Source organism: Solihabitans fulvus, from assembly GCF_008386585.1.
Classification (GTDB): Bacteria; Actinomycetota; Actinomycetes; order Mycobacteriales; family Pseudonocardiaceae; genus Solihabitans; species Solihabitans fulvus.
Window position 1 is genome coordinate 1 of record NZ_VUOB01000077.1, and the last position, 55634, is coordinate 55634.

Genomic DNA, 55634 nt, shown 5'->3' on the forward strand with positions numbered 1-55634 from the left:
CACCTGGCGGGAAGCTCGGGTGATCCTCGGCGGGATATCCGGTGTTTAGCCACGTGTCAGTGGGGTAATCCGGCTCAACAGGGCGGTCCAGGAGACCAACAGCGGTGTGGCCTACCGGGGTGAACCAGTCGGTGGACTCGTTGAAGTGAGCCACCTGGCGGTCGAGACCACGGGGTGTGCCGCGTCCAGTCACAGGGTCGATACCTCCCGAAGGCGGAAGCCTCGCTTCACGCGCGCAGTGGGCGTTGCCGTGTCAGTCCATCGACGAGTTCTCGGCCACTCCCTGCGCGCCTTGGCGCGGCTTTCGTGCTCCGTACGCTCCGACTCCCGTAGCCAGCGTCATCTCGACCGGCAAACCTCACCGGACGACCCCGACGAACACTGACCTGACTGCGGGCCAACCAGGGACTCGGTATTCCCTGGTTCGATCACGGGACCGTAACGGAGGTCGCGAGGTTGCGCAAACACTCCGGCGAAGGTTGTGACGTCGGTCACTCCACTGTTGGAGTAACGGGATACCCCATTCACCGCAACGATCCCGGCTGCTCCGTCACCTGGCGAAGCTGAAACACCCGGTCAGCCGTACCGTTCACCGCGTTCGCGAGGTCAACGACCGCCATGCCGCGCAGGGCGGCGAGGTCACGCAGCGTGTACGCGGCGCAGTACGGCTCGTTCGGCCGCCCCCGGAACGGGTGGGGCGTGAGGAACGGCGCGTCGGTCTCGACCAACAGCTGATCGAGCGGCACCAGCGCCGCGGCCTCGCGCAGCGCCGCCGCGTTGCGGAAGGTCACGGTGCCGGCGAAGGACAGCACGTACCCCGCGTCGACGCACCGGCGGGCGAAGTCGGCGTCGCCGGAAAAGCAGTGGAAGACCACTGTGGACGGTGCGCCCTGTTCGGTCAGGATCCGCAGGATGTCCTCGTGCGCGTCCCGGTCGTGGATCATCAGCGGCTTCCCGACCCGCTTGGAAAGCTCGATGTGCCAACGGAAGGCGTCCTGCTGGGCGTCGTGCGGCGCGTAGTCCCAGTAGTAGTCCAGGCCGGTCTCGCCGATCGCCACGATCCTCGGCTGGGCGGCCAGCTCGGCCAGCTCGGCGCGGTCGGCGTCGCTGAACTCGGACGTGCGGGTCGGGTGTAGCGCGACCGCGCCGAACACCCGGTCGTCCCACGTGGACGCCCGCGCGACCCAGCGCGCGGAGGCGAGATCGTCGGCCACGGTGACCACCCTGGCGACCCCGACCGAGGCCGCCCGGTCCACCAGCTCCCGGACGTCCTCGGCGGTCTTCGCGCCGCAGGCGTCCAGGTGCGTGTGCGCGTCGACCACCGGCGCCGGCAGGAGCTCCGGCACCGGTGGTCGCTCTCCGTTGCGCTTACTCACTTCTCGATGGGAGCCCACTCGGGACCGGTCTCGCCAAGCTCGGGGTCGAGCTTGGCGAACAGCGGCGTCGGCTTGCCAAGCGGCCTGCCGACCTCGACCGGCGTGGACGCCCAGCTGGCCTGCTCGCCCGCGTAGTCGCCGGTCAGCACCGGGTACTCCCGCTCGGGCACGTCCAGGTCTGCGACCTCGCGCATCTCGGGCTGAGCCGCCCACACGCCGGAACCGCCGAGCAGCTCGTGCACCTGCTGGGCCGAGTGCGGCAGGAACGGCGTGAGCAGCGTGTTCGCGTCCTGCACGACCTGGAGCGCGGTGTGCAGGATGGTGTCCCTGCGCTCAGGGTCGTCCTTCTGCTTCCACGGCTCCTGGTCGGACAGGTAGCGGTTGGCCGCGCCGACGACCCTCATCGCCTCGCTCGCCGCCTGCTTGAACCGCGACCGCCGCAGGTGCCCGCCGACCAGGTCGAACGCGTTGCGGGACAACGCCTTCAGCTCCTCGTCGGCCGCGCGGGGCGCGGTCGGCCTCGGCACCGCACCGACGTTCTTCGCGGCCATCGAGACGGAGCGGTTGACCAGGTTGCCCCACTCGTTGGCCAGCTCGAAGTTGGTGCGCCGGACGAACTCGTCCCAGGTGAAGTCGGTGTCCTGGTTCTCGGGGCCCGCCACGGAGATGAAGTACCGCAGGCTGTCCGGGCCGAACTCGCGCAGGAAGTCGCGCACGTAGATCACCGTGCCGCGCGAGGTGGAGAACTTGGACCCGCTCATCGTGAGGAACTCGCTCGACACGACCTCGGTCGGCAGGTTCAGCGTGCCGAACTCGCCCGGCCTGCCGCCCTTGTCGCCGTGGCCGTTCTGGCCGAGCAGCAGCGAAGGCCAGATCAGCGAGTGGAAGACGATGTTGTCCTTGCCCATGAAGTAGTACCCCTGGGCGTCGGGGTCCTGCCAGAACGGCTTCCAGGCGTCCGGGTCGCCGCTGCGCCGCGCCCACTCGACGCTGGCGGACAGGTAGCCGATCACCGCGTCGAACCAGACGTAGAACCGCTTCATCGGCTGGTCGCGCCAGCCGTCCAGCGGGATCGGCACGCCCCAGTCCAGGTCCCTGGTGATCGCGCGCGGCCGCAGGTCGTCGAGCAGGTTCTGGCTGAACTTGAGGACGTTGGGCCGCCAGTCGGTCCGGCCGGACAGGTACGTGCCGAGCGCGTCGGTGAACGCGGGCAGGTCGAGGAACAGGTGCTCGGTCTCGACGAACTTCGGCGTCTCGCCGTTGATCCGCGACTTCGGGTTGATCAGGTCGACCGGGTCGAGCTGGTTGCCGCAGTTGTCGCACTGGTCGCCGCGCGCGCCGTCGTAGCCGCAGATCGGGCAGGTGCCCTCGATGTAGCGGTCCGGCAGGGTGCGGCCGGTGGACGGGCTGATCGCGCCCATCTGCGTCTTGGCCTGCACGTAGCCGTTGCGGTGCAGCGCCAGGAACAGCTCCTGGACCACCTTGTAGTGGTTGCCGGTGGTGGTGCGGGTGAACAGGTCGTAGGACAGGCCGAGGCCCTGGAGGTCCTCGGCGATCACGCGGTTGTACTTGTCCGCGAGTTGGCGAGTGGTCAGGCCCTCCTTGTCGGCCTGCACCGAGATGGGGGTGCCGTGCTCGTCGGTGCCGGACACCATGAGCACCCGGTGGCCGGACATACGCATGTAGCGGGAGAAGACGTCCGAGGGGACACCGAAGCCGGAAACGTGACCGATATGGCGGGGGCCGTTGGCGTAAGGCCAGGCCACCGCGGTCAACACGGGGGCGCTCATGGCCGCCTAGCCTACGGATGACCCCGAAGTCGGGTTTCCCCGGAGTCGGGTTTCGCGCTGAGTAGGAGGAGCGGTGTCGGCGACGCGTTTGCTGGTGCTCGGAATCATGCGCATGCACGGCAGGGCGCACGGCTACCAGGTGCGCAGAGACCTGCTGGCCTGGGGCGCGGACAAGTGGGCGAACGTGCAGCCCGGCTCGATCTACCACGCGTTGAAGAAGCTGGCCAAGGACGGACTGCTGACCCAGGTCGACCAGGAGCCCGGCGAGGCCGGACCGGACCGGACCGCCTACCGCCTCACCGAGGACGGCGAGACGGAGTTCCAGCTGCTGCTGAGCCGGCTGCTGTCCGACGCCGAGTGCGGCGCCGACGAGCTGAACGCCGCCATGTCCTTCCTGCCAGCGCTGCCGAGGCGGCACGCGATCGCGTTGCTGCGGCAGCGGACCGCGGGGCTGGCCGGCGTGCGGGCCGCCGTCGGCTTCGGGCTCGACAACGACCTCGGCAAGCCGCCGCACATCCGGGAGCTGTATCTGCTCTGGGAGGCGCAGGTGGCGTCGTCGTTGGCCTGGACCAACCGGCTGATCGAGACGCTGGAGTCCGGCGAGTACGTGATGGCGGACGACCCTGGCCACGCGTTCGGCAGTCCGCCGGCCGACGCTGCCAACGCGGCCGACACAGCCGACACAGCCGACACAGCCGACACAGCCAAGTAATCAAACTTGACTAACCGACTCTCGATCCGCCACGCTCCAGCTAGTCAAGTTTGACTACCTGGAGGTATTCGTGATCAAGGCACGCGGCCTGGCCCGCCGCTTCCAACTCAAGGGCAGCACGGTCGACGCCGTGCGCGGCGTCGACCTCGACGTCGACGCAGGCGAACTGGTCGGCTTCCTCGGCCCGAACGGCGCCGGCAAGACCACCACCCTGCGCATGCTCACCACGCTGCTCCGGCCGACCGAGGGCGAGGCGACGGTCGCCGGCCGCGACCTGCGCACCGACCCAGCGGGCGTCCGGCGGCGGATCGGCTATGTGGCGCAGGGCACCGGGGCCGGCATGGACCAGCGCGTCGGCGACGAACTGGTCCACCAGGGCGAGCTGTACGGGCTGACCTCGACCAAGGCCCGCGCCAAGGCGGGCTGGCTGCTCGACCAGCTGGACCTGGCCGGCCTCGCCGACCGCGACGCCGCCAGCCTGTCCGGCGGGCAGCGGCGGCGGCTGGACATCGCCATGGGCATCGTGCACGAGCCCGCCCTGCTGTTCCTCGACGAGCCGTCCACCGGCATGGACCCGCAGAGCCGCAGCAACCTCTGGGACCACATCCGCGCCCTGCGCGACGACCTCGGCGCCACGGTCTTCCTCACCACGCACTATCTGGACGAGGCCGACGCCCTGTGCGACCGGGTGCTGATCATCGACAACGGCAGGCTGGTCGCGCAGGGCACCCCGGACGAACTCAAAAACCAGGTCGCCGACCCGGCGCGACCGGACCGCCCGACCCTCGACGACGTGTTCCTCACCCTCACCGGCCGCGCCCTGCGCGACCCGGCCGCCTGACCCGATTCGATTCCGTTCGTCGAGAGGAAAGACCGTGATTCGCGAAACCAGGCTGGTGTTCGTCCGCGCGCTGCGGCCCATGCTGCGGAACCCGACCGTGATCGTCTTCGGGCTGTCCCAACCCCTGCTGTACCTCGTGCTGTTCGGCCCGCTGCTCGGCAGCGTCGGCGGCGCGTCCGGCAGCTCTTGGCAGTGGTTCGTGCCGGGACTGTTGGTGCAGCTCAGCCTGTTCGGCACCGCCTACGCCGGCTTCTCGCTGATCCCCGAGATCAGGTCCGGCGTGGTGGAGCGCATGCGCGTGACACCGGTCAGCCGCACCGCGCTGCTGTTCGGCCGGGTGCTCAAGGACGTCCTCGTACTCGTCGTCCAGGCCGCGCTGCTCACCGCGGCGGCCACCCTGTTCGGCTTCCGTGCCTCGGTGTGGGTCGTGCTGCTCGGCCTCGTGCTCATCGGCGTGCTCGGCGTCGCGGTCGGCGCGGCCTCCTACGCGCTGGCGCTCAAGCTCAGGCAGGAGTACGCCTTCGCGCCGGTCCTCGCCTCCACGGTGATCCCGCTGATGCTGCTGTCCGGCGTGCTGCTGCCGATGGACCGCGGCCCCGGCTGGCTCTACGGCCTGTCCAGGGCCAACCCGCTCGCCTACGTCGTGGAGGGCGAGCGCGCGCTGATGGCCGCCGACCTCGGCGGCAGGGCGCTCACCGGCGGCCTGGTCGCCGTCGCGTTGGTCGCGGTCTGCGCGTCCTGGGGCGTCCGCACCTTCCACCGCGAGAACGCCTGAGCAACCCGGCCGACCGGGCGCGACTACGTGTGGAGCGCCCGAAAAGTTGCTCGGCACGGCGATCAACATTTCGGGCCACCGCACAGTCTTTAACCGTGTGGGTGACACGAGATGGTGGCTGGGCGGGCTGGTGATCGGCGCCGTGACGGCGATGGCCCTCACGTGCACGGTGTTGGCACGGTCCACCGACGGCCCGGACGACTCCGTCGCGCTCGCGACGACGAACACCGCGAACACCGCGAACAGCAGGCCCCAGCCCGTCCAGCAGACCTCGCCGCCACCGTCCCAGGACAGGCCGTCGAGCGAGCCGAGCGGCCAACAGCAGTCCTCCCAGTCCTCGCAGTCATCCGCCGAGCAGGCGAAACCCAAGAGCCTCGGCGCGCTGGTCCGCGGCGGCCTCGTCGCCGCGGCCGTCTACGACCGAAGCACCGACCAGTTCGTGTACCAGGAGAACTCCACCAGGCGCTTCGAATCCGCCTCGCTGGTCAAGTTGCTGATCGCCCTCGACGCCCTGAACCGGGCCAGCGGCGACGACGGGCGCGTCGCGCGGATGCTGTCCTACAGCGACGACGACATCGCCAGCGAGCTGTGGAGCGACAACGGCGGCCCGAGCATCGTCACGCGCTGGGCCACCAAGATCGGGCTCACCGGCACCAGGCCGCCCGCCGACCCGAACCAGTGGGGCGACACGACGACCACCGCCGAGGACGTCGTCGCGATCTACCGGTACCTCCTCGGCACCGCCTCGCACGGCACCCGCGACGTGATCGTGAAGGCCCTGAGCGGCGCCGCGTCGTCCGGAGCGGACGGCTTCGACCAGACCTTCGGCATCCCCGACGCCGTCGGGGCGATCCCGTGGGCGATCAAGCAGGGCTGGGCCTGCTGCTCGCCGGACCGCGTGCTGCACTCCACCGGCCTGCTCGGCAAGGACGAGCGCTACATCCTGGTCGTGCTCACCTCGCGCCCGCAGTCGCTCGGCTGGGCGGACTCCCGCGCGCAGGTGACCAGGATCGTCGAGTCCCTGGTGCCCCTGGTCTCGTCCTAGGACCTGGCGCCCCTGGTCTCGCCATAGGAGCTAACGCGCCGCCAGCACCGCGTCGTACAGCGTCTTCTTGCTGACCCCGGCCGCCTCCGCGACCTCGGCGGCGGCGGCCTTCATCCGCTCCCCGTCCTCGACCCGCTGCCGCACCTCGGCCACCAGCGTGGCCAGGTCGGCGCCCGGCGCGGCGGGGGCCGCGCCCTCCAACACCACGGTGATCTCGCCGCGCACGCCGTCGGCCGCCCACTCGGCCAGCTCGGCCAGGCCGCCCCTGCGCACCTCTTCATACGTCTTGGTCAGCTCCCGGCACACCGCGGCCCGGCGATCCGGGCCGAGCACCGCGACGGCGTCCGCGAGCGTGTCCGCGAGGCGGTGCGGGGACTCGAAGAACACGCACGTCCTCGGCTCGGCCTCCAGCCCGGCGAACCACCGCCGCCGCTCCCCCGACTTGCGTGGCGGGAAGCCCTCGAAGCAGAACCGGTCGCAGGGCAGCCCCGAGACGGCCAGCGCGGTGGTCACCGCGGACGGGCCCGGCAGGCAGGTGACCGGCAGGTCCTCGGTGATGCACGCGGCGACCAGGCGGTAGCCGGGATCGGACACGCTCGGCATGCCGGCGTCGGTCACCAACAGGACCGTCGAGCCGCCGTGCATCGCCTCGATGAGCCCGGGCAGCCTTGCCGACTCCACCGCGTCGTAGAAGCTGACCACCCGCCCGCCTGGGCTGACGCCGAGCGCGGCGGCCAACGACCGCAGCCGACGGGTGTCCTCGGCGGCCACGATGTCGGCGTCGGCCAACGCCTCGACGAGCCGCGTCGAGGCGTCCTTCGAATCGCCGAGCGGGGTGGCGGCCAGCACGAGGCGGCCCGATCCAGATACAGGACTCACACTGTGCACCCTACGATCGACCGCGTGAGTGTCGTCGCGCCGCTGTCAACAGACCCCGATGGAGTGGTCGCCGTCGGCGAGCTGCCACCGACCGAGCCGCCGACGGGCACCGACCCGATCGAGCGCCTCGACCCCCCGGTGCGGGCGAACCGCCTGCGCGGCTGGGCGGTGACGCTCACGATCTCCCTGCTCGGCGGCCTGATCAGGTTCTGGAACCTGGGCTTCCCCACCGACAAGGGCACGCCCATCTTCGACGAGAAGCACTACGTGCCGCAGGCGTGGCAGGTGCTGCGCAACGGCGGGTACGAGGACAACGCGGGCTACGAGCTGGTCGTGCACCCGCCGCTCGGCAAGCAGCTGATCGCGATCGGCGAGTGGATGTTCGGCTACGACGGCTGGGGCTGGCGGTTCAGCTCGGCGGTCGCTGGCACGCTGTGCATCCTGCTGGTGGTGCGAATCGCGCGCAGGATGACGCGGTCGGACCTGCTCGGCGCGATCGCGGGCATCCTGCTGATCTGCGACGGCGTCAGCCACGTGCAGTCGCGGATGGGGATGCTCGACATCTTCATCGCGCTGTTCGTCGTCATGGCGTTCGGCTGCCTGCTGGTCGACCGGGACCAGGTGCGCGCCAGGCTGGCCGTCGCGGTCCGCGAGGGCTGGCTGGACACCTCGCCGTTCGGTCCGCGCCTCGGTTTCCGCTGGTGGCGGTTCGCCGGCGGCGTCTCCGTCGGCCTCGCCTGCTCGATCAAGTGGTCCGGTGTCTGGTACATCGTGGCGTTCGGGCTGCTCAGCGTGCTGTGGGACGCCACGGCCCGGCGCGCGGCAGGCGTGCGGCGGCCGTGGGTCGGCACGATCGCCAGGGACGTGCTGCCGGCGCTGTGGGCGCTCGCCCTGCTGCCCGTGCTGGTCTACCTGGGCACCTGGTGGGCGTGGTTCGCCAGCGAGACCGGCGTCGACCGGCACGCCGTCGGCTCGAAGATCGGCGTCGACTCGACGTTCGGTTTCGTGCCGGACGCGCTGCGCTCGCTCTGGTTCTACAGCGGCAACGTGCTGGACTTCCACGAGCACCTGGTCACCTCGGCGACCAACCGGCACCCGTGGGAGTCCAAGCCGTGGACGTGGCCGATGGGCCTGCGGCCGATGCTCTACTACTACGAGGGCAGCACCACCGGCTGCGGCCAGACCAGCTGCGTCGGCGCGACCATGCTGATCGGCACCCCGGCCATGTGGTGGCTGGCGTTCCCGATGCTGGCCTGGTCGCTGTGGCGGTCGATCTTCCGGCTGGACTGGCGCTACGTCGCGGTGCTCGTCGGCTACGGCGCTGGCCTGCTGCCGTGGTTCCTCAACGTCGACCGGCAGATGTACTTCTTCTACGTCACGCCGATGGCGCCGTTCCTGGTGCTCGGCCTGACCCTGATCCTCGGGCAGCTGCTCGGCAAGGCGCGGGCAGGTGCTGAGCGGCGCGGCACCGGCCTGCTCGCCGTCGCCCTCTATGTCGGCCTGGTCGCCGCGAACTTCGTGTGGCTGTGGCCGATCCTCAACGGCGACCCGATCACCGCGGACCAGTGGCAGGCCGAACTCTGGCTGCCCTCCTGGCGCTAGGCCCCGGCTACATCGCCGGCTTGGTCGGCGGCTCCACCCGCTTCGTCGAGGGCTCGACCCGCTTCGTCGGCGGCTCCGGCCGCGCCATGATCGTGGTGACCGGGCCCTCCGTGGTCACCCCGGCGTGCGCGAGCCAATTGCCAAGGTCCGCGCGCACCATCGCCAACGTCGGCCGGCGGGCCGGGTCGGGGTCCAGCGCCGCGAGCAGCAGCCGGTGGTGCGCGCTGCGCCGAGGCAGCTCGGTGTTGGGCTGGCCCTGCGCGGCCGCCATCAGCGCCGACATCGGGTTGTCCCGCTCGCCCCTTGGCGGCCGACCGCTGAGGGCGTAGCTGACGGTCGCGGCGAGCTGCCAGGCGTCGGAAGCCGGGTTGGCCGACTCGCCCCGCGCCGTCTCCGGCGAGAGGAAGTCCGGGGTGCCCATCATCATGCCGGCCGCCGTGAGCGTGCTGTCGCCCTTGGCCCGCGCGATGCCGAAGTCGATCAGGTGCGCGGAGCCTGCGCCGTCGACGATCACGTTGGACGGCTTGACGTCCCGGTGCAGCACGCCCTGCTCGTGCGCGGCGGTCAGCGCGTCGGCCATCGTCGCCCAGAGCCGCGCGGCGAACGTGTCGGCCAACACGCCGGAGTCGCGCACCACGTCGGACAGCGGTCGCCCCTCGACGTACTCCATCACCAGCGCCAGCCCGTCGGCTTCCTCGACGATGTCGTAGACCCGCACGCAGTTGGGGTGGTGCACCTTGGCCAGCGCGCGGGCCTCGCGCAGCATCCGCTGCTCGGTGTCCGCGTCGGGCGCGTGCGCGAGCTTCACCGCGACCGTGCGGTCGAGCTGGGTGTCCATCGCCAGCCACACCGTGCCGAAGCCGCCCCGACCGAGCTGCCGCAGCCGCCGGAACCGCCCACCGGCCTGGTTCCAGATCGCAGTGGGCCCGTTGCCAGCGCCGGGCCCTGGCCCGTGCTGACCCGACGGCATCGCCGCGCCGGCCAACCCGAACGGCAGCGGCCCCGGCGTGTCGGCCAGCTTGCTCGGCGGCGCGGCGCGGGTCGGCGGCGGCACCGGCGGCAAACCCGCCACCCTGGTGGGCGGATACTGCGGCCGCTGGTACGCCGGCGGCGGCTGCTGCACCGGCGGCCGATACGGCGGCAACTGCTGCTGCTGAGCCTGTTGCTGCTGAGCCAAGGCCTGCGACTGAGCCTGCCCCTGCCCAACCTCCCGATGAGCCTCCGCAGCCGACCCGCCCCCAGCGCCGGCTCCCGCCTCTGGCCGCTCCTTCTCCCGGCTCGACGACCGGTTCAGCGCCGCGGTGCTGAGCCCGAACAACCGAACCACCAGCGAACCCAACGCGGTGACCGGGAAGAACCCGAGCAGCAGGTGGCCGACCACAGTGACCGGAAGCTGGAACGTGAGCAGCAGGAACACCGCGAACGGTGGCCAGTACAGCCACCGGGGCCACCGCGCGCCCAACCGAAAGGCGGATCCGGCCTGCATCATCACGAACAACAGGCAGAGCAGCGCGAGCACGGCCGTGATCACACCCAGCGTCAGGTACAGGCCGCGTTCCGACGAGCCGGTGACCACCCGCCCGAAGTTGGGACTGATTGCGAGGTAGTCGCCCTGACTGACGAAGAAGCAGGGCTTGCTCTGCATGCTGCCGAGTCCGCTCAGCGGGCTGGCGCGCGGATTCAGCGCCCCGCTGCGCAGGGCGTCCGCCACGCCGGTGAACAGCACCAGCGGCAACGCGAACGTGCTGCCCAGCCCGAAGACCGCGAACAACAGCCCGGCGACCACGCCGTAGGTGTTCCCGTTGATCCGGCGCACCACCAGCGCGGCCAGCGCGCCGAGGGTCGGCAACAACCCGATGATCGCGCCGGCCGCCGTCGTGGTCCATGCCCAGTCCCCTGGACACAGGTTCGCCCCGAACGTCCCATGCAGCCACGAGAGCAGCCACTCCGCGAGCTGCACGCCCCCACACTCCCTCCTGAGCCCCCACCCGGTAAGGCCCCGCCCCGCACAGTCCTCTGGAGAGAAGCCGACCCCAGCCTAGGCGAGCCCGCTCCCCAGGTCTCCGATCTAGACCCCACCTGTCACAAAACCGACGAGAACATCAACAGGAGCAACCAAACCCCGCCCCAGATACGCCCCACATAAACACCACCAGCAAACCCCGGCAGAACCCACAGGGCGAGCGAAGCGAAGCCACCGGTTCAGAAAGAACTCGCACCGTGGTTCGGGGGTCCAGGGGGCGGAGCCTCCCTGGCTGGGGGTTTGGGGGTTCGACCCCCAAAAGACACGACGAAGAGAGCCCTGTTTGCGCTTTCCGCAAACAGGGCTCTCCCACGAACGAGTGGAGCTGCGGGGAATCGAACCCCGGACCTTCTCGATGCGAACGAGACGCGCTACCAACTGCGCTACAGCCCCTTGCTCAGTGCGGAGCAAGCATATCAGGGCTGAGGGGGTGCTTTGCGCACCCCCCTCATTCGCCCACCGCGCGCCGGTAGGGGCGCTCGGCCGTGCCCTCCAGCTCGACGAACACCGGGTCCTCGTCGTCGAGGTCGACCACGACGGTGCCCGGCCTCGGCTGCGGCGCTGGCGCGACGGCTCCCCTCGGCGCGACCACGGGCTCCGGTGCCGGCTCGTGCTCGACCTCGCTGTAGTGGTGCGCCTGGCCCGCAGACTGGCGACGCCGTGCCCCGGCGAGCCTGGCCTGCCGCCGGTCGCGGATGTCCTCCTCGATGCGCACCTGCCGACGCAGGTACACGAGGTAGCCGACGAGCAGCACGTCCGTCGCGGCGTGCGCCCACCACAGCATCGGCATCACGAGCCCGGCGGCGAGCGCGCTGCCGATCGCGGCGAGCAGCATCAGCAGGACCATGCGCTGCCGGAAGGCGTACTTCGCCCGCGCGACGAGCGCGGCCGTCTCCGGATCGAAGCCACCCCGGCCCGGCCGGAACGGCCGTTCGTCCAGTTCCTCTTCGGAGAACTCGTCCTCCGCGTCGAAACGATCGTCGACCGGATCGGCACGCCGATCCGCCGCTGTCAGCTCTGTGTCGGGCTCCCCGGCATCAGGCATGGCGAACTCCTCCTCCACCGTGCCGCTGGCATCTCCGCTACGCACGACCCTTGCGGCCAACGCGGAGTCCGCAGTCCTCGCGACCTCCTGCCGCCTGCGCGCCACCATGGGAACGAGGACGACAAGCCAAGCCACGACGAGCGCGACGACGATCAATGAGCTCGGCAAGTTCCTCACCTCCCCCGAGCTGCGGACGGCACAAACGCTGCGCTTGCCACGCTAGTCACAACAGTCACACTGGTGTCGGAGGCACGCCGGGCCCGGCAGGTACCAAAGTGTGCTCTAGGACCCACTTTCGGGGGTACCGCTTGCGTCAGTCGGCCGTTTCCGTCACGGGAATCGGGCGCGTCCCGCCGCGACCAACCGGCCTACCAGCCCGTCCACCGCCTCCTCCGCCGTGATGGCCAGACAGAGATGGTCCCGCCAGTCGCCGGCGACGTCCATGTAGCCACGGAACAAACCCTCCTCGCGGAAACCGGCCTTGGCCAGTACCCGAAGGCTCGCGGTGTTCTCCGGCCGCACGGTCGCCTCGAGCCGATGCAGCCCCGCTGCGGCGAAACAGTGGTCGACGACGAGCGCGACGGCGGCCGTCGCCACGCCGCCCCGCACCCTGCCGCTGGCCACCCAGTAGCCGATCCAGGCCGAGCGCAGCGATCCGCGCAGCACGTTGCCGACGGTGATCTGGCCGGCGAGCTGACCGTCCACAGTGATCACGAACGGCAACGCCTGCCCGCGCCTGGCCAACGCGCGCAACGAGGACCACTGCGCGGGCCAGGACAGCACGGTGTTGCGTTCCTCCCAGCCGTCCGGCGCGGTCGGCTCCCAGTTCTCCAGGTGTGTCCTGTCCCGCAACCTGGTTCGGCTCCACGCGCCGCCGTCGAACAGCCTCGGCGGGCGCAGCGCCACCGTGCCGGCGTCGACCTCCAACGGCCCGAGCGTGACCGGCCAACCGGGATGCCGGCTCGGCAGCGCGTCGGCCGATGGCCCCGCGCCGCGCGCTGGTCGGCTCATCCGCGCTGCGCGAGGAAGCTCACCTGTGCCTGTTCCCCCGCCGCCATCTCCGTGACGTCCTCGTCGACCAGGATCAGGCAGTTGGCCTCGGCCAACGAGGCGAGCAGGTGCGAGCCGGACGTGCCGAGCGGCTGCGCCAGGTACTCGCCGGTGTCGGTGTCCCGCAACAGCTGGCCGCGCAGGAAACCCCTGCGCCCCTTGGTGGAGGACACCGGGGACAGCAGGCGCGCGCTCACCACGCGGCGGTGCGGGTTCCGCTTGCCGAGCGCCGCCCTGATCAGCGGGCGCACCAACACCTCGAAGACGACCAGCGCGCTCATCGGGTTGCCTGGCAACAGGAACGTCGGCACCGCGTCGGGACCGAGCCGGCCGAAGCCCTGCACGGAACCCGGGTGCATGCCGACGCGGGTGACGTCGATGTCGCCGAGGTCGGCCAGCGCGGACCGGACGTCGTCGCCCGCCGAGCCGCCGACCCCGCCTGCCACCACCACGATCTCCGACAGCAGCAACCGTCCCTCGACGACCTCGCGGAGCCGGGTGGTGTCGCTGCTGAGGATGCCGACCCTGCTGACCTCGGCGCCCGCGTCGCGCGCGGCGGCGGCCAGCGCGTAGGAGTTGACGTCGTAGACCTGGCCCTGACCGGGCGTGCGGTCGACGTCGACGAGTTCCTCGCCGACCGACACCACCGACACCCGTGGCCTCGGGTGCACCAGCACCTTGCTGCGGCCGACCGCCGCGAGCAGGCCGACCTGCGCCGAGCCGATGGCGGCGCCCCTGCGCACCGCGACGTCGCCGGTCTGCACGTCCTCGCCGGTGCGGCGGACGAACGCCGCCGACGGCACCGGGCGCTGCACCGTGACCTTCGCCTGGTGGCCGTCGGTGTAGCCGAGCGGAACGACGGCGTCGGCCAGCGTCGGCAGCGGAGCTCCGGTGACGACCCGCACCGCCTGGCCGGGCTGCAACCGCCGCGGCTGGCGGGAACCGGCGGCGATCTCACCCACGACGGGGAGCTGCACCGGTTCCTCGGCGGCGCTCTGCACGTCCACGCTGCGCACCGCGTAGCCGTCCACGGCCGCCTGGTCGAACCCCGGCAGGGCGCGTTCGGCCACGACCTCCTCGGCGCACAGCAGTCCCTGCGCCTCGGAGATGGCCACCCTGACGGGGGCTGGCCGGACCGCGGCGCCGATCACCCGAGCAAGCTGCTCGTCTACTGACCTCATTGCTGACCTCGTTGCGCTCAGGAGTTGTCGAGGCGATCCCGCAACCACTCCCGTAGGGATGGCCCGTAGTCGGGGTGCTCGAGTGCGAAGTCAACCGCAGCTCGGAGGAAACCTCCCGGATTGCCCAGGTCGTGTCGCCCACCTCGGTGGACCACGACGTGCACGGGATGGCCCTCGGCGATGAGCAGTGCGATCGCGTCGGTGAGCTGCAACTCTCCGCCAGCGCCCGGCGTGATTCGCCGAAGCGCGTCGAAGATCGCCCGATCGAGCAGGTAGCGGCCGGCCGCGGCGTAGGTGGACGGCGCGTCCTCCGGCTTGGGCTTCTCGACCATGCCCTTGACGCCGAGCACGTCGTCGGTGTCGGTCGGCTCCACGTCGAACACGCCGAACGGGGAGATCAGCTCGCGCGGGATGTCGAAGGCGCACAGCACGGTGCCGCCGAGCCGCGCGCGCACCTCGGCCATCCTGGTCAGCACGCCGGTCGGCAGCACAAGGTCGTCGGGCAGCAGCACCGCGACGGCCTCGTCCTCGTCGGTGAGGTTCGGCTCGGCGCAGCCGACGGCGTGGCCGAGGCCGAGCGCCTTGTCCTGGATGGCGGTCTCGACCTCGAGCAGGTTCGGCGCGCGCCTGACCTTCTCGAGCAGGTCCGTCCTGCCCCGCTCGTCGAGCGTGCGCTCGAGCTCCGGCTGCGGCCGGAAGTACTCGGCGACGGCCTCCTTGCCCGGCGAGGTGACGATCACCAGGCGGCGGGCGCCTGCCTGGGCCGCCTCGGTGGCCACCAGCTCGATTCCCGGGGTGTCCACCACCGGGAGCAGCTCTTTCGGCACGGCCTTGGTGGTGGGCAGGAACCGGGTGCCAAGTCCGGCCGCGGGCACGATGGCTGTGTGGAACGCGCTCGTCGAGCTCATGGCTGACGAGCCTATCCGCGAGCATAGAGTCACCCGACGTGACGTTGCCCGAGGACGCGGAGCGCGCCGCGCGCAAGGCCGAAACCCGCACGCGCCTGCTCGCGGCGCGCAGGGCGGTGCCCGCCCCGGTACGGGCGCGGGAGGCCGCCGAGCTGACGCGGATCGCGCTGGGCGCGCTCGGCGCTTTCGGTGTTTCTCCTGGTGACACGGTGTGCGGTTACCTCCCGGTCGGCACCGAACCCGGCTCGGCCGCACTGCTGGACGGGCTGCGCGCGGCGGGCTGCCGGGTGCTGCTGCCCGTCGTGGTGGGGGCCGCGCCGCTGGACTGGGCCGAGTACACCGGGCCGGACGGGCTGCGGCCGGGGCCGCACGGGCTGCGCGAGCCGTCCGGCGCGACGCTCGGGCCGTCCTCGGTCGGGCTGGCCGCCCTGGTGCTGGTGCCGGCGCTGGCCGTGGACCGCGCAGGGGTACGGCTGGGCAGGGGCGGCGGCCATTACGACCGCTCGCTGCCGCTGGCTCGGCCGGACACGCCGCTGGTCGCCGTGGTGCGGTCGGCCGAGCTGGTGGCCGAGCTGCCGGCCGAGCCGCACGACGTCCGGATGACCGCCGCGCTCACGCCAAGCGGCCTGCACGCGCTCGGACGACCTCGCTGACCTGCGATGTTTGCGCGTTTGCCACAAGCTGACGCATTATCGTCCTGGCACTCTCTAGGTCAGAGTGCCAACCCACTGATACTCGCGGGAGAAATCCCCGCGAAGGGAGCGACCGTGCCGACCTATCAGTACGCCTGCACCGAGTGCGACTACCGCTTCGAGGCGGTGCAGTCGTTCTCGGACTCATCGCTGACCGAATGCCCCCAGTGCTCGGGCAAGCTGCGGAAGCTCTTCGGCGCGGTGGGCATCGTCTTCAAGGGCAGCGGGTTCTACCGCACCGACAACCGCGCCGGCAGCAGCGCCAGCACCACCGGCGGCGCGCCGAAGGAGTCGAGCTCGGCGAGCACCGGTTCCTCCGGTGACTCCGGCAGCAGCTCGAAGTCGACCGAGTCGTCCTCGACCTCGTCTTCGTCGTCTTCGACGTCGTCTTCGTCCTCGACCTCGTCGTCTTCGTCCAGCGCGCCGGCCGCCGCCGCGTCCTGACCCACCGAGGTCCACGCACGGGTGCCCCGACGGGGTACCCGTGCAGGCGCACGGGGTTCCGCAGGCCCAAAGCCCTGCCAACGTCCGTCCCCACATCTCACCCGAACGTGGACTAGACACACCCTGACCAGGCCAAATGGCCTCGTGCCGGCCGAGTTGTCCACAACACCCCCAGCTGTCCACAGTTCGCCCGAGCCCGCTGGCCCGCCCTCCCCTCCCGCCCTAACGTCGCCCCTGTTGATCACGCCGTCCCACCAGGACGGCTGGAGCAGGGGAGCCTGAGATGAGACGGGAAAGCCACACGCTTGCGCCGCTGCTGCGCGGGCGCATCCGAGCGCTGACGGAGGGCCGCCTGGCCGCCGCCACCGCGCTGCGCCGGTTGGTCGCCGGCCTGCTGACGCTGCTGGCTGCGGTGCTGGCCCTGTGGCCCGGCCACGTCGACGCGGTGGCGCGGTCCCCGGTGCTGCTCGCCGCCCACGACCTGACCGCCGGCCAAACGCTGGCCGCTGCCGACCTCCGGCTTGCCACGCTGCCGAGTCCCGCCCTGCCCGCCGGCGCGCTCACCGAGCTGCCCTCGGCGCTGGGCCGGGTGCTGGCCGGCGCGGCGCGAAGCGGCGAGCCGCTCACCGACGTGCGGCTCGTCGGCGTCGAGAACACTCGGCTGACCAGCGCGGATCCTGGTTCGGTCGCGGTCCCGGTTCGGCTGGCCGACCCCGGGGTCGCCGAGTTACTGCGGCCGGGAAGTCACGTCGACGTGGTGGGCAACACCGCGCACGGGCAGGGCGAGGCGCTGGCCGCCGACGCCGTGGTCATCACCGTCCGCTCCGGCGCGCACACCTCCGCCGACCGGGGCCAGCTCGTGGTGCTCGCCGTGCGCGCGGCCGTGGCGACACGGGTCGCCGCCGCGTCACTGGAGGAGTCGGTAACAGTTACCCTCCGCTAGCGAGAGTGGCCAGGATGGCCCACCCCGCCATCCCCTGCACCGAGGAGTTAGCTGTGTTGAAGGGCTTTCGAGACTTCCTGATGCGCGGGAACGTCATCGACCTGGCGGTGGCCGTGGTCATCGGCACCGCCTTCACCGCCATCGTGACAGCCATCACGAAGAGCCTGATCCAGCCGATCATCGACGCGATCGGCCCTTCGGGCAGCGGCGCGCTCGGCCCGAAGATCGGCACCAGGGCCGACGGCACGCCGATCGTGATCGACTTCGGTGCGGTGCTCACCGCGGCGATCAACTTCCTGATCGTCGCGACGGTCGTCTACTTCGTGTTCGTGCTGCCCGTCAACGCGATCAAGGAGCGCCGCGCCCGCGGCCAGCAGGCCGGCCCGCCCGACCCGACGGACACCGAACTGCTCGCCGAGATCCGCGACCTGCTCCGCGAGCAGCGACAGGAGGGTTTCACCGGCCATCGCCAGGACCCCCGTGGCCCGCAGCAGGGCTACGGACCCCAGCACGGCATCACCGACCCGCGCCAAGACCCCCGCCAGGACCCTCGGCAGGGCCGCTGACCCGACCCCCGACGCGATCGCTGACCTGACCCCCGACGCTACGGTCGACGGGTCACCACGCGACGCTGCCGTCGACGCAGGTCGCTTCGCGACGTCGACCGCAGGTCACGACGCGGCCGCCGAGCCGCGCCGTGACCTGCGGATCAAGAACGCGGCGGGATCGGCTGCCAGCTCACGCCCGTGCGCCTTGTGGGCCGCTGACAGGTCACGCCCGTGCGCCTTGTAGGCGCCGACAGCTCACGTCGATTCGCTGTGTGCGCGGCTGACGGCTCACGCCAGGGCGCGGCGGACGTTCGCGGCGAACTCGTAGTCGGGTCGCCAACCCGCTCCGGTCGGCGCGAGGATCACCCGCTCCGCGCCCGCGGCGGCGTAGGCGGACAACTGCGCGGCGGCACGCCCAGGGTCGGTGTCCAGGGCGGGCGCGACCACCGTCGCGCGCGGGCCGGTCCTGCCGCGCGCAGCGGCGAGCCCGGCCAGTTCCGTCACGCCGGCGGCGACCTCGTCGGGGGAAAGTCCGATGGGGATCCAGCCGTCGCCGTGCGCGGCTGCGCGGCGCATCGCCTTGGGCCCCGTGCCGGCGACGAGCACGGGCGGCATGGCCGAGCCGGGGGCGAGCGTCACTTCCAGGCCGTCCTCCAGCACGCTGGCCCGCCCGGCGACCAGGTCGGGCAGCACCCGCAGGGCCTCGTCGGTGCGCCGGCCGCGGTCCTCGAAGGAGGCGCCGGCCGCGCGCCAGCCGATGTCACCGTGCGCGGGGTTGCCGGTGCCCACCCCGAGAGCGAGCCTGCCGTCGGACAGCTGTTGCAGCGTGCTGATCTGCTTCGCCGCCCAGGCCACCGGCCGCAGCGCCAGCAGCAGCACGCCGTAACCGATCTTCAGCCGCTCGGTCACCGCCGCCGCGGTGGCCAGCGCCACCGTGCTGTCCAGCATTGGGGCTGAGGCGATCAGGTGGTCGGTGGACCAGACCGACTCGAGCCCGGAGTCCTCGGCGAACCGAGCGCTCGCACGGACATCGCCAGCGACCGGTTGCCCGGGTCCCGGCGCGGAGGTCGGCAGGAATACACCTATTTCGATGGTCACGTCTGAGGCCAACGGGCGTCGGCTCGGTTGTGTTCCCGACTGCCGACCAACTCAGCGAGTTGTGTTCGGGCCGGTCAACCGCCGCTCGGCCCGCGATCGAGGGTCGTCGAACTCACCCGCCGTGGTGCGGCGGGCGGTTCTCCCGGTACCAGGCCTCGACGTCGCGGGCGGCGGGGTCCGGCTGGTCGCGCTCGTCCGAGGTGGTGTCCGGCAACACCTCGCCGAACACCTCGGCCAGCCGACGCCGTCGCGCGCGTTCGTCGCTGTCGCTGCGCTCGGGGTCCATGGCACCCAGTATCCCAGGATGCCGAGGACCCTGAGCGCGGCGACTCAGGCCTCGTCCAGACCGGAGAGCTGCTCGATCACGTAGGGCACGAGAGCGGAGAGCGTGGCCATGCCGTCCCGGACGGCGGCCCGCGAGCCCGCGAGGTTCACCACCAGGGTGCTGCCGGACACGCCGACGAGCCCCCGGGAGATGCCCGCGTCCACCGCGCCGGCCGCAAGGCCGGAAGCCCGGAGCGCCTCGGCGATGCCGGCGATCGGCCGGTCGAGCACGCCGAGCGTCGCGTCCGGGGTGACGTCGCGGGGCGAGACACCCGTGCCGCCGACGGTGACCACGAGGTCGACGCCGCCGATCACCGCGGTGTTCAGCGCGTTGCGGATGTCCACCATCTCGCCGGCGACCGCGACGGTCCCGTCGACGATGAAGCCTGCCTCTTCCAGCAGCTCGGTGACCAGCGGGCCCGTGCTGTCCTCGTGCTCACCGTGCACGACCCGGTCGTCGACGATCACTACCAGGGCGCGTCCAAGGCGCTGCGCGCTGCGTTCCATACCGATCACCGTAGTGGTCCCGGCACCGAAGGTAGATCTGACGGTTCGATGACGTGTCGCGCGGCGGCCCGTCCGGAGGGTTCTCGCGGTCCTACCGTTGCCCGGGTGCGAGTACTGATCACGGGCGGAGCCGGGTTCATCGGCTCCCACGTCGCGGACGAGTTGGCCGACCGGGGACACGACCCGCTGCTGCTGGACAACCTGCTCCCGCAGGCCCACGGCACCGCAGGTGTGCCGGACTGGTGCGCCCGGCACGAGGTGGTGCGCGGGGACGTCCGGGACGCTGAGCTGCTGAGCGGGCTGCTGAGCGGGGTGGACGTCGTGTGCCACCAGGCGGCGGTCGTCGGGCACGGGCTCGACCCGTCCGACGCGCCCGTCTACGCCTCGCACAACGACTACGGCACGGCGGTGCTGTTGGCCGCGATGCACACGGCCGGGGTGCGGCGGCTGGTGCTGGCGTCCTCGATGGTGGTCTACGGCGAGGGCCGCTACCGCTGCGCCGAGCACGGCGTCGTCCGGCCGGGGCCGCGCCGGCAGGCCGCGCTCGACCGGGGCGAGTACGAACCGCCGTGCCCGGAGTGCGGGGCCGCGCTGGAGTCGCTGCTGGTGCCCGAGGACGCCTCGCTGGACCCGCGCAGCACGTACGCGGCGACGAAGCTCGCCCAGGAGTACCTGTCCTCGGCGTGGGCCCGGCAGACCGGCGGCGCGGTGTGGGCGTTGCGCTACCACAACGTGTACGGGCCGAGGATGCCAAGGGACACGCCCTACGCGGGGGTGGCGTCGCTGTTCCGGTCGGCGTTGCAGCGCGGCGAGGCGCCGACGGTGCTGGAGGACGGGCGGCAGCGCAGGGACTTCGTGCACGTCACGGACGTGGCGCTGGCGAACGCGCTCGCGGTTGAGGCGGATGGAGAGGCCGGGGCGCTCACGCCGCTGAACGTCTGTTCCGGCGAGCCGCACACCGTCGGGGAGTTGGCCGTCGAGCTGGCCAGGGCCTGCGCTGGCCCGGCGCCGAGGATCCTCGGCGGCGCACGCCCCGCCGACGTCCGGCACGTGGTGGCCGACCCGGCGAGGGCGACGGACCTGCTCGGGTTCCGGGCACGCACGCGGTTCGCGGACGGCATCACCGCGTTCGCGACCGACCCACTGCGCGAACCGGTAGCGACCGCGCGCTGAGCCAAGCGCCCTCTCCGACACCCACGGCCGCACCGGAAGGCGATCGAGCGCACGCACGCTGACCTGCGGACAGCCCCCACCCGCCCTGGGGGCCGTGCCCTTGGCCAGCCTATCGGCCGACGCCGGCTGCCGCCGCCGAGCCGCCGACCAGCTGTGGATAACGTCGTCGGGACGGGTCAGCCTGTGGATAACTGCCGGGCGTCGGTCAGGAGACAGCGTCGGTCAGGAGACGGCGAGGGGGAGGTGGACCTCGAAGCGGCAGCCGGGGCCGTGGTTGTGGGCGGCGATCCGGCCTCGGTGGGCCTCGACCAGGCCGCGCGCGATGGCCAGCCCGAGGCCAGCGCCTGCGGGCTGGCTGTGGTCGGGGCTCGGAGTGCGGGCGGCGGTGCCCCGGAACGCGACGTCGAACACCCGGCCGAGCTCCTGCTCGGGGATGCCGCCGCAGCCGTCGTCCACGCGCAGCAGCGCCTCGGCGCCGTCGACCCCCACCTGCACGGCCACGGTGCCGTCCGGCGGGGTGTGCCGGATCGCGTTGGCGAGCAGGTTGCGCACCACCCTGGCCAGCTCCGGGTCGCTGCCGAGCACCACCGGCCAGGTGCTCGCCTCGGCCTCCAGCCGCACGCCCTTGCGGCGCGCCACCGGGCCCTCGGCGGCGACCGCCTCGCTGACCACGTCGGCTAGCGGGACCTCGGACAGGCTGAGCTGGAGCGCGCCTGCGGTGATCCTGGACAGCTCGAACAGGTCGTCCACCATGCCGGACAGGCGCTCCGCCTCGGTGCCGATCCGGCCCGCGTACGCCGCCACCTCCGACGGCTCGGCGACCACGCCGTCCGCCAGCGCCTCGCCCATCGCGCGGATCCCGGCCAGCGGGGTGCGCAGGTCGTGGCTGATCCACGCGACCAGCTCGCGCCGCGACGCCTCGGCGGCCCGCTCGCGCGCCCGCGCCTCCCGCTCCCACACGCTGCGCCTGGCGATGCTTCGGCCAAGCAGCACGGCGGCCGGCACGGTGACCAGCGCGACCAGCAGGCACACCAGCACCATCTTGGTGAACGTCGAGTTGAACATGAAGCCGCTGATACCGAGCACCCCGACGAGCATCGCGACCACGGGAGTCAGGACCAGCACGGTCATGGCCGAGGCCAGCGACCGCCTGCGCAGCAGGTGCAGCAGGACCGCGCCGAGCAGCGCCACCGGCACCGCGAGCAGGAGCGCGACCGGCAGGATGTGCATGACGTGGGTCAGCATGTCGTGGAGGGACTCGCCGGGTTCGGGCATGTCACTGGCCCCCGTCGTAGCGGTACCCGACGCCCCACACGGTGGCGATGCGCGTCGGCCGCGCCGGGTCGTCCTCGATCTTCTCGCGCAGCCGCCGCACGTGCACGGTCACCGTCGACTGGTCGCCGAAGTCCCAGCCCCACACGCGTTCCAGCAGTTCGGCCCTGGTGAATGCCCTGCCAGGGTTGGACATCAGGAACACCAGCAGGTCGAACTCCCTGGTGGTCAACGACAGTTCGGCCCCGCCGAGTGTGGCGCTGCGGGCCGGCACGTCCACCCGCAGGCCGCCGTCGAGCAGTTCCCGCTCGCGCGGCTCGGGGCGCTCGGCCCGCGACCTGCGCAGCACCGAGGACACCCGCAGCGCCAGCTCGCGCGGGCTGAACGGCTTGGTCACGTAGTCGTCCGCGCCCAGTTGCAGGCCGGCGATGCGGTCCTCCTCCTCGCCGAGCGCGGTCAGCATCACGACCGGCACGGCCGACTGCCTGCGCAGCCGCCGACACACCTCGAGGCCGTCGATGCCCGGCAGCATCAGGTCGAGCACCACCAGGTCCGGCTGCTGTTGGCCGACGAGCCGCAGCGCCTCCTCGCCGTCGCCGGCGAGCCGCACCTCGTGCCCGGCCAGTTCCAGGTAGCGGCGCACCACGTCGCGGACGGTCATGTCGTCGTCCACCACCAGGATCCGCCCGGTCACCGCAGTTGCCTCGGTCATCGTCGCCGCCTCACCAGTTCGTCAGCACCAGATGGTTCACCGCGAGCGCGGTCACCGCCTGGGCGGCCAGCCAGCGCCGCCTGCCCGGCGCGGGCAGCAGCGCGGCGGCCGGGATGAGCCACACCGTGAACGGTAGCCAGATCCGTTCCACCTCCGCCTTGCTCAGCCCGGAGGAGTCCGCGAGCAGCACCGCCAGCGCCGCCGCGCACGCCAGCACCGCGAGCGGCAGCAGGGCCGGATCGAGCCGCCGCCGGGCCAGGCCGGCGACCGCGCGGCGCAGTCCGGCCATCGGGGCCAGCCCGGTGGCCAGCACGAGGGCCGCGAGGTTCGCCCAGGCCCAGTAGCCGTACGGACGCTCGGCCGCGATGCCCTGGTAGTAGCGCTGCACCACCAGGTGATAGCCGTCCACCCACCAGAACCCGGCCGCCGCGAACGCGCCGACCACCGCGAGCGCCCCGGCCCCGGCGAGCAGGGCGGCGCGCCAGTTCCTGGTGAGGACGAGGACGGCGAGCGCCGGCAACGCGAGCAGCACCAGACCGTAGGAGAGGAAGACGCCGAAGCCGAGCAGCGCGCCGCCGGAGCAGGCGGCCAGCCACCGGCGGCCGGGCCGGCCTCGCGGGGTGGTCGCGGCGCCGACGGCGAGCAGCGCGATCCCGCAGGCCGTCACCCCGGCGAACAGCCCGTCCGCCGACACGCCGATCCACACCGCGCCGGGCAGCAGCACCGCGAACGGCAGCGCGGCGCGGGCGGCCGACTCCGGATCGACCACGCCCCGCGCGGCCGCGATCGCTCGCAGCGTCACCGGAACGGCCACCGCAGCGAGCGCGCCGACCAGCACGCACGCGACCGCCGCCCAGCCACCGCCGCCGAGCCCGACGCGGTCCAGCCACACGAACACCAGCAGCGCGCCGGGCGGGTGGCCCGCGACGTGCACGGTCCACGAGTCGGGTTGGAAGTCCGGGATCCGCGCGGCGAAACCGCGCAGGGCCGCGCCGATGTCGGCGATGCCGGGCACCTCGTGCAGGTACTCGTCAGGGGTCGCCAGCCGCGACGCGAGGCCGCGCTGCCAGCCGTCGACAAGGGCCAGCGCGAACGTCCAGGCCACGGCGGCCGCGTACGCCGACCCGAGCGCCGTCCGCCAACTCAGGGCGTGTCCCGTGGGTCTTTTCCGTCGCGAGCGGGGATCCAGGTGTCGTCTCGCAAGGCGCGCACGCGTCCCCATCCCGGTGTTGGATGGGGGCGTGGGTGCAACGCGGCGAGGCGGCGCCTGGGCCCCGCGCAGCAGGAAAGAGATCCGCGGGACACGACCTAGCCGCGCCGCGAGTTCCGGCCCCCTGGCGACGACGAGCGCGGCCACCACCACCGCGAGCGGGGTGCCGGGGCCGACGTGCGGCAGCCAGCCGCCGAACAGCGGCGGCGCGCCGGCGTAGATGTGCACTCGGCCCGTGTGGTTGAGCCACGAGCCGACCAGCGCGGCCGCCGCGACCAGCGTCAGCGCGCCAGCGCCGACGACCAGGTCGGCGCGCCGGCCCGCGCGGGTGGGCGGCCGGACCTCGGTGAGCACAGACACCCGGACACGATAGGCCGTCCGCAGCAGGGCGGTGCGCCGTTCCGGTTATCCGTCAGCACTACGTAATGACTCTGTCACTCGTCACGGGATGGTAAGCAGCGTAAGGGTTCCGGACCGTCCACGGTGGACCTAGGTTCGGCCGCGTGGATGAGACCAGGAACGTGGTTGACGTGGTGCTGCCCTGTCTCGACGAGGCGGCCGCACTGCCCGGGGTGCTCGGCGCGCTGCCCGCCGGCTACCGCGCGGTAGTGGTGGACAACGGATCAAGGGACGGCTCGCCCGAGGTGGCCGCCGCGCTCGGCGCGCTGGTGCTGCGCGAGCCGCGCAAGGGCTACGGCGCCGCCGTGCACACCGGCATCGAGGGGGCCAGCGCAGAGATCGTCTGCGTGCTCGACGCGGACGGCTCGCTCGACCCCGCGGAGCTGCCGAGGCTCGTCGGGCCGGTTCGCGACGGGCACGCGGACCTCGTGGTCGGCCGCCGGGTCCCGGTGAGCAGGGGCAGCTGGCCGTGGCACGCCCGCGTGGGCAACGCGGTGCTGGCTACCCTGTTGCGCCGCAGGGGTTTGGCCGTGCACGACATCGGCCCGGTGCGGGCGTTCCGGCGGCAGGACCTGCTGGACCTCGGCGTCGCCGACCGCGCCTTCGGCTACCCGCTCGAACTGTTGCTGCGCGCCGCCGAGGCGAACTGGCGGGTGCGGGAGCTGGACGTCGCGTACCGGCCGAGGACAGCTGGCACGAAGTCCAAGGTGTCCGGTTCGGTGCGCGGCACCGCGCGGGCCGTGCGGGACATGGCGGCGGTGCTGCGATGACCCCGCACGCGAGCCTGTTGGTGGTCGCCAAGGCACCCGTTCCCGGGCTGGCCAAGACCAGGCTGTGTCCGCCGGCCACCCCGGAGCAGGCCGCCGAGATCGCGGCGGCGGCGCTACTGGACACGCTGGACGCGGTGCTCGGCACGCCGGGTGTCGCGCCCGTGGTCGCGATGGTCGGTCAGCTGTCCAGGGCGGCCCGGCAGCGGGAGCTGCGCGCGCTGCTGCGGCACGTCGAGGTGATTCCCCAGCGCGGCAACGACTTCGCGGACCGGCTGGCGGCGGCACACGCGGACACCGCCGCGCTGCACCCGGGGTTGCCGGTGTTCCAGATCGGCATGGACACCCCGCAGCTCACCCCGGCGCTGCTGGACGCCTCGGTCCGGCGGCTGCGCCTCGGCGAGGCGGACGCCGTGCTTGGGCCGGCCACCGACGGCGGCTGGTGGTCGCTCGGGCTGCGGGAGCCCCGGCACGCCGAGGCCCTGCGCGACGTGCCGATGTCGACCCCGAGGACCGGCGAGTGGACGCTGGAGGCACTGCGACACAAGGGTTTGATTGTCGATCTACTGCCGCAGATGTCCGATGTGGACGATATGGCCGACGCGCTGGCGGTGGCCGCGAACGGCCCGGCCGGCCGGTTCGCGGCGGCGGTCGGCCAGGTGACAGGTGTCGGCCAGGCGACAGCGGCCAGTCAAGTGACGGCAGTCGGCCGAGTGACAGCGGCGACCAGTCAGGCGGCGGCCGGCCAGGTGACAGCAGTCGGCCGAGCGGCCGCGTCCGTCGACAGCCGGTTGGGTGCCCGATGACGGCGTTCGACCTCGGCCTGCGCGGGCAGCACTGCTGGCTGGATCTGGGCGACGGCAGCCGGGTCATGCTGCCGGTGACGCGGTGGCACGCCACGGCGGACGATGCGGACGGCGTGCTGCTGGACGCGTGCCATGGCCCGGCCATTGACCTCGGGTGCGGCCCTGGCCGACTGACCGCGGCGCTGGCCGGGCGGGGCATCCCGGCGCTCGGCGTCGACCTGTCGCCGGTGGCGGTGCGGCTGACCAGGGCACGCGGCGTCCCGGCCCTGCGGCGGAACGTCTTCGAGCCGCTGCCCGGCGAGGGCCGCTGGCGGCACGCCCTGCTCGCGGACGGCAACGTCGGCATCGGCGGCGATCCGGTGGCCATGCTGCGCCGCGCCGGCGAACTGGTGCGCCCCGGCGGAACGGTGTTGGTCGAGGTGGAGTCGCCCGGCCGCGGCGCGGGGCGGCAGCGGGCCAGGGTCAGCGCCGCCGAGCAGCGCGGCGAGTGGTTCGACTGGGCGTGGCTCGGCGCGGACGCGGTCGAGCTCGCCGCCGACGTCGCCGGGCTGCGGTGCGCCTGGCTGACGGAACGGTCCGGCCGCTGGTTCGCGGAGCTGGTCAGGCCGACCGACCACGCAGGGGTGGCGCAGCCATGAGACTCCCCAAGGAAGCCGACTTCACCAGTCAGACGCACGGGCCGCGCACGGCCGCGCGAATCGGGCTGTGGCTGGGCATCGCCTTTCTCGTCTGTTTCGTCACCGGGCTGCTCAGCCACGCGATCCAGCACCCGCCGAGCTGGTTCTTCTGGCCGACCCGGCCGATCAACCTGTACCGAATCACCCAGGGCCTGCACGTGGTCTCCGGAGTGGCGGCGATTCCGTTGCTGCTGGCCAAGTTGTGGAGCGTCTACCCCAAGCTGTTCGGGCGGCCGCTGGTGCGCTCACTGCCGCACGCGCTGGAGCGCGGCTCGATCCTGGTGCTGATCGGCGCGTCGTTCTTCGAGCTGACCACCGGGCTGTTCAACGTCGCGCAGAACTACCCGTGGAAGTTCTTCTTCCCAGTAGCCCATTACGCGGCGGGCTGGCTCGCCGTCGGCGCGCTGCTCGTGCACGTCGCGGTCAAGCTTCCGGTGATCCGCACCGCACTGACCAGGGAACCGAAACCGGTCGATCCGCCGACGGGAGCGTTGTCCCGCCGAGGTTTCCTGCGCACCACCTGGGCCGCGTCGGGGGTCGCTGTGCTGGCCACGGCCGGCGTCGCCGTGCCGTGGCTGCGGCAGGTCTCGGTGCTGGCGTGGCGCTCGGACCGGGGGCCGCAGGGCCTGCCGGTGAACCGCACCGCCACCGCAGCCGGTGTGTCCACTGTGGACGACACGTGGCGGCTCGAGGTCGTGAACGGCGGCGTGACCATGCGGCTGTCGCTGGCCGAGCTGGCCGCGCTGCCGCAGACCACGGCGGAGCTGCCGATCGCCTGCGTCGAGGGCTGGAGCCAGTCCGCGATCTGGACCGGCGTGCCGGTGTCGGCGCTGCTGCGTGCCGCGCACGCGTCGCCCGGCCGGGCCGTGCGGGTGGACTCGCTGGAACGGGACGGTCTCTACCGCTCCAGCGAGCTGCCGGCCGCGCACGCCGACGACCCGTTGACGCTGCTGGCGTTGCGGCTCGGCGGCGAGGCGCTCGACCTCGACCACGGCTATCCGTGCCGGATCATCGCGCCGAGCAGGCCCGGTGTGTTGCAGACGAAGTGGGTCAACCGCCTGGAGGTGCTGTGATGCGGGTGTTGCGTGTCGTGTTGGCCGTGCTGGGGCTGGCGGCGCTGGGCTGGGGCGGGAGCCTGCTGGTTCCGCTGCTGCTGGGCTCGCCGGGCGACGCGGTGTCGCTGCTGGCCTGGCTCGGCGGCGGTCCCGTGCTGCACGACCTGCTGCTGGCCCCGGCCGTCGCGCTGCTCGGCACCGTCATCGTCAGGGCGCTGTCGCCGCGCTGGCGCGGGCCGGTGACGACCGGGCTGGTGGTCACCGGGACGCTCGGGCTGCTCTCGGTTCCGTTGCTGTGGCGGGAGAACTCGGGCCCGCCGAACCCCGGACTGCACGACCGCCCCTACCTGGCCGGCCTTGCCGCGGCGGTCGCGGTGGTGTGGATCGTGGTGCTGCTGTGCGGGGTCACCCACCGCCGCACGAAGTCGAGCCCGTAACGCCGTTTGGTGGCGGCGTTACGGGCCCACGGGCATGACGTGCGAGCTTGGTGGGTTACTTGACGACGACCGGCTGTCCGCCGAGGGTGACGTCGACCGTGTGGTCGTTGTTACCGATGGTCAGCTTCACCTTGTCGTTCGGCGCGTGCGAGCGGACCGCGGCGACGAGCGCGTCGGAGTTGGCGATCACCCTGTCGTCGATCTTGGTGACCACGTCGCCCGACTTGACGCCGCCCTTCTCGGCCGCGCCACCAGCGGTGACGTCGGCGATCTGCGCGCCGGGGCTGCCGTCCTGGGTGTCCCTGACGCTGACGCCGAGGACGGTCTGGGTGGCCTTGCCGGTGTCGGACAGCTCCTTGGCGGTCCGCCTTGCCTGGTCGATCGGGATGGCGAAGCCGATGCCGACCGAGCCGCCCTGGGTCTGCTGGCTGGAGTTCGGGCTGTAGATCGCCGAGTTGATGCCGATCACCTGGCCCTGCATGTTCACCAGCGGGCCGCCGGAGTTGCCCGGGTTGATCGCCGCGTCGGTCTGGATGGCGTTGAGGACCGTGTCCTGGCCGCCGTTCTCGCCGCCCGCCCTGACCGGACGGTTCAGCGAGCTGACGATGCCGGCGGTGACGGTGCCGGTCAGCTCGAACGGCGAGCCGACCGCGACGACGCCCTGGCCGATCTTCATGTCGCCCGAGCTGCCGAACTCGGCGACGGGCAGGCCGGACACGCCCTGCGCCTTGACCACCGCGAGGTCGGAGGTGGGGTCGCGGCCGACGATCGTGGCCGGCACGGACCTGCCGTCCTGGAACACGGCCTTGATCTGGCCGTTGGCCGCCGCGACCTCGACCACGTGGTTGTTGGTCAGGATCAGGCCGTCGGAGCTGAAGATGATGCCGGAGCCCTCGCCGGCCTGCGTCCGGCCGGCCACCTGGAGCTGCACGACGACCGGCAGCACCTTCTGCGCGACCTGCTCGACGGAGCCCGCGGGCGCGTTGCTGGCCGGCTGGGCCGTCTTGGGCTGGTTGAGGGCGTTGACCACCGGCTGGTTCTGGGTGCCCAGCTGGTGCCCGACGTAGCCGCCGACACCGCCGGCCACGCCGCCGACCAACACGACCAGCAGCACCGCCGCGGCCACGACGCGGCCCCGCCGGCGCTGCGGCCGTGCCTGCGGTGCACCCCCCTGCCCCGAGTAGAGCGGCTGCTGGAGCGTCGGCGGGCCGGCGTGGCCTGGCGGCGGTGCGTCTCCCGGCCCGCCGAGCGCGCCCTGCATCGCGCCCGGCTGGCCGGGAACCGGCTGACCAACACCCTGCTGCTGGTAGCCGGCGTAGTGCTGACCGGTCGCCGTCCACTGCTGTTGCTGCGGCGGCGTGTGTCCCCCCGGGACGGACGGCGTCTCGGCCGCCTGCTCCGGCCTCGCCCACGGGTTCACCGGGGTGATCGGCTCACCGGAGTGCGGCGCGCTCTCGGCGGTCGCCGGCTGGGCGGTCTGCGGCGCCTCGACAGGCGCGCCGACGGGCGGCGCGGCGGGAGTCTCGGCGGCCTGGTCCGACGTCGGCCCGACCACGGGCGCTGGGCCGGCGGGCTGCGTACCGTCTTCGACTGGTCGCTCCGGCTGACCTGCCGGAACGCCCGGGGTGTGCTCGGTCATGGCACCTACTGTGGCGCGCGCTCCTGAGAACAGCCTTAGACCCGCCTGGGGTTCAGGTGTGGAATCCACCGGAAAGCGTGACGGCCGGCCCGGCTGGATCGCGCCAGCCGGACCGGCCGCCGTCGACCGGTGTCATTCGCCCCTTGTCATGGCGTCGTCGTCACGGTGTCTTCCAGGTCTGCGCGCCCGTGCCGTTGCAGTCGTAGAGCTGCAACTGCGTGCCGTCGGTGCTGTTGCTGTTGGGCACGTCCACGCACCGCCCCGACTCGGGGTTCACGATCGCGCCGCCCGCCTGCGGCCACCACTGCTGCGCGCCCGTGCCGTTGCAGTCCCAGAGCTGGAGCAGCGTGCCGTTGGCGGTGCCGCTGTGGTTGGCGTCGACGCACTTGCCCAGCGCCCGCAGCGTGCCGTCACCGCTGACCGTCCACGACTGCGCCCCGGACGAGTTGCACGTCCACAGCTGGATCTTGGTGCCGTTGGTCGTGCCGCTGTTGGACACGTCGACGCACTTGCTCGCCAGGCCGGTGACCGGGCCGGTGCGCGGCGGGTTCGGGCCGACGTCGAAGGACGGCGGCGCGTCGGCCGCCGCCGTGCCCCAGGACGTGTTGGCGGTCGATCCGAGGCTGTAGTCCAGCGTGCCGCCCGCCTTGACGAAGTCCTCGGTCAGCCACGGCTTGGTCGTGGCCTGCCCGTTGACGTTGAGCCCCTGCACGTACCGGTTGGTGTCGGACGCGCCCGGCGCGTTGATCGTAATCGTCGCGCCGCCCCGGTTGATGGAGATCGAGGGGAAGCGCGGGCTGGCCAGCGCGAGTTCGGCGCGGCCAGGAGCCTCCGGGTACAGGCCGAGCGAGCCCCACACCACCCACGAGGACATCTCGCCGAGGTCGTCGTTGCCGGCGAGACCGCCGGCGACCGGCTTGAACAGGTCGGTCACCACGCGTCGCACCACGTCCTGGGCCCGGTAGGCCGCGCCGGCGTAGTCGTACGCCCACGGCGCCTCCAGCGTCGGCTCGTTGCCGAGGAACGCGTACTGGGAGTTGGGCCCGTCGTTGAGCTTGGTGAAGAACGTGTCGAGCCTCGGCACGACGGAGGCGTTGCCGCCCATCGCGTCGAACAGGCCCCGGTAGTTGTAGGGCACCATCCAGGTGTACTGGACGGCGTCGCCCTCGACGTAGCTGTCGGTCTGGGTCGGGCTGAATCCCGGCCAGCTCTTGTCGGCGTTGCGCGGCTGGAGGTAGCCGCCGCCGGAGTAGACGAGGTCGCGCCAGTTCTGCGCCCGGTGCAGGTAGGACTGGTAGGTGGCGGTGTCGCCGAGCCGGTTGGCCAGCTGGGCGACGGCGAAGTCGGCGCTGGTGTACTCCAGCGTGGTCGCGGTCGGCCCCCAGGTGCCGCCGGTGCCCGGCGGCAGGTAGCCGAGCGAGTCGTACTGCTGGTAGCCGGGGCGCTGCCGGCCGTCGTGGCTGCCGCTGACGGCGTGGCTCAGCGCGCCTGCCGCGTCGAATCCGGTGCCACCAAAGGCGTAGATGCTCGCGGCGATGATCGGCAGCGGGTCGCCGACCATCACGCCGGTGCCGCCGTTGGCGACCGTCCAGCGGTCCGCGTAGCCGCCCTGCGCGGCCTGGTTGAGGGTGGTTTGCGCGATGTCCGCGGCCTGTTGGGGCGCGATCAGCGCGATGAGCTGCACCTGGGACCGGTAGACGTCCCAGCCGGAGAAGTTGGCGTACTGCGCGTGCCCGGAGGCGGCGTTGTGCACCTGGTTGTCGAAGCCGATGTACTGGCCGTTGACATCGCTGAACACGTTGGGGTGCAACAGGGAGTGGTACAGCCCGGAGTAGAGGACGCCGAGCTGGTCCGCGGTGCCGCCGCCGACCGCGATCCGGCCGAGCAGGTCGTTCCAGGACGCGCGGCCCGCGGTGCGGACGGCGTCGAAGGACTGGCCGGACTGCTCGGTGGACGCGTTGGACGCGGCGTTGGCGATGCTGACGAAGGACAGCCCGACCCGCCCGGTGACCGAGGGGCCGCTGCTGGTGTCGAAGGAGACGAACGCCTGCGCGCCCGAGGCGAGCGCGGTGGTCTCCGGGTGTTGCGTGACCTTGGGTGTCGAGCCCGGCGGCGGCTGGGTCTGCGCGGTCTTCGGCTCGACGGGTGCGACGCCGGGCGCGCCGCCCTGGACGGATTTGCGGCTGGTGTCCAGTTTGCCCTGCGCGAGCACGCCGGTGGTGCTGAACGGGTGGTCGAAGGACGCCGAGAAGTACACCCGGTACCTGTTGCCGGCGCCGCAGAAGCCGCCGCTGTCGGAGTAGCCGGAGATCGTGTTGCCTGAGATGGTGACCGAGCCGCTGGCCGCGTTGAACGCCTTGCCGGCGTCGATCAGCAGGGACGCGGTTTGGCCCGCGGGGTAGGTGAAGCGGGCGATCCCGGATCGCTGGGTGGCGGCGAGTTCCGCCTTGAGGCCGTTGTCGAAGGTCACGGCGTACGCGCCGGGCGAGGCGGCCTCGTTGGCGTGCGAGAAGGTGTTGTAGCCGACCGGGGTGCTGCCCAGCATCGGCAGGAACGGGATGTTGCCGAAGTCGCCGCAGCCCGCGCCGGACAGGTGGGTAAGGCTGAAGCCCCGGATCCTGTTGTCCCCGTAGGAGTAGCCGCCGTGCTGATAGGTGACGGTGTCCGGGCTCCACTGCACCATGCCGAACGGCGCGTCCGCGCCGGGGAAGGTGTTGCCGGCGCCGCCGCCGGTGCCGAAGTCCGGTCCGCCCGGTTCGGTGCCGACGAACGGATTGACGTACTGGGCCGGGTCGTTGATCACCACCCGCGGCTTGCCGGGCGGCGCGGCCGTTGCGGGGGCAGCCGCGCTCGCGGTGGCCACGGCGACGGCCGCGGTGAGTAAGCCGATCAGGAGGGGGCGCGCGCGCCACCTGGAACCGTGCATCAGAAGCCTCCATGTCGCAGGGCCGACAACGTTGTCAGGAGCGCAGAGCGTCTGAACGGTCTAAGCAGGTTTCCGGTTGCCGCACGGGGCGGCGGTGGCGGTGGCGGGCCGCCGGGGGTGGTCGGGGCGGTCTAGTTCGTTGCTGACAACGTTGTCAGGACTGGATAACTAGTAATTCTCGGCAGCACGGACTGGGTCGTCAATCCGCCGCGGGGGTGTATGCGACGGACGGCGGCCGGCGTCGATCCCCAGCGATACCCGGACAAACTTCAGCGATACCCGGACAAAGGAGTCAGGCGGAACGAAGGCGCTCCGCGATCTGCTCCGGTGTCACGTCGTTGATCCACACCGCCATGCCGGACTCCGAGCCGGCCAGGTACTTGAGCTTGTCCGCGGTGCGCAGCACCGAGAACACCTCGAGGTGCAGCCAGGACAGCTCGCGGCCGACGCGCACGGGCGCCTGGTGCCACGCGGCGATGTAGGGCAGCGGCCGGTCGTACAGGGCGTCCAGCTTGCGCAGCACCGCGAGGTACAGCTCGCTGAAGTCGTCCCGCTCCTCGTCGGTCAGCGCGGGCAGGTCGGGCACCTGGCGGTGCGGCACCACGTGCACCTCGACGGGCCAGCGCGCGGCAGCCGGCACGAACGCGGTCCAGTGCTCGCCGGTGGCCACCACCCTGGTGCCGGCGGCGCGCTCGGCGGCCAGCACGTCGCCGAGCACCGGGCGGCCGTGCTCGGCGAGGTAGTCGCCAGCCACCGCGAGCATCCGCTCGGTTTTGGGCGTGACAAAGGGGTAGCCGTAGATCTGGCCGTGCGGGTGGGAGAGCGTGACGCCGATCTCCTCGCCCCGGTTCTCGAACGGGAAGACCTGCTCGACGCCGGGCAGCCCGCCGAGCGCCTCGGTGCGGTCGGCCCAGGCGTCGACCACCGTGCGGACCCGGCCGGGGGTCAGCTCGCCGAAGGAGGAGTTGTGGTCGGAGGTGAAGCAGACCACCTCGCAGCGTCCGCGCCCGGCCGCCCGCGCCACCATCGGCATTCCGTCCACTGTGGACGAAATGTCCGGCACGCTCTGCGCGAAGGAGGGGAAGCGGTTCTCGAACACCACGACGTCGTAGCAGGACTCGGGGATCTCCGTCGGCCGGCCGGGCGAACTCGCGCACAGCGGGCAGAGATCGGCCGGCGGCTTGTAGGTGCGGGTCTGCCGGTGGGTGGCCATCGGCACCCACTCGCCGGTCAGCGGGTCGCGCCGGACCTCAGAGCGCGGCTGCGGCTCCGGCAGGTCCCTGGTGTCGACCGCGACCCTCGGCGGCGCGTCGGAGGTGTCGTCGAAGTAGATGATCTCGCGGCCGTCGGCGAGTTTCCCCGCTGTGCGCCGAATCCTCGAACTCGCCGGGGTCACGCCAGCTCCTCGCCCCTGCCGGGGACCGGCACCTGCACGAGTTCGCCGACCTGTTCGGACAGCAGTTCTCTCGCGTCCGGCGGCAGCCCGTCGTCGGTCACCAGCACGTCGGCCTCGTCCAGGTCGGCGATGGTGGAGATGCCGACCGTGCCCCACTTCGTGTGGTCGGCGAGCACCACGACCCGGCCGGCGGCGTCGACCAGCGCGCGGTCGGTCTCGCTCTCGTTGAGGTTCGGCGTGGTGAACCCGGAGCGCTCGGCCATGCCGTGCACGCCGAGGAAGACGACGTCCAGGTGCAGCGAGCGCAGTGCCTGCACGGCGACCGGGCCGACCAGCGCGTCGGACGGGGTCCGCACGCCGCCGGTGAGCACGACCGTGCGGTCGGTGCGGCCGTTCTGCTGGAGCACGTCGGCGACCCTGATCGAGTTGGTGACCACGGTCAGGTCGGGGATGTCGTCGAGGAACCTGGCCAGCGTCCAGGTGGTGGTGCCTGCGGACAGCCCGATCGCGGTGCCCGGCCGGACCAGCCCGGCGGCCGACGCGGCGATGGCCTCCTTCTCCGGCAGCTGCCGGACGGACTTAGCCTCGAACCCTGGCTCGTCGGTGCTGCGGCCGACCACCGAGGTGGCGCCGCCGTAGACCTTCTCCACCAGGCCCCGGCCGGCCAGCACGTCGAGATCGCGGCGGACCGTCATGTCGGAGACGCCGAGCCGCACCACGAGGTCGCTGACCCGCACCGCGCCGGTGCGCCGGACCTCCTCCAGGATCACCGCTTGCCGTTGCCGCGCCAGCACGTCACACCTCTTCCCGAGTGTCCTGGTGGGAGTTCCGTTCCCGGACGACCGCGACGCCGCCGGCTGGCACCGTCAGCGCGCCGGACACCTCGGACCCGGACAGCAACTCCACGCCCGCGACGTCCAGTGTCACGTCCGCGTCCGTGTGGTTGATCGCCACGAGCCACGATACGGGCCGACCGGCCAGCTGACCGCGTCGCCGCACCGCTTCCACCCCGGCGGGTGTCGGCACGGGCGGGGCGACGTCGGCCGCCGCGAGCACGTCGGCGACGAGTCCGCGCAGGCCGTCGCCGGTCAGTCCACACGCGAGGTACCAGGCGAGCCCGGCGCCGTGCCGGTTGCGGGTGATCGCGGGGACACCGGGCAGCGCGCCGTCGGTGTAGCCGGCGACCGCCTCCGCGCCGCGCAGGTGCAGCCATTCCGTCCACACCTCGGCCGAGCCGCCGTTGTCCAGCGCGACGGTCTCGCCGGCGCGCAGCGGGAAGAACTCCTCGGTGGACACGCCGAGCAGGTCGCGGAACGCGCCGGGGTAGCCGCCGAGCCGGACGTGCCCGCGTTCGTCGGTGATCCCGGAGAACCAGGTGACCAGCGCGTGGCCGCCTGCCTCGACGTACCTGGCGATGCGCGTGGCGTCCGCGTCGGTGACGGCATAGAGGGCGGGCACCAGCAGCAGTCGGTAGCCGGCGAAGTCGGCCGACGGGTGCACGAAGTCGACGGTGACGCCGGCCAGCCACAGCTCCCGGTACAGCGCGAAAACGGTGTCCTGGTAGGAGAAGTCCTCGGTGGGGTGCGCGGGCTGCTCGGCGGCCCAGCCGGCCTGCGGGTCGAACACGATGGCCACCGATGCGTCCACTGTGGACTCGAGAAGCTCGCTGGCGCGCTGATACTCGGCCCCGACCTGACAGACCTCGCGGAACACCTTGGTGTCGACACCCGCGTGCGGCAGCATGCCCGAGTGGTAGCGCTCCGCGCCGGCCCGCGACTGGCGCCACTGGAAGAACAGCGTGCCGTCGGCACCCCTGGCGACGTGCGAGTAGGAGTGCCGGCGACCCTCGCCCGGCCGCTTGGCGATGTTGCGTGGTTGCCAGTTGACCGCCGAGGTGGAGTGCTCCATCAGCAACCAGGGCTTGCCGCCTGCGACACCCCTGGTCAGGTCGGCCGAGAAGGCGAGGTCGATGTGCCCATCGGAGTTCTCACCCTGCACGTAGTGGTCGTTGGAGACGAAGTCGACCTCGCGCGCCCAGGACCAGTAGTCGATCTTGTCAAACGCGCTGTTGATCATGAAGTTGGTGGTGACCGGCACGCCGGGAGTCAGCTCGCGCAGGACGTCCCGCTCGGCGCGGTAGAGGTCGAGCAGCGCGTCGGAGGAGAACCGGTCGAAGTCCAGCAGCTGCCCCGGATTCCCGTAGGTCGGCGTCGCCCTCGGCGGCAGGATCTGCGCCCAGTCGGTGTAGTGCTGGCTCCAGAACTCGGTGCCCCACGCGTCGTTGACGGCCTTGACGGAGCCGTGCCGCTCGCGCAGCCAGTCCCGGAACGCCACGGCGCAGCGGTCGCAGTAGCAGCGCGCGACGTGGCAGCCGTACTCGTTGCCCACGTGCCAGCTCGCCAGCGCGGGGTGTGCGCGGTAGCGCTCCGCGAGTCGGCCGGCCAGCGCGACCGCCCGCTCGCGGTAGATCGGCGAGGTCGGACAGTAGGACTGCCGGGAGCCGTGCGACAGCCGCACGCCCTCGGCGGTGACGGGCAGCATCTCGGGGTGCGCGTGCGTCAGCCACGGGGGCGGCGCGGCGGTGGCGGTGGCCAGGTCGACGCGGATCCCGCCGTCGTGCAACTGGTCGAGCACGCGGTCCAGCCAGCCGAACTCGTAGATGTCCCGCCCGGTCTCCAACAGCGCCCAGGAGAAGATCCCGACGCTGACCAGGTTGACCCCGGCCCGGCGCATGAGTTCGACGTCGGCAGCCCACTCACTCTCGGGCCACTGTTCGGGGTTGTAGTCCGCGCCCCAGGCGAGCCCAGGCATTCCAGAAGGCCAACTCGTCACGGCCGCAAGAGTGACCGACTCGGGCCCGAACGTCAACACAGTCCAACATTCACGACCGTCGAGGTCTATCGAGGTCTGTTGGAGTATTCACGGTGCTGAACCGGACAAAACCCACCGCCAAGCCCGTCCACGTGGGTTAACAGGTCCGTAACAACACTTGACATGCCGTGTGGCTGATACCACATTGTGCGCAACTTTGTTTGAGTCCGTGGTCTTCCCGAGTTCGGTTCGCCCGGCCGAGCGTCACCCGTAGGAGCGACGATGACCCGCTTCACGCCCACTCCCCCCACCGCGCACCCGCTACTCGGCCGCAGAGCCGTCCTCAAGGGCCTGCTGACCGCGGCCGGCATCGCCGCCGCCGCACCGACGCTGGCCGCCTGCGGCGGTGGCGGCTCAGGCGGTTCGGACAGCAAGACAGTCACGTTCGGGTCCAACTACTCCGACCAGGTGCCGCGCACCGCGATCGCCGCGGTGCTGGAGGACTTCAAGAAGCAGTCCGGCATCGCGGCCACGGTCAACACCAAGGACCACGAGACCTTCCAGCAGCAGATCACCAACTACCTCCAGGGCCACCCCGACGACGTGTACAGCTGGTTCGCCGGCTTCCGGATGCGCTACTTCGCCGGCAAGGGCCTGTCCGGCGACATCTCGGACCTGTGGGGCCAGCTCGGCGGGAACTACACCCAGGCGCAGAAGGAGGCGTCCACGGGCAACGACGGCAAGCAGTACTTCGTGCCGTTCTACTCCTACCCGTGGGCCGTGTTCTACCGGCCGAGCATCTGGCAGCAGCACGGTTACACCGTGCCCAAGACGCTCGACGAGCTGGTCACGCTCGGCGGCAAGATGAAGACCGACGGCATCGTGCCGATCGCCGTCGGCCAGAGCAACGGCTGGCCCCAGCTCGGCACGTTCGACCAGCTCAACTTCCGCACCAACGGCTACGACTTCCACATGAGCCTGATGGCCGGCAAGGAGGACTGGGCCGGCAAGAAGGTCCGCGACGTGTTCGACAACTGGAAGCGGCTTCTCCCGCTGTACCAGGAGAACGCGCTCGGCCGCACCTGGCAGGACGCCGCGCAGACCGTGCTCCAGGGCAAGGGCGGCATGATGGTGATCGGCTCGCAGCAGATCGGCCAGCAGTTCGCCGGCAAGCTCGACGACCTCGACTTCTTCCCGTTCCCGGAGATCAACTCGGCCTACGGCACGGACACCGTCGAGGCGCCGATCGACGGCTTCATGATGGCCAAGAAGCCCGCGAACGCCGACAACGCCAAGAAGCTGCTGACCTACCTGTCCACGCCGGAGGCGCAGCTCGCCTACCTCAAGTCCGACCCGACGAGCATCGCGGCGAGCTCCAAGGTCGACCCGGCGGGCTACAACGCGCTCCAGAAGAAGGCGATGGACTTCGTCGGCAAGGCCAAGCACATCACCCAGTTCCTCGACCGGGACACCGACCCGCGCTTCGCCAGCGACGCGATGATCAACGGTGTCAACGCCTTCCTGAACAAGCCGGACGACATCGACGGACTGGTCAACGGTCTCGCCAGCCAGGCGAAGTCGATCTTCACGGGGTGACCCGATGACAATCCTGGACATCGACCAGCCGGTCGCTCCCCCGCCGCGCCGCAAGGGCCGGCGGGGCCGGGCGACCGCGCTGGCGGGTACGGACCGACTCACTCTCGGCCTGATGCTCGGCATCCCGACGCTGCTGGTCCTCGCGCTGATCTGGGGACCGGCGCTGGCCTCGGTCGCCCTGTCCTTCACCGAATGGGACGGCGTCGGCGGCCTGTCCGACATCCGCTGGGTCGGCCTCCAGAACTACGCCGACATCTTCACCACCTACCCCCGGTTCTGGCCGGCCGTGCAGCACAACCTGATCTGGCTGGCGTTCCTGATCGTGCTGCCGACCGCGTTCGGGTTGTTCCTCGCCGTGCTGCTCGACCGCAAGCTGCGGTTCGGCAGGCTCTACCAGAGCGTGCTGTACATGCCGGTGGTGCTGTCGCTCGCGCTGACCGGCTTCATCTGGCAGCTCATGTACAACCCGGACCAGGGGCTGATCAACAGCCTCATCGGGCACGCGCACACCGACCAGATCAACTGGCTCGGCAACCCGGACCTCAACCTCTACGCCGTGCTGGTCGCCGCGGGCTGGAAGCACACCGGCTACGTGATGCTGCTGTACCTGGCCGGCCTCAAGGCGGTCGACCCGTCGCTGAAGGAGGCGGCGCAGCTCGACGGCGCGAACGGCTGGCAGACCTTCTGGCAGGTCACCTTCCCCGTGCTCCGGCCGATCAACGTGATCGTGCTGGTGATCACCGTGATCGAGGGCCTGCGGGCGTTCGACATCGTCTACGCGCTCAACCGGGGCCGCAACGGGCTGGAACTGGTGTCCGTGCTGATCACCGACAACATCATCGGCGAGTCGAGCCGTATCGGCTGGGGCTCGGCGCTCGCGGTGATCCTGCTGGTGATCTCGCTCGGCTTCATCGTCACCTACCTGGTCCAGGTGTTCCGGAAAGAGGAGCGGTCATGACCTCCGCCGTCGGAGTGCGGCCGAAGAAGTCCGCCGGCTCCCTCCCACCGGGGTCCGGTCTCGGCGGAAAGCACGACCGGCCACGGGATCGCGCCCTGCGGGGCGCGCTGCACACGTTCCTCGGGCTGACCTGCCTGGTGTGGATCGCGCCGCTGCTGTGGGCCGTGTACGCGTCGCTGCGCAGCTACGACGACACCGCGCAGCACGGGTACTTCTCGCTGCCATCGAAGCTGACCTTCGCGAACTTCGCCAAGGCGTGGACCAGCGCCGACCTGCCGCACTACTACCTGAACACGTTGCTGATCACCATTCCGGCGCTGCTGATCACGCTGCTGTTCAGCTCGCTGGTCGCGTTCTGCGTGTCCCGGTTCAACTTCAAGTTCAACCTGGCCCTGCTGATGCTGTTCACGGCGGGCAACCTGTTGCCGCAACAGGTGATCATCGTGCCGATCTACCGGCTGTTCCTGCTCACGCCGGTGCCGAGCTGGCTCAGCGACAGCGGCTACCTGCTCGACTCGCAGTTCGGGCTGGTGCTGGTGCACGTGGCGTTCCAGACCGGGTTCTGCACGTTCGTGCTGAGCAACTACATGAAGACGATCCCGCACGAGCTGACCGAGGCGGCCAGAGTCGACGGCGCCAGCGTGTTCCGGCAGTACTGGCAGGTGATCCTGCCGCTGTGCCGGCCGGCGCTCGCCGCGCTCGGCACGCTGGAGTTCGCCTGGATCTACAACGACTTCATGTGGGCGATCGTGCTGATCCAGACCGGCGACAAGATGCCGATCACCTCGGCGCTGGCCAGCCTCAGCGGCCAGTTCTTCACCGACTACAACCTGGTCGCGGCGGGCTCGCTGCTCACGGCGCTGCCGTCGCTGATCGTGTTCTTCGTGCTGCAACGACAGTTCATCGGGGGCCTGACCCTCGGATCGACGAAGGGCTGACCCATCGTGGACGACGTCGCCGAGATCCCAGTAGACCCGGCGCGGGCCGTGGTGCACGAGCAGGGCTGGCAGTCCTGGTCGCCGTCCACCGGCTACGCGCTTGGCGAGCAACCGCACCGCCCCAACGCCGAGAAGCGCAGGATCGGGTGCTACCGACCGGAGACCGCGCCGGGCGCGGACGTCTTCTGGGGCGAGGGCCTGCTCGCGGTGGATCCCGGCGACGGCGGCCCGGTCACGGTCGTGGCCGCGGTGGAGCCGACCGGCACGGTCCCCTCGATCCGGGCTCGCGCGGTCGACGGCCGCGTCGTGGTCGCCGCCGACGGCCCGGTCCGCGTGGTCACCGACGCTGGTGCCGGCGGTGTGCCCGGTGCGTTGGCCAGGTGGGCGGACGAGGTGGCCGGCGGCCTCGGCCTGCCAGCCCCGCGCCCGGCGCCGACGATCTGGTGCTCCTGGTACCAGTACTTCACCAAGGTCACCGAGGCCGACGTTGACCGGAACCTCGGCCTGCTGGACACCCTGGAGCTGCCCGTCGACGTCGTGCAGGTGGACGACGGCTACCAGGCGGAGATCGGCGACTGGCTCATCCCGTCCGGCCGTTTCTCGGACACCCCAGGACTGTTCAAGCGCATCGCCGACCGAGGAAGGCGGGCCGGCATCTGGACCGCGCCGTTCCTGGCCGGCGCGCGGTCCAGGATGGCGGCCGACCACCCGGACTGGTTGGTGCGCGACACCGACGGCACTCCCGTGAGCGCCGGCAACAACTGGGACCAGGACCTCTACGCGCTGGACACCACGCATCCCGGCGTCCGCGACTATCTCCGCTCGGTGTTCTCGACCTTCGCCGGCTGGGGCATCGACTTCCACAAGATCGATTTCGTCTACGCTGCGGCGATTCCCGGCGTGCGGCACGAGGACGTCACCGGCATCGAGGCCTACCGCTCCGGCGTGCGGCTGATCCGGGAAGCCATTGGCGCGCAGGCATATCTGCTGGGTTGCGGCGCGCCGCAGCTGCCGTCGATCGGCCTGGTCGACGCGATGCGCGTGAGCCCCGACATCGCGCCGAGCCACGAGCCGGAGTCCGGCGACGTCTCGCAGCCGAGCCAGCGCGGCGCGGCGCTCAACGGGGTGTCGCGGGCGTTCCAGCACGGGCGGTTCTGGGTGAACGACCCGGACTGCGTGGTCGCCAGGCCCGGCGTGGAACGCCGCGAGGAGTGGGCCGCCCACGTGGCGGAGTTCGGCGGGCTGCGGGGCAGTTCCGACGGGCTGGATCAGCTGGACGACTGGGGCCTGAAGACCACCCGCCGGCTACTGACGGACCCCGTACCGCGCCATTTCGTGGCCAGCTAACAGTTCTACTGGCTCGGTTCATGGTCCGGGCAGCGCCATTTCGTTACCAGCTAACGGTTCCGCTCCCTCGGTTCGTGGTCCGGGCACTCGATGCGCAGCTGGGCGTCGGCGAAGGGGCTGTCCACAAAGCCGCAGTGGTGCGGGCGGGCGCTGCGCAGGTGGGCGTCGCGCTGGAAGAAGCGGCACGTGACGCACATCCGGGACACCGGAATCGCGCGATGTTCCTGTAGGGCCGCGATCATGGCGCTCACCCCGCGCAGCATGCCCTCGACGTCGGCCGGCGCCACCGCGTCCAGCGCCTCGCGCAGGGGCGTCGGCACGAGGGTGAGCCGCCGCGCCTCGGCGACTCCCTCGTCGGTCAGCGTGACCGCGGCCGCGCGGGAGTCCGCCGGATCGCGGTGCCGGGCCACCAGATTCTTGCCGTCGAGGGCGCGCAGCGCGTCGCTGACCGTCGGTGGTGTCGAGGCGAGCGCCTCGACGATCTCGGCCTGCCGGCGCGGGCGCGGGTCGCCGGCGAGGAACGAGACGACGTCGGCCTGGAGCGGCGAGAGGCGGTGCGGGCCGGCGTCGCGGTAGGCGCAGATCCGCACGGCCTGGCCCAGTCTGGACAGGCCGACCAGCAGTTGCTCCTGCGGCGGCAGCCCGGGGATGTCCGGCACGGTGCACCTCTTTCGCTGTGTCTCTTGCATATTAGGCACTGCCAAACTAAATTGGCACTGCCAACTAAGTGACACGATCTTCTGGAGGACCAGCCATGCCCCGTCTGACCACCGTCGACCCCGCGACCGCGACCCCGACCGCCAAGGCGTTGCTGGACAAGGTCGAGCGCATGCTCGGCGTGACGCCGAACATGATGCGCGCGATGGCCACGTCGCCCGCCGTGCTCGACGCCTACCTGTCGTTCAGCGGTTCCCTGTCCAAGGGCAGCCTCAGCGGAGCCGTCCGGGAACAGATCGCCCTGGTGTCGGCGGCCGAGAACTCGTGCGAGTACTGCTATGCCGCGCACCACGAGCTCGGCGCACGGGCCGGCGTCAGCGCGGCCGACCTCGCCGCGGGAGGCCACGCCAAGGCCGCCGACCCCAGGACGGCCGCGGCGCTGCGGTTCGCCAGGGCCGTGCTGCGGACAAAGGGTTTCGTCACGGATGAGGACCTCGCGGAGGTCCGCGCGGCCGGCTACACGGACGGCGAGCTCGGCGAGATCATCGGCAACGTCGCGCTGAACGTGTTCACCAACTACTTCAACTCCGTCGGCCACACCGAGATCGACTTCCCGCCGGTCGCACTACCGGCCGCATGACAAGAATGGGCGACCAGGGGTCGAGCCGCCTCGTCACCGCCAGGTAGCCACGAGGTCGCCGGTGTTCGGCTTCATCCTGGTCGATAAAACCGAACACCGGCGACTTCACTCACTTCACGATCACGACACGCCCGTCACACCGGGCTTCGAGGCAGGCCAGTGGACACCTGTTGTCGAGGCGTGACCGCTGAGCATCAGAGCGGGTTGAGGCGGGCCCTGAGCAGGCAGAACTCATTGCCTTCCGGGTCGATCAGGACATGCCACTGCTCTTCTCCGGTCTGGCCGATGTCGGCCGGGCGCGCACCGAGCTTCAGCAGGCGTTCGAGTTCGGCGGCCTGGTCGCGGTCGGTGGCGTTGACGTCGATGTGCAGCCGGGACTTCCCCTGCTCCGGCTCATCGCTGCGACTGAGGATGATCGTCGGCTGCGGACCGCCGAACCCTTCGCGCGGCCCGATCTCCACCGAACCGTCGTCCTCGCGATCGAGCACGACGAAGTCCAGGACCTCGCACCAGAACCGCGCCAGCGCCTCAGGGTCGCGGCAGCCGAGCACGAACTCACTGATACGACATGCCATTGACACAACCTGCTCTCAGTCCCGGGAACCGCCGGGGAGGCCGCTCGCGAACCTCACGAGCCCCAGCAGCGAAAACAATCCCGCGAAACGTACCGGACGAGGTGAGCACGGGCGACAGGTTTCAGGGCCGCCGCCCCTGTCCGGGCAGCCGGGCAAGGCCGTTGACCACGCAGAAGGGAACCCGACCTTGAGACACTAGGCGGGATCCGGCTCGACCCAGTCGTCCTCGGCGTTCATCCAGTAGTGGATGTCGCTGATCTTGTCGCCGAGGGTCTCCGACTGCGAGGGCGCGATCAGGATGTAGCGACCCTCGGAGTCGGTGACCTTCACCTTGGGCAGTTCGACCTCGACGGTGACCGGCCCCATGCCGGAATGCGCCGGCACGGTCCAGACCTTGCGAACATCCGTCCTTTCCATGCATTCCTTCTCCCAGACGGCACGCTCGGCTTCGTCCACAATGTCCTCCCGGCTCGAATTTCCTCTCACTCGAACAGTCCCACGTTGCAGACAGTGCATGCACTCTCACGATCGTGTGATTGCGAGGCGACTGCGCGGACCTCGATCATGGCGCAATGCCAGCCGGAAACCCGCACACCTCGGTCCGCTCGCGCACCGTCGCCGCCGAACTCCGTGCGCTCCGCGAACAGCGCAACCTGAGTTGCGAGGACGTCGCGGAGGTTCTTGGCGTGTCGGCGAGCAAGGTCAGCCGCATGGAGACCGGGAAGAGCGGGCTGCAATACGAGGATGTGGCTGCGCTACTGGGCTTCTACCGGGTCCCGATGAGCAAGCGGCACGAGTTGCTCGATCGGTTGAAGCGATCCGACGAACGAGGCTGGTGGGAACGCCAGGCCGGCCTGCCGCAGCTCTGGCGAGCACTGATCGAGTTCGAGGCGAAGGCGGCACGAATTCACGACTACCAGTCGCTTGTGGTCCCCGGCCTGTTGCAGACGGGTGAATACTGCCGCGCGCTGATCGAAGGGCTGGACAAGACGTTGTCCGACGGTGAGTTGGACAATCTGGTGGCAGCGCGGATGGCGCGTCAGACGCTGCTCACACGAGCCAACGCGATGCAGTACCTCGCCGTGATCTCCGAGGACGCACTGCGGCAGGACATCGGTGCCCCGGGAGTGATGCTCCGTCAGATCCGACACCTGCTCAGCGCCGCTGAACGCCCCAACATCACGGTGCGCGTGGTGCCTCGAGGCATCGGCGTGCACGTGGGACTGCGTGGCCCCTTCATCATCCTCGAGTTCGCGGACGAGCCCCATCTGGTTCATCTGGAAAACCAGGACACCGCGATGTTCCTCGACGAAGAGCCGGACCTGTCCGCCTATCGAGTGGCGTTTCGGAATATTCTGGGCGTGAGCCTTGCACCGGCTGCAACGGCCGAGCGGCTGGCCATGATCGCCGAGGAACTGACCGGGAGGACCGCCCCATGACAGTGCTGGATCTGAGCACCGCGCGCTGGCGCAAGAGCAGCCGCAGCAGCGCAACCAACACATGTGTCGAGGTAGCCCTCCTGGACGTGCCCTGGCGCAAGAGCACCCGCAGCAACGCCGGCAACACGTGTGTCGAGGTGGCTTTCTCCGGACCCGCTGTCGGCGTGCGCGATTCCAAGAACCCCACCGGCCCCGCGCTGGCCTTCCCCCACTCCGCCTGGCGCGCCTTCCTCGCCACACAGTAGGCACATCGCGTACATTCAGTAGCAGCCCAGGCCACTAGGCCGGGGAAGTGAGCCCAGGTGCGCGTCCGGACGGTCGCTGCCTGGGCTTCGCGCTAGGTGAGCACCCCAAGGTCCGTCATGCTCTGAACGAGCGGACCGACCCTGCGTCGCCAGTCGCCTCCAGCGCCAAAACACCAGGCGACAGCGTCGCTGATCCACAAGCCAGGCTCGCCGGACGAGTACATGTGCTCGTACACCAAGCCAGCATCACGGGCCTTCGTTCGTGCGACGACCGATCGGTCTCGACCGTTCGCCGCCAGGTCACGAGAGTCGATCACGAGTCTCGTCGCACCAAACCCGATCGCGTCGCACACCAGACTCTCAAGCAGGGCAGCTCGCACTGTCTCACTCGCCCCTTTTGCGGTGTAGACGTGCGCACGCGACTGAGCGGCAACAAGGCGGGAGACAATCAATCGTCGTCGCGAATCCTTCTCTAGCAAACACGTCCAACTGCGTCGAGGTGGCGTTCTCCCACTCGGCCTGGCGGGCCTTCCTCACGGCACGCTGAACACGAGTGGGGCCTGCGATGCCTTCCGGCGCCCCAGGCCCCACCCTCAGATCCTCTACTTGTGCAGCACCACCTCGGTCAGGCTGTACGGCGCCAGAACCAACGGCGCGTCGGCCTGCTGCCTCCGGTGCTGCACCGACTTGTCGCCCTGTCCGTAGCTCTCAACCTCGCACCCCATGCGGAATCCCGGCACCGACAGGTTCACCTGGTGCGCGTTCGACGCGTCCTTGTTGATCAGCAGCACGGTGATCGAACCGTCCGCCCGCTGGCTGGCGTGCGCGGTCACGTTCCGTTGGTCCGACGACGTGGTGGCGAGCAGGTTCGCGCCGGGGCGCAGCACCTTCGCGGCGAGCTGCATGCCGTAGTACGTCGGGAACGGGGTGTTCGCCTTCGGCTCGCAGAAGCCTTCCTTGCACTCGCCCGTGGACAGCATTCCGTAGTCGCCGTAGCCGATCGCCTTTCCGGACGCGTCTCGGACCAGCGTCGGGGAGTTGTGCGTGGCGAACCAGTTCACGCTGCTGGCGCCCTGCTCGATCCAGGTCGGCATCGCGTCCGCCAGGTACATGGCGTCCACCACGCCGACGCTCTGCTGGCCGGGCACCACCCCGTTGTTGTTCATCTCGCCGACGACCACCTCGGCCTTCTCGCCACCGTTCGCGGCCAGCTTGGCGCGCAGGCTCGCCATCAGGCCAGGCAGGTGGTCGGCGGAGTGCAGCAGGTAGTCGTCCGTGCTGACCGCGAACTCCGGGTACGCGTGCATGTCGATGAAGTCGATGTCCTTGCCCACCACGGACAACACGTCGCTGTCCCAGTCCTGCCCCGGCTTTCCGAAGCCGAGCACGCCGACGCCGATCTTGATGCTCGGGTCGACCGCCTTCATCGCCTTGACGTACTCGAGCACGGCCTTCCCGTACGCCTGCGGGGACTTGTCCGCGTGGTGGTCGGGCTCCCAGGCGCCCTGCGGCGCGATCGGGTAGAAGCCGTTGCCGTAGACCTCCTCGCCGATCTCCCAGTACTTCACGTTGTCGTGCTTCTCGACGTTCGCGTGCCGCACCCAGTCGGCCGCCTCCTGCGGCCCGTCGTCGACGCGGCTGCCGTAGTTCACGTGCACCATCGCCTCGGCGCCGGTCTTCCTGGCGCGCGCCATGAACGAGTCGAAGTCGTTGCCGGCGGCCGGCTTCACGCCAACGTTCTCGATGATCGGATCGGGGTCCGCGGTGTTGGTCCGCCAACGGTAGACGTCCGACAGCGGGCCGCCGTTGAACGACCGCATCCGCACGCCTGCCTTGCGCAGCAGGCCCGGCACCTGCGGGTCCGTCTGGTGCTCGTCCCACAGCGGGTCGTTGATGCCGACAGCCTGCCTCGGCACGGTGCCGAGTTGATGATCAACCTGGACCGACACCTGGTCCGTCTTCGCCTCGGCCATGGCCGGTCCGGCAAGCGCGACCGTGGCCACGGTCGCGATGGTTGCCCCCAAGATCATGCGCTTCATGTCGATCAGACTATGAGTCGGACGCTTCGGGCAAAGGTGCTTTGTGTCAATGATCCGCCCTGACGGATGTCACACCTCCGCCCGGGTCAGGGGCGGCCGGGCAGCGCGAGGCTGAACAGCGCGCCGCCCTCGGGCGCGCGGCCGACGTGCGCGGAGCCGCCGTGCCGCTCGACGACCTGTTTGACGATCGCCAGCCCCAGCCCGGAACCGGGCAGCGTGCGCGCCTCCGAGGATCGGTAGAACCGCTCGAACACATACGGCAGGTCCTCGTTGGCGATGCCGGGACCGGAGTCCGCCACCTCGACCACCGCCGTGGACTCCGCGATCCGGTGCAGTTCGAGCCGCACGACGCCGCCGGGCGGGCTGAACTTCACCGCGTTGTCCAACAGGTTCAGCACCGCGCGTTCCAGCGCGCTTGAGTCGCCGAGCAGCGACCACGGCTGCGTTCGCACGTCGAAGCGGACGTCCGTGGCGCGCCGCCGAGCCCGGTCAAGGGCCCGCTCGACCACCTCGACGAGGTCGATCGGCTCCTGCACCATCTGCGGCGCGTCCTCGCGGGCCAGCTCGACCAGGTCGCCGATCAGCGTGGTCAGCTCGTCGAGCTGCGCCCGCACGTCGGCGTGGATGTCTGTCTTGTCCTCTTCGGACAGTGTTGGCGCGTCGGGCTTCTCGGACGCGAGCAGCAGTTCCAGGTTGGTGCGCATGGAGGTCAGCGGCGTCCGCAGCTCGTGCCCGGCGTCGGCGACGAGCCGACGCTGCCGTTCCTGGGAGTCCGCCACCGCGGCGAGCATCGCGTTGAAGCTCGCGCTCAGCCGGGCCAACTCGTCGTCCCCGGACACCGGAATCGGCCGCAGGTCACCGGTTCTGGCCACCCGCTCGGTCGCGGCCGTCAGCCGCTGCACCGGCCGGAGGCCCGTCGCGGCCACGGCCGTACCGGCGAGCGCCGCCACCAGCACCCCGACGCCGCCGATCACGAACAGCACCAGGCTGAGCTGGTTGAGGGTGGACTGCGTCGGCTGCAACGACTGCGAGATCACCAGCGCAACACCGGGCCGGTAGGGCACGGCGAGCACCCTCGTGCCGGTGTGGTCGTCGTTGCGGATCGAGGTGGTCTGCTTGCCTGACGCCACATCGATTTCCACGCTGCTGACCGCAGGCCTGCTCACGTCGCCCTGGAGCGCCGACTGGCCGTTGCTCTTGATGAAGTCGAACTTCACGCCGGTCAGCTCTTGGAAGTACGGCGGGATCGTCGCCGCTCCGCCCTGCTCGGCCTGGATGTTGTTCATCAGCTTCTGCGCGCCGTTGTTCAGGCTCGCGTCGAGCTGGCTGTAGAGGTCGGTGCGCACGGTCGCGTAGGCGCCGAGCGAGACGAGCGCGACGGCTCCGGCCACACAGAACGCGGCCAGCAGGGAGATCCGGTTGCGCAGCGAGACCTGTTGGAACCGCCCGTTGGCCGGGTGCGCCCCGGCCGGGGCGGTGGAGGTCATGGTCACGGAGGCGTCTCCCGCAGCACGTAGCCGACGCCGCGCACGGTGTGGATGAGCCGGTGCTCGCCCTCCGCCTCGGTCTTGCGGCGCAGGTAGCCGACGTAGACCTCCAGCGCGTTGCCCGAGGTCGGGAAGTCGTAGCCCCACACGTCTTCGAGGATGCGGCCCCTGGTCAGGACCTGCTTGGGGTGCGAGAGGAACAGTTCGAGCAGGGCGAACTCGGTGCGGGTCAGGCTGATCGGCCGGGTGCCGCGCCGCACGTCCCTGGTGCCGGGGTCCAGCTCGAGGTCGGCGAACCGCAACGCCTCCGGGGCGTTGCCGGCCGCGTCGGCCTCGACCGTGGCCCGCCGCAGCAACGCGCGCAGCCGGGCGAGCAGTTCCTCCAACGCGAAGGGCTTGGGCAGGTAGTCGTCGGCGCCGGCGTCGAGCCCGGACACCCGGTCGGACACCGCGTCCCGCGCGGTGAGCACGAGGATTGGCAGATCGTCTCCGGTGCCGCGCAGCCGCCGGCACACCTCCAGCCCGTCCAGCCTCGGCATCATCACGTCGAGCACCATGGCGTCGGGACGGTGCGTGGTGACCGACTCCAGCGCCTGCTGTCCATCGCCGGCCAGGTCGACCTGGTAGCCGTTGAACTGGAGCGAGCGGCGGAGCGACTCACGCACGGCCCGGTCGTCGTCGACAACGAGGATGCGCATGAAGTCAGTGTTACCTTTCGTCCTGAGAAGCGCCTGAGAAGCAGCAAAGCTCACGCCGTGGGATTACGAAGTTCTGCCAACGGGCCCGGTGCATGTGTGACGGTGCGCACTTCCGCTTGCGGTCAGGACTCCACGCCGCGCGCGACCGGCGCGTTCCAGTGCCGCCACATCGCCAGCCCGCGCAGCGCGACCACCAGCGCGGAGCCGATCAACGCGACCGGGCCCGCCGGCAGCCGCAGCCACTGCCCGAGCGCGACGACGATCGCGCCGGCCAGCGCGGCCACCGCGTAGATCTCCCTGCGCAGCACCAGCGGGATCTCCCGCAGCAGCACGTCGCGCAGCGCGCCGCCGCCGATGCCGGTGGTCACGCCGATCAGGCAGGCGGTGTAGGCGGGCACGTGGTGCGTGAGGGCCGTTGTCGTGCCGGAGGTGACGAACAGGCCGAGCCCGACCGCGTCGGCGAGCAGCACCGCGCGCCGCAGCCTGGCCACCTGGGGGTGGAACCAGAACACCAGCAGCCCGGTGGCGGCCGGCACCAGCAGGTAGGGCCAACTGCGCAGGGCGGAGGGCGGGTGGATGCCGAGCAGCAGGTCGCGGATGATCCCGCCACCGAGCGCGGTGGTGACGCCGAGCACGACGACGCCGAAGACGTCCAGCCTCGCGCGGACGGCCGCCAGCGCGCCCGAGGCCGCGAAGACCGCGATGCCGAGCAGGTCCAACGCGATGAGCAGCACGGGCGGAGAGTAGTAAAGCCGCGCGCGACGCGCCCAATCCCGTCACCTTCGCGCGCGTGCCGCCTGCGCCACACCCGCAGCGCAGGCCATGACGGGTCCCGTCAAGACCACAGGCCATGACAGGTCCCTTCAAGACACTGGATGTCTTGAAGGGACCTGTCATCGGCTCAGGGCCAGGTGAAGAAGCCTTGGCCGGTCTTGCGGCCGAGGTCGCCTGCCGCCACCTTCGCGCGCAGCAGCTCGGGCGGCTCGAAGCGCGGCCCCAGTTCGGCGGCGAGGTGCTCGGCGATGGCCAGCCGGACGTCGAGGCCGACCAGGTCGGTCAGCCGCAGCGGTCCCATCGGCCAGCCGTAGCCCAACCGCATCCCGGTGTCGATGTCCTCGGCCGAGGCCACCTCGTCCTGGAGCATCCGGATCGCCTCGAGACCGACGGCGACGCCGAGCCGCGACGTGGCGAACCCCGGCGAGTCGCGCACCTCGATCACGGTCTTGCCCAGCGCCTCAGACCAGGCACGCACCCTGGCGACCACCTCGGCGGACACGGCCGCGTGGTGCACCAGCTCGACCAGCGCCTGCACCGGCACGGGATTGAAGAAGTGCATGCCGAGCACCCGCTCGACGGGCAGCCCCTCGGCGATGGCGGCGATGGACAGCGAGGACGTGTTGGACGCCAGCACCGCCTGCGGGCAGGCCGCCGCGGCCTCGGCGAGGATCCGCCGCTTCAGCTCGACGTCCTCCGGCACGGCCTCGATCACCAGTTCGGCGGCAGGCGGCGCGTCGGCCGCCGACGTGGCGACGGTCAGGCCGGCGAACAGCGTCTCGGCATCCGCGCCGTCGGGCAGCTTGCCCCGGTCGGCGGCCTTGCGCAGCGAGGCCAGCACCGACTCGCGGGCCGAGGCGCCGCGTTCCGGCGACGCCTCGACCAGGGTCACCGGCGTGCCGGCGGCGAGCAGCACGTGCACGATGCCGACACCCATGGTGCCGCCGCCGATGACGACGGCGGCCTTCGGTGCCGCGCTCACTGGGAGTCGATCACTTCCGAGGAGAACATCGCGACGAGTTCCATGCCGCCGATCTCGGTCAGGTTCGCGCCAGCGGCCTGCCACTCCGGCGAGCCGAACGCCGTCTTCATGGCGTCCTTGGACTCGAAGTACATGTCGGCGACCAGGTAGGGCTCGTGGTCGCCGAGGAATCCTGGCACGAACACGCGCTGCACCTTGGCCACCTCGGCCCGCAGCAGGCCGGGCGTCTTGGCGACCAGCGGCAGGTGGCTTGAGAAGTACTTCTCGTCGAACTCCTCGGAGTTTGCCGGCTTCTTGTACAGGGCGGTGTACTTGATCATGTGACACTCCCGTCTCGGCTCGCTGCCGGACTGTAACAGCGGCGGGCGGGGTCCGGCAGGCCCGAGCGCGCGTCACCCTGCGTGTCGGCTGCTCCGGTTGGGTAACCAGGGAAAATGGAACTGTGCGGATCATCCTCTTGCGACACGGGCAGAGCCTCGGCAACGTCGACGAGCTCGCCTACTGCCGAATCCCCGACCACGCGCTGCCGCTGACCCCCACCGGCGAACGCCAGGCCCGCGAGGCGGGGCCGGGCATCCGCGCGCTGCTCGGCGACGGCCCGGTCGCCGCGTACGTGAGCCCCTACCTGCGGACCCGGCGCACGCTCGAACTGCTCGACGTCGCGGACCTGGTCGATCGGACGGTGTCCGAGCCGAGGCTGCGCGAGCAGGACTGGGGCAACCTCCAGGACCCCGTCGAGCAGGAGGTGCACAAGCGCCGCAGGCACGCGTTCGGCCACTTCTTCTACCGGCTGCCGCTCGGCGAGTCCGGCGCGGACGTGGACGACCGGCTGGCCAGCTTCCTCGGCGAGCTGCACCCGAAGCTGCTCGGCGACCCGAAGCACCCGAGGACCGTGCTGATGGTGTCGCACGGGCTGACCATCCGGCTGCTCTGCCGGCGCCTGCTGTCCTGGAGCATCGAACTGTTCGAGTCACTGTCCAATCTGGACAGTTGCGGGCACAGGGTTCTCGAGTACACCGAGGAGGGCTGGCGGCTGGACCGGCCGTTCGACCAGTGGCGGGAGTCGCCGGACGGCACCACCCAGCTGGTGCCGTCCGTTCCCTGACCGCACGGCACGGCCATCAGCGGCCTCTCCTCGCGCGGTCGCCGTAGCGGCGACGGAACTGCTCCACCCGGCCCGCGGTGTCGACCAGCCGCTGCGTGCCGGTCCAGAACGGGTGCGAGTCGGCCGTCACGTCGACGGCGATCAGCGGATAGGTGTTGCCGTCGGACCACTCGATCGTGCGCGTCGAGGTTGCCGTCGACCTGGTCAGGAAGGTCCTGCCCGTCGAGGAGTCCTGGATGACCACCGGGTGGTAGTCGGGGTGGATGCCGGGTTTCACGCTTCGTCCCTTCGAATGGCGGATGGGGTCGGCAGGTCGATCGGCCGGTCCTCGCACGGGTCGACGTGCCAGGAGCCGAACGGGTCGGGATAGGCGAGCCAGGCGGCCTCGCCCCGCGCCAGCTCCTCGTCCGTGAGCAACGCGTTCCGCAGCGCGGCGGTCAGCTCGGCCGGGTCGGCGAGGTGCGCGACGACCACCACGTCCTGCGCGCGGTCGCCGTAGTACGGGTCCCAGGTCAGCGCGGCCATCGCCCTGCGCTCCTCGCCGATCTCCGCCCAGTCGTCCTGGTCGAGCGTGGCCAGCCACGGCCCCGCGTGCCCGATGCGCAGCCCGCCGCCCGCCGACTCGACCCACAGCGCCACGTCGGGCTGGCTGGCCACCCACACCCGCCCCTTGGCCCGGACGACGCCGTCGAGCAGCACGTCAAGGGCCTCGTGCAGCCGCTGCGGGTGGAACGGCCTGCGGTCGCCGAACACGGTGACGGACACGCCGCAGTCGGTGTCCAGGGGCGGTTGGCCGCGCAGCAGCGGGCCGTGCGCGTCGTCCAGTTCGCCGCGCCGCGCGTTGCCAGGCAGGTCGGCCAGCAGCGCGCGAGTGTCCAGCGCGGCAAGCGACTGCCGGACGGACAGCGGAGCCAGCCGGTCGAGCACGGCCTCGGTGCGGGCGGCCGTCCAGCGGTCGGCCGGGGTGCCGGCGAGGACGATCGCGTCGGCGAACTCGACCTGGCCGATCGCGACCTGCGCGACCGTGCGCTCGTCGGCGGCCGCCGCGCCGAGCCCCCGCTCGGCCAGCGCCTCGTCCCCGGTGACGTCCGCGAGCAGCGTCGCGAGGTCGACCGAGGTGACCACCGCCTCGACCCTGGTCAGCTCGTCCAGCGTGCGGTCCTCGACCAGGACGTGGTGCAGCGCCCAGCAGACGGCCTCCGGTTCGAGCGAAGGGTCGAGCTGCACGACGACGCGGCGCACGTCCGGCCGCTCGGCAAGCCGGTGCAGCAGCGGCAGCAGGTCCTCGCGGAGCGTGCAGGAGATGCAGCCGTGCACCAGCGTTAGCGTGACGAGCTCGTCGTGTCGGCCGTGCCTGACGCGGCGGCGCAGCACGCCGTCGGCGATTCCGCGCAGGTTGTGGTGCACCAGTGCGGTGCCCGGCTCGTCGCGCCAGAGCTGTTCGGCGACCGCCTCGGCCGCCCGGCCGGCCAGCCCGGCCACCAGCACGAGCGGGGTGCGCAGGTCCTTCGGCACGAGACCTCCTATCGGGAATGATTTCCATCTAGCCGTCGGTCACGCTACCCTTCCGATCGTCTTAATGGAAATGGATGTCATTTCAAGGAGGCCGCATGTCCGCGCGCCACTGCCAGGTCACCGGCCGCAAGCCCGGGTTCGGCAACCGCGTCTCGCGCTCCAACCACCGCACCGCGCGCCGCTGGCTGCCCAACACCCAGCGGCGGCGCTACTGGCTGCCCGCCGAGGGCCGCTGGGTCACCCTGACCCTGTCCGTCAAGGGCATCAGGACCGTCGACCGACGCGGCATCGAGGCCGTCGTCGCCCAGTTGCGCGCGAAGGGGGTGCCGAGCTGATGGCCAGCAACGAGATCCGGCCGATCGTCAAGCTCAGGTCCACCGCTGGCACCGGCTACACCTACGTGACCCGCAAGAACCGGCGCAACGACCCGGACAGGATGGTGCTGCGGAAGTTCGACCCCGTGGCACGCAAGCACGTCGACTTCCGCGAGGAGCGCTGAGACATGGCCAAGAAGTCCAAGATCGCCAAGGACCGGCAGCGCCGGATCGTGGTGGCACGGCACGCCGAGCGCCGCGCCGAACTCAAGGACACCATCCGGTCCCCCGCGTCCACCAAGCAACAACGCGCCGAGGCCCAACTCGCGCTCCAGCGGCTGCCCCGCGACGCCAGCCCCATCCGGCTGCGCAACCGGGACGCCGTCGACGGGCGGCCCCGCGCCTTCCACCGCGCGTTCGGGCTGTCCCGGATCCGGCTGCGCGAACTCGCCCACCGCGGCGAACTGCCCGGCGTCAGCAAGTCGAGCTGGTAGGAGCGCACACCATGGCACGAACCGACCGCCGCCCGCCGAAGCGCCGGCAGAATCTCCTTGCCGCACAGGGCATCGACACCGTGGACTGGAAGGACGACGCGCTGCTGCGCAAGTTCGTGTCCGACCGGGGCAAGATCCGGTCGAGGCGGGTCACCGGGCTCACGCCGAAACAGCAGCGCCAGGTGGCCGTCGCGATCAAGAACGCACGGGAGATGGCCCTGCTGCCCTACCCCGGGCGGACGGCGTCGCGCTGACCCGCCGCCTGGCCCACACCGCCGTGCCGGCCGCCGCGACCGCGGAGGCCAGCACGGCGACCACCAGCAGCAGCGCGCCCGCCCGCTCCGTGCGCGCGTCGAACACCAGCTGCCCCGCCCTGCCGACCAGGAAGCTCGCGTAGAACGCCCAGCACTGGAGCGCGGTGAGCGCCGCGCCGACAATCGTCGTCACGACCGAGACGCCGGCGACCGCCACGGCGAGGATCACGAGCCCCAGCTCCGGCCGGCCCGCGGCGCCGACGGCCACCGAGACGATCGTCGCGACGACCCCGGCGGCGAAGCCGAGCGCCGCGCCGAACCCCGCGCGCACCCTGGGAAGCGGTTCCATGCCACCAGTGCACCGCCGGTCTCGGCGGCGCGGCCCCGTCCGACCGTGACCTTGACGCGCCGAAGCCCAAGTTTGACGCGACATTGACGCGACGCCCGGCCGCGACCCTCGCCGCCCGCCGCGACCACGGCGTGGCGCGGCCCGCCGCGACAACGCCGTGGCGAC

General features: G+C 71.2%; 57 protein-coding genes, 1 tRNA gene and 2 pseudogenes. 27 read left to right on the top strand and 33 right to left on the bottom strand.

Annotation, left to right across the window (positions count from 1 at the left end):
• Positions 1–524 precede the first annotated feature (524 nt).
• Positions 525–1376 carry a TatD family hydrolase gene (locus F0L68_RS36685; RefSeq protein ID WP_149854514.1) on the bottom strand — a complete coding sequence of 284 codons (852 nt, stop codon included), beginning with the start codon at positions 1374–1376 and terminating at the stop codon, positions 525–527.
• Positions 1373–3166, bottom strand: coding sequence for a methionine--tRNA ligase (metG, locus tag F0L68_RS36690; RefSeq protein ID WP_149854515.1), 1794 nt, complete (start codon positions 3164–3166; stop codon positions 1373–1375). Before metG ends, F0L68_RS36685 begins: the two co-directional genes overlap by 4 nt.
• Positions 3167–3239: 73 nt before the next feature.
• Here metG and F0L68_RS36695 point away from each other — a divergent pair, with 73 nt between their 5' ends.
• The 4 genes from F0L68_RS36695 to F0L68_RS36710 all read left to right on the top strand — a co-directional run bounded on the left by F0L68_RS36695 (position 3240) and on the right by F0L68_RS36710 (position 6539).
• The gene (locus F0L68_RS36695; protein WP_149854516.1) at positions 3240–3878 is read left to right on the top strand and encodes a PadR family transcriptional regulator; all 639 of its coding nucleotides are present in this window, start codon (positions 3240–3242) and stop codon (positions 3876–3878) included.
• A 70-nt stretch (positions 3879–3948) separates the two neighbouring features.
• The gene (locus F0L68_RS36700; RefSeq protein ID WP_149854517.1) at positions 3949–4719 is read left to right on the top strand and encodes an ABC transporter ATP-binding protein; all 771 of its coding nucleotides are present in this window, start codon (positions 3949–3951) and stop codon (positions 4717–4719) included.
• A gap of 34 nt (positions 4720–4753) precedes the next feature.
• Positions 4754–5494: an ABC transporter permease gene (locus tag F0L68_RS36705; protein ID WP_223199466.1), complete on the top strand. Its 741-nt coding sequence runs from the start codon at positions 4754–4756 to the stop codon at positions 5492–5494.
• 97 nt (positions 5495–5591) lie between these two features.
• On the top strand, positions 5592–6539 hold the full coding sequence (locus F0L68_RS36710; RefSeq protein ID WP_223199467.1) for a serine hydrolase: 948 nt from the start codon (positions 5592–5594) through the stop codon (positions 6537–6539).
• 30 nt (positions 6540–6569) lie between these two features.
• Here the strand turns inward: F0L68_RS36710 and rsmI are convergent, their stop codons facing one another.
• A complete protein-coding gene (gene rsmI / locus F0L68_RS36715) occupies positions 6570–7418 on the bottom strand; it encodes a 16S rRNA (cytidine(1402)-2'-O)-methyltransferase (RefSeq protein WP_149854518.1) in 849 nt (282 codons plus the stop codon).
• Positions 7419–7481: 63 nt separating this feature from the next.
• Here rsmI and F0L68_RS36720 point away from each other — a divergent pair, with 63 nt between their 5' ends.
• Positions 7482–9020 carry a dolichyl-phosphate-mannose--protein mannosyltransferase gene (locus F0L68_RS36720; protein ID WP_438672347.1) on the top strand — a complete coding sequence of 513 codons (1539 nt, stop codon included), beginning with the start codon at positions 7482–7484 and terminating at the stop codon, positions 9018–9020.
• 7 nt (positions 9021–9027) lie between these two features.
• On the opposite strand, the gene F0L68_RS36725 is transcribed toward F0L68_RS36720, so the two are convergent.
• The 6 genes from F0L68_RS36725 to F0L68_RS36750 form a co-directional block, all read right to left on the bottom strand.
• Entirely contained in the window at positions 9028–10980 is a 1953-nt protein-coding gene (locus F0L68_RS36725; RefSeq protein ID WP_149854520.1) for a serine/threonine-protein kinase, read from the bottom strand.
• Between the two features lie 383 nt (positions 10981–11363).
• A tRNA-Ala gene (locus F0L68_RS36730) sits at positions 11364–11436 on the bottom strand.
• A 55-nt stretch (positions 11437–11491) separates the two neighbouring features.
• Positions 11492–12256: a divisome protein SepX/GlpR gene (gene sepX / locus F0L68_RS36735; protein ID WP_149854521.1), complete on the bottom strand. Its 765-nt coding sequence runs from the start codon at positions 12254–12256 to the stop codon at positions 11492–11494.
• A 162-nt stretch (positions 12257–12418) separates the two neighbouring features.
• A complete protein-coding gene (locus tag F0L68_RS36740) occupies positions 12419–13099 on the bottom strand; it encodes a GNAT family N-acetyltransferase (RefSeq protein WP_149854522.1) in 681 nt (226 codons plus the stop codon).
• A complete protein-coding gene (gene glp, locus F0L68_RS36745; protein WP_149854523.1) occupies positions 13096–14319 on the bottom strand; it encodes a molybdotransferase-like divisome protein Glp in 1224 nt (407 codons plus the stop codon). Before glp ends, F0L68_RS36740 begins: the two co-directional genes overlap by 4 nt.
• A gap of 17 nt (positions 14320–14336) precedes the next feature.
• The gene (locus F0L68_RS36750; RefSeq protein ID WP_149854524.1) at positions 14337–15227 is read right to left on the bottom strand and encodes a UTP--glucose-1-phosphate uridylyltransferase; all 891 of its coding nucleotides are present in this window, start codon (positions 15225–15227) and stop codon (positions 14337–14339) included.
• Positions 15228–15265: 38 nt separating this feature from the next.
• On the opposite strand from F0L68_RS36750, the gene F0L68_RS36755 reads away from it, so the two are divergent.
• Both F0L68_RS36755 and F0L68_RS45570 read left to right on the top strand, forming a co-directional pair.
• Entirely contained in the window at positions 15266–15880 is a 615-nt protein-coding gene (locus F0L68_RS36755; RefSeq protein ID WP_223199468.1) for a 5-formyltetrahydrofolate cyclo-ligase, read from the top strand.
• Between the two features lie 6 nt (positions 15881–15886).
• A pseudogene (locus F0L68_RS45570) lies at positions 15887–16135 on the top strand (FmdB family zinc ribbon protein); the annotation flags it as partial.
• Between the two features lie 14 nt (positions 16136–16149).
• Here F0L68_RS45570 and F0L68_RS45575 read toward each other — a convergent pair.
• Positions 16150–16368 (bottom strand): hypothetical protein, encoded by a 219-nt coding sequence (locus F0L68_RS45575; protein WP_438672348.1) that lies wholly within the window; start codon positions 16366–16368, stop codon positions 16150–16152.
• 278 nt (positions 16369–16646) lie between these two features.
• Here F0L68_RS45575 and F0L68_RS36765 point away from each other — a divergent pair, with 278 nt between their 5' ends.
• Together F0L68_RS36765 and mscL are read left to right on the top strand one after the other, a co-directional pair.
• Positions 16647–17306 carry an SAF domain-containing protein gene (locus F0L68_RS36765; protein ID WP_223199469.1) on the top strand — a complete coding sequence of 220 codons (660 nt, stop codon included), beginning with the start codon at positions 16647–16649 and terminating at the stop codon, positions 17304–17306.
• A 53-nt stretch (positions 17307–17359) separates the two neighbouring features.
• Complete coding sequence (gene mscL, locus F0L68_RS36770) at positions 17360–17872, top strand: large conductance mechanosensitive channel protein MscL (RefSeq protein WP_149854526.1); 513 nt, start codon at positions 17360–17362, stop codon at positions 17870–17872.
• 270 nt (positions 17873–18142) lie between these two features.
• On the opposite strand, the gene F0L68_RS36775 is transcribed toward mscL, so the two are convergent.
• The 3 genes from F0L68_RS36775 to F0L68_RS36780 form a co-directional block, all read right to left on the bottom strand.
• Complete coding sequence (locus F0L68_RS36775; protein WP_188317030.1) at positions 18143–18952, bottom strand: LLM class flavin-dependent oxidoreductase; 810 nt, start codon at positions 18950–18952, stop codon at positions 18143–18145.
• Positions 18953–19064: 112 nt separating this feature from the next.
• On the bottom strand, positions 19065–19238 hold the full coding sequence (locus F0L68_RS42845; protein WP_188317031.1) for a hypothetical protein: 174 nt from the start codon (positions 19236–19238) through the stop codon (positions 19065–19067).
• A gap of 44 nt (positions 19239–19282) precedes the next feature.
• Positions 19283–19783, bottom strand: a complete 501-nt coding sequence (locus tag F0L68_RS36780; protein WP_149854527.1) for a MogA/MoaB family molybdenum cofactor biosynthesis protein — start codon at positions 19781–19783, stop codon at positions 19283–19285.
• A 105-nt stretch (positions 19784–19888) separates the two neighbouring features.
• On the opposite strand from F0L68_RS36780, the gene F0L68_RS36785 reads away from it, so the two are divergent.
• The gene (locus F0L68_RS36785; RefSeq protein WP_149854528.1) at positions 19889–20956 is read left to right on the top strand and encodes an NAD-dependent epimerase/dehydratase family protein; all 1068 of its coding nucleotides are present in this window, start codon (positions 19889–19891) and stop codon (positions 20954–20956) included.
• 222 nt (positions 20957–21178) lie between these two features.
• On the opposite strand, the gene F0L68_RS36790 is transcribed toward F0L68_RS36785, so the two are convergent.
• The 3 genes from F0L68_RS36790 to F0L68_RS36800 are packed head-to-tail and all read right to left on the bottom strand — an operon-like array spanning position 21179 to position 24510.
• Positions 21179–22231 (bottom strand): sensor histidine kinase, encoded by a 1053-nt coding sequence (locus F0L68_RS36790; RefSeq protein ID WP_149854529.1) that lies wholly within the window; start codon positions 22229–22231, stop codon positions 21179–21181.
• 1 nt (position 22232) lies between these two features.
• Positions 22233–22940 (bottom strand): response regulator transcription factor, encoded by a 708-nt coding sequence (locus tag F0L68_RS36795; protein WP_149854530.1) that lies wholly within the window; start codon positions 22938–22940, stop codon positions 22233–22235.
• A gap of 10 nt (positions 22941–22950) precedes the next feature.
• Positions 22951–24510 carry a hypothetical protein gene (locus tag F0L68_RS36800; RefSeq protein WP_223199470.1) on the bottom strand — a complete coding sequence of 520 codons (1560 nt, stop codon included), beginning with the start codon at positions 24508–24510 and terminating at the stop codon, positions 22951–22953.
• Between the two features lie 143 nt (positions 24511–24653).
• On the opposite strand from F0L68_RS36800, the gene F0L68_RS36805 reads away from it, so the two are divergent.
• The 5 genes and pseudogenes from F0L68_RS36805 to F0L68_RS36825 all read left to right on the top strand — a co-directional run bounded on the left by F0L68_RS36805 (position 24654) and on the right by F0L68_RS36825 (position 28291).
• A complete protein-coding gene (locus tag F0L68_RS36805) occupies positions 24654–25319 on the top strand; it encodes a glycosyltransferase family 2 protein (RefSeq protein ID WP_223199471.1) in 666 nt (221 codons plus the stop codon).
• Positions 25316–25978: pseudogene (locus F0L68_RS36810) on the top strand (TIGR04282 family arsenosugar biosynthesis glycosyltransferase); the annotation flags it as partial. The gene F0L68_RS36805 and the pseudogene F0L68_RS36810, both read left to right, overlap by 4 nt.
• Before the next feature lie 140 nt (positions 25979–26118).
• Positions 26119–26760 (top strand): methyltransferase domain-containing protein, encoded by a 642-nt coding sequence (locus F0L68_RS36815; RefSeq protein WP_149854532.1) that lies wholly within the window; start codon positions 26119–26121, stop codon positions 26758–26760.
• Entirely contained in the window at positions 26757–27872 is a 1116-nt protein-coding gene (locus F0L68_RS36820; RefSeq protein WP_149854533.1) for a molybdopterin-dependent oxidoreductase, read from the top strand. Before F0L68_RS36815 ends, F0L68_RS36820 begins: the two co-directional genes overlap by 4 nt.
• Positions 27872–28291, top strand: a complete 420-nt coding sequence (locus F0L68_RS36825) for a hypothetical protein (RefSeq protein ID WP_149854534.1) — start codon at positions 27872–27874, stop codon at positions 28289–28291. Before F0L68_RS36820 ends, F0L68_RS36825 begins: the two co-directional genes overlap by 1 nt.
• A 55-nt stretch (positions 28292–28346) precedes the next feature.
• On the opposite strand, the gene F0L68_RS36830 is transcribed toward F0L68_RS36825, so the two are convergent.
• From F0L68_RS36830 to F0L68_RS36850, 5 genes are all read right to left on the bottom strand, one after another.
• Entirely contained in the window at positions 28347–29930 is a 1584-nt protein-coding gene (locus F0L68_RS36830; protein ID WP_149854535.1) for a S1C family serine protease, read from the bottom strand.
• Between the two features lie 160 nt (positions 29931–30090).
• The gene (locus F0L68_RS36835) at positions 30091–32856 is read right to left on the bottom strand and encodes a lectin (RefSeq protein WP_149854536.1); all 2766 of its coding nucleotides are present in this window, start codon (positions 32854–32856) and stop codon (positions 30091–30093) included.
• A gap of 292 nt (positions 32857–33148) precedes the next feature.
• Positions 33149–34231, bottom strand: a complete 1083-nt coding sequence (gene galT, locus F0L68_RS36840; RefSeq protein WP_149854581.1) for a galactose-1-phosphate uridylyltransferase — start codon at positions 34229–34231, stop codon at positions 33149–33151.
• Between the two features lie 17 nt (positions 34232–34248).
• Positions 34249–35046 (bottom strand): DeoR/GlpR family DNA-binding transcription regulator, encoded by a 798-nt coding sequence (locus F0L68_RS36845; RefSeq protein ID WP_149854537.1) that lies wholly within the window; start codon positions 35044–35046, stop codon positions 34249–34251.
• A 1-nt stretch (position 35047) separates the two neighbouring features.
• Entirely contained in the window at positions 35048–37063 is a 2016-nt protein-coding gene (locus F0L68_RS36850; RefSeq protein WP_149854538.1) for a beta-galactosidase, read from the bottom strand.
• Between the two features lie 282 nt (positions 37064–37345).
• Here F0L68_RS36850 and F0L68_RS36855 point away from each other — a divergent pair, with 282 nt between their 5' ends.
• The 4 genes from F0L68_RS36855 to F0L68_RS36870 are packed head-to-tail and all read left to right on the top strand — an operon-like array spanning position 37346 to position 41902.
• Positions 37346–38659, top strand: a complete 1314-nt coding sequence (locus F0L68_RS36855; RefSeq protein ID WP_149854539.1) for an ABC transporter substrate-binding protein — start codon at positions 37346–37348, stop codon at positions 38657–38659.
• A 4-nt stretch (positions 38660–38663) separates the two neighbouring features.
• Entirely contained in the window at positions 38664–39617 is a 954-nt protein-coding gene (locus tag F0L68_RS36860) for a carbohydrate ABC transporter permease (RefSeq protein WP_149854540.1), read from the top strand.
• On the top strand, positions 39614–40555 hold the full coding sequence (locus F0L68_RS36865) for a carbohydrate ABC transporter permease (RefSeq protein ID WP_149854541.1): 942 nt from the start codon (positions 39614–39616) through the stop codon (positions 40553–40555). Before F0L68_RS36860 ends, F0L68_RS36865 begins: the two co-directional genes overlap by 4 nt.
• A gap of 6 nt (positions 40556–40561) precedes the next feature.
• Positions 40562–41902 carry a glycoside hydrolase family 36 protein gene (locus F0L68_RS36870; protein WP_223199472.1) on the top strand — a complete coding sequence of 447 codons (1341 nt, stop codon included), beginning with the start codon at positions 40562–40564 and terminating at the stop codon, positions 41900–41902.
• A 50-nt stretch (positions 41903–41952) separates the two neighbouring features.
• On the opposite strand, the gene F0L68_RS36875 is transcribed toward F0L68_RS36870, so the two are convergent.
• On the bottom strand, positions 41953–42561 hold the full coding sequence (locus F0L68_RS36875) for a MarR family winged helix-turn-helix transcriptional regulator (protein WP_188317032.1): 609 nt from the start codon (positions 42559–42561) through the stop codon (positions 41953–41955).
• Between the two features lie 95 nt (positions 42562–42656).
• On the opposite strand from F0L68_RS36875, the gene F0L68_RS36880 reads away from it, so the two are divergent.
• Positions 42657–43199: a carboxymuconolactone decarboxylase family protein gene (locus F0L68_RS36880; protein WP_149854543.1), complete on the top strand. Its 543-nt coding sequence runs from the start codon at positions 42657–42659 to the stop codon at positions 43197–43199.
• 194 nt (positions 43200–43393) lie between these two features.
• Here the strand turns inward: F0L68_RS36880 and F0L68_RS36885 are convergent, their stop codons facing one another.
• The gene (locus F0L68_RS36885; protein WP_149854544.1) at positions 43394–43774 is read right to left on the bottom strand and encodes a VOC family protein; all 381 of its coding nucleotides are present in this window, start codon (positions 43772–43774) and stop codon (positions 43394–43396) included.
• Between the two features lie 195 nt (positions 43775–43969).
• The gene (locus tag F0L68_RS36890) at positions 43970–44191 is read right to left on the bottom strand and encodes a hypothetical protein (protein ID WP_149854545.1); all 222 of its coding nucleotides are present in this window, start codon (positions 44189–44191) and stop codon (positions 43970–43972) included.
• 155 nt (positions 44192–44346) lie between these two features.
• Here F0L68_RS36890 and F0L68_RS36895 point away from each other — a divergent pair, with 155 nt between their 5' ends.
• Both F0L68_RS36895 and F0L68_RS36900 read left to right on the top strand, forming a co-directional pair.
• Complete coding sequence (locus tag F0L68_RS36895) at positions 44347–45213, top strand: helix-turn-helix domain-containing protein (protein WP_149854546.1); 867 nt, start codon at positions 44347–44349, stop codon at positions 45211–45213.
• Positions 45210–45458 (top strand): DUF397 domain-containing protein, encoded by a 249-nt coding sequence (locus F0L68_RS36900; RefSeq protein ID WP_149854547.1) that lies wholly within the window; start codon positions 45210–45212, stop codon positions 45456–45458. The genes F0L68_RS36895 and F0L68_RS36900 overlap by 4 nt, the downstream gene beginning before the upstream one ends.
• 602 nt (positions 45459–46060) lie before the next feature.
• Here the strand turns inward: F0L68_RS36900 and F0L68_RS36905 are convergent.
• The 6 genes from F0L68_RS36905 to F0L68_RS36930 all read right to left on the bottom strand — a co-directional run bounded on the left by F0L68_RS36905 (position 46061) and on the right by F0L68_RS36930 (position 51758).
• Positions 46061–47497: a hypothetical protein gene (locus F0L68_RS36905; protein ID WP_149854548.1), complete on the bottom strand. Its 1437-nt coding sequence runs from the start codon at positions 47495–47497 to the stop codon at positions 46061–46063.
• Positions 47498–47583: 86 nt separating this feature from the next.
• Positions 47584–48984 (bottom strand): sensor histidine kinase, encoded by a 1401-nt coding sequence (locus F0L68_RS36910; protein ID WP_149854583.1) that lies wholly within the window; start codon positions 48982–48984, stop codon positions 47584–47586.
• Between the two features lie 2 nt (positions 48985–48986).
• The gene (locus F0L68_RS36915; RefSeq protein WP_149854549.1) at positions 48987–49682 is read right to left on the bottom strand and encodes a response regulator transcription factor; all 696 of its coding nucleotides are present in this window, start codon (positions 49680–49682) and stop codon (positions 48987–48989) included.
• Between the two features lie 122 nt (positions 49683–49804).
• On the bottom strand, positions 49805–50416 hold the full coding sequence (locus F0L68_RS36920) for a trimeric intracellular cation channel family protein (RefSeq protein WP_149854550.1): 612 nt from the start codon (positions 50414–50416) through the stop codon (positions 49805–49807).
• Between the two features lie 167 nt (positions 50417–50583).
• A complete protein-coding gene (locus tag F0L68_RS36925) occupies positions 50584–51438 on the bottom strand; it encodes a 3-hydroxyacyl-CoA dehydrogenase family protein (protein ID WP_223199473.1) in 855 nt (284 codons plus the stop codon).
• Entirely contained in the window at positions 51435–51758 is a 324-nt protein-coding gene (locus F0L68_RS36930) for an EthD family reductase (protein WP_149854551.1), read from the bottom strand. Before F0L68_RS36930 ends, F0L68_RS36925 begins: the two co-directional genes overlap by 4 nt.
• A gap of 122 nt (positions 51759–51880) precedes the next feature.
• Between F0L68_RS36930 and F0L68_RS36935 the strand changes: the two genes are divergently transcribed.
• Positions 51881–52543 carry a histidine phosphatase family protein gene (locus F0L68_RS36935; protein ID WP_149854552.1) on the top strand — a complete coding sequence of 221 codons (663 nt, stop codon included), beginning with the start codon at positions 51881–51883 and terminating at the stop codon, positions 52541–52543.
• Positions 52544–52559: 16 nt separating this feature from the next.
• Here F0L68_RS36935 and F0L68_RS36940 read toward each other — a convergent pair whose 3' ends face one another.
• Both F0L68_RS36940 and mrf read right to left on the bottom strand, forming a co-directional pair.
• Complete coding sequence (locus F0L68_RS36940) at positions 52560–52820, bottom strand: type B 50S ribosomal protein L31 (RefSeq protein ID WP_149854553.1); 261 nt, start codon at positions 52818–52820, stop codon at positions 52560–52562.
• The gene (gene mrf / locus F0L68_RS36945; protein WP_149854554.1) at positions 52817–54058 is read right to left on the bottom strand and encodes a ribosome hibernation factor-recruiting GTPase MRF; all 1242 of its coding nucleotides are present in this window, start codon (positions 54056–54058) and stop codon (positions 52817–52819) included. Before mrf ends, F0L68_RS36940 begins: the two co-directional genes overlap by 4 nt.
• Before the next feature lie 95 nt (positions 54059–54153).
• Between mrf and rpmB the strand changes: the two genes are divergently transcribed.
• Genes rpmB through rpsR form a run of 4 tightly spaced genes read left to right on the top strand, consistent with a single transcriptional unit; the run spans position 54154 to position 55120 of the window.
• Positions 54154–54393 carry a 50S ribosomal protein L28 gene (rpmB, locus tag F0L68_RS36950; RefSeq protein WP_149854555.1) on the top strand — a complete coding sequence of 80 codons (240 nt, stop codon included), beginning with the start codon at positions 54154–54156 and terminating at the stop codon, positions 54391–54393.
• On the top strand, positions 54393–54557 hold the full coding sequence (gene rpmG / locus F0L68_RS36955) for a 50S ribosomal protein L33 (RefSeq protein WP_149854556.1): 165 nt from the start codon (positions 54393–54395) through the stop codon (positions 54555–54557). Before rpmB ends, rpmG begins: the two co-directional genes overlap by 1 nt.
• Positions 54558–54560: 3 nt before the next feature.
• Positions 54561–54866, top strand: coding sequence for a 30S ribosomal protein S14 (rpsN, locus tag F0L68_RS36960; RefSeq protein WP_149854557.1), 306 nt, complete (start codon positions 54561–54563; stop codon positions 54864–54866).
• Between the two features lie 11 nt (positions 54867–54877).
• Positions 54878–55120 carry a 30S ribosomal protein S18 gene (rpsR, locus tag F0L68_RS36965; protein ID WP_149854558.1) on the top strand — a complete coding sequence of 81 codons (243 nt, stop codon included), beginning with the start codon at positions 54878–54880 and terminating at the stop codon, positions 55118–55120.
• Here rpsR and F0L68_RS36970 read toward each other — a convergent pair.
• A complete protein-coding gene (locus F0L68_RS36970; RefSeq protein WP_149854559.1) occupies positions 55062–55469 on the bottom strand; it encodes a hypothetical protein in 408 nt (135 codons plus the stop codon). The two genes, rpsR and F0L68_RS36970, sit on opposite strands and share 59 nt — an antisense overlap.
• Positions 55470–55634 lie beyond the last annotated feature (165 nt).

Bases quoted from the DNA above. Each gene is read 5' to 3' on its own strand.
- rpmG (WP_149854556.1), top strand. From the start codon at position 54,393: ATGGCCAGCAACGAGATCCGGCCGATCGTCAAGCTCAGGTCCACCGCT.
- F0L68_RS36795 (WP_149854530.1), bottom strand. From the start codon at position 22,940: ATGACCGAGGCAACTGCGGTGACCGGGCGGATCCTGGTGGTGGACGAC.
- F0L68_RS36790 (WP_149854529.1), bottom strand. From the start codon at position 22,231: ATGCCCGAACCCGGCGAGTCCCTCCACGACATGCTGACCCACGTCATG.
- F0L68_RS36850 (WP_149854538.1), bottom strand. From the start codon at position 37,063: ATGCCTGGGCTCGCCTGGGGCGCGGACTACAACCCCGAACAGTGGCCC.
- F0L68_RS36905 (WP_149854548.1), bottom strand. From the start codon at position 47,497: ATGAAGCGCATGATCTTGGGGGCAACCATCGCGACCGTGGCCACGGTC.
- F0L68_RS36765 (WP_223199469.1), top strand. From the start codon at position 16,647: ATGAGACGGGAAAGCCACACGCTTGCGCCGCTGCTGCGCGGGCGCATC.
- F0L68_RS36825 (WP_149854534.1), top strand. From the start codon at position 27,872: ATGCGGGTGTTGCGTGTCGTGTTGGCCGTGCTGGGGCTGGCGGCGCTG.
- F0L68_RS36780 (WP_149854527.1), bottom strand. From the start codon at position 19,783: ATGGAACGCAGCGCGCAGCGCCTTGGACGCGCCCTGGTAGTGATCGTC.
- glp (WP_149854523.1), bottom strand. From the start codon at position 14,319: ATGAGGTCAGTAGACGAGCAGCTTGCTCGGGTGATCGGCGCCGCGGTC.
- F0L68_RS36900 (WP_149854547.1), top strand. From the start codon at position 45,210: ATGACAGTGCTGGATCTGAGCACCGCGCGCTGGCGCAAGAGCAGCCGC.
- F0L68_RS36830 (WP_149854535.1), bottom strand. From the start codon at position 29,930: ATGACCGAGCACACCCCGGGCGTTCCGGCAGGTCAGCCGGAGCGACCA.
- F0L68_RS36820 (WP_149854533.1), top strand. From the start codon at position 26,757: ATGAGACTCCCCAAGGAAGCCGACTTCACCAGTCAGACGCACGGGCCG.
- F0L68_RS36890 (WP_149854545.1), bottom strand. From the start codon at position 44,191: ATGGAAAGGACGGATGTTCGCAAGGTCTGGACCGTGCCGGCGCATTCC.
- F0L68_RS42845 (WP_188317031.1), bottom strand. From the start codon at position 19,238: ATGGACCCCGAGCGCAGCGACAGCGACGAACGCGCGCGACGGCGTCGG.
- F0L68_RS36860 (WP_149854540.1), top strand. From the start codon at position 38,664: ATGACAATCCTGGACATCGACCAGCCGGTCGCTCCCCCGCCGCGCCGC.
- F0L68_RS36815 (WP_149854532.1), top strand. From the start codon at position 26,119: ATGACGGCGTTCGACCTCGGCCTGCGCGGGCAGCACTGCTGGCTGGAT.
- F0L68_RS36910 (WP_149854583.1), bottom strand. From the start codon at position 48,984: ATGACCTCCACCGCCCCGGCCGGGGCGCACCCGGCCAACGGGCGGTTC.
- F0L68_RS36750 (WP_149854524.1), bottom strand. From the start codon at position 15,227: ATGAGCTCGACGAGCGCGTTCCACACAGCCATCGTGCCCGCGGCCGGA.
- F0L68_RS36855 (WP_149854539.1), top strand. From the start codon at position 37,346: ATGACCCGCTTCACGCCCACTCCCCCCACCGCGCACCCGCTACTCGGC.
- F0L68_RS36885 (WP_149854544.1), bottom strand. From the start codon at position 43,774: ATGGCATGTCGTATCAGTGAGTTCGTGCTCGGCTGCCGCGACCCTGAG.
- F0L68_RS36930 (WP_149854551.1), bottom strand. From the start codon at position 51,758: ATGATCAAGTACACCGCCCTGTACAAGAAGCCGGCAAACTCCGAGGAG.
- F0L68_RS36880 (WP_149854543.1), top strand. From the start codon at position 42,657: ATGCCCCGTCTGACCACCGTCGACCCCGCGACCGCGACCCCGACCGCC.
- rpmB (WP_149854555.1), top strand. From the start codon at position 54,154: ATGTCCGCGCGCCACTGCCAGGTCACCGGCCGCAAGCCCGGGTTCGGC.
- F0L68_RS36865 (WP_149854541.1), top strand. From the start codon at position 39,614: ATGACCTCCGCCGTCGGAGTGCGGCCGAAGAAGTCCGCCGGCTCCCTC.
- rpsR (WP_149854558.1), top strand. From the start codon at position 54,878: ATGGCACGAACCGACCGCCGCCCGCCGAAGCGCCGGCAGAATCTCCTT.
- F0L68_RS36970 (WP_149854559.1), bottom strand. From the start codon at position 55,469: ATGGAACCGCTTCCCAGGGTGCGCGCGGGGTTCGGCGCGGCGCTCGGC.
- rpsN (WP_149854557.1), top strand. From the start codon at position 54,561: ATGGCCAAGAAGTCCAAGATCGCCAAGGACCGGCAGCGCCGGATCGTG.
- F0L68_RS36835 (WP_149854536.1), bottom strand. From the start codon at position 32,856: ATGCACGGTTCCAGGTGGCGCGCGCGCCCCCTCCTGATCGGCTTACTC.
- F0L68_RS36740 (WP_149854522.1), bottom strand. From the start codon at position 13,099: ATGAGCCGACCAGCGCGCGGCGCGGGGCCATCGGCCGACGCGCTGCCG.
- metG (WP_149854515.1), bottom strand. From the start codon at position 3,166: ATGAGCGCCCCCGTGTTGACCGCGGTGGCCTGGCCTTACGCCAACGGC.
- F0L68_RS36895 (WP_149854546.1), top strand. From the start codon at position 44,347: ATGCCAGCCGGAAACCCGCACACCTCGGTCCGCTCGCGCACCGTCGCC.
- F0L68_RS36915 (WP_149854549.1), bottom strand. From the start codon at position 49,682: ATGCGCATCCTCGTTGTCGACGACGACCGGGCCGTGCGTGAGTCGCTC.